55 protein-coding genes and 3 other annotated features are annotated in these 57,671 nt (G+C 34.2%); of the genes, 43 read left to right on the plus strand and 12 right to left on the minus strand.

The genetic code is table 11. The features are described 5' to 3' along the window. Window positions 1-42: 42 nt before the first annotated feature. Entirely contained in the window at window positions 43-693 is a 651-nt protein-coding gene (lexA, locus tag NEH74_RS04945; RefSeq protein WP_055276315.1) for a transcriptional repressor LexA, read from the minus strand. 150 nt (window positions 694-843) lie between these two features. Between lexA and NEH74_RS04950 the strand changes: the two genes are divergently transcribed. Then, window positions 844-1,017, plus strand: coding sequence for a hypothetical protein (locus NEH74_RS04950; protein ID WP_156344104.1), 174 nt, complete (start codon window positions 844-846; stop codon window positions 1,015-1,017). A 43-nt stretch (window positions 1,018-1,060) separates the two neighbouring features. Further along, the gene (locus NEH74_RS04955) at window positions 1,061-1,303 is read left to right on the plus strand and encodes a DUF896 domain-containing protein (RefSeq protein WP_055276317.1); all 243 of its coding nucleotides are present in this window, start codon (window positions 1,061-1,063) and stop codon (window positions 1,301-1,303) included. Window positions 1,304-1,352: 49 nt separating this feature from the next. Here NEH74_RS04955 and NEH74_RS04960 read toward each other — a convergent pair whose 3' ends face one another. Then, the gene (locus NEH74_RS04960; RefSeq protein WP_055276319.1) at window positions 1,353-1,520 is read right to left on the minus strand and encodes a DUF362 domain-containing protein; all 168 of its coding nucleotides are present in this window, start codon (window positions 1,518-1,520) and stop codon (window positions 1,353-1,355) included. A gap of 284 nt (window positions 1,521-1,804) precedes the next feature. Between NEH74_RS04960 and tkt the strand changes: the two genes are divergently transcribed. From tkt to NEH74_RS04975, 3 genes are all read left to right on the plus strand, one after another. Next, window positions 1,805-3,784: a transketolase gene (gene tkt / locus NEH74_RS04965; protein WP_055276321.1), complete on the plus strand. Its 1,980-nt coding sequence runs from the start codon at window positions 1,805-1,807 to the stop codon at window positions 3,782-3,784. Window positions 3,785-4,364: 580 nt separating this feature from the next. Beyond that, entirely contained in the window at window positions 4,365-4,607 is a 243-nt protein-coding gene (locus tag NEH74_RS04970; protein WP_055276324.1) for a hypothetical protein, read from the plus strand. 110 nt (window positions 4,608-4,717) lie between these two features. After that, on the plus strand, window positions 4,718-4,939 hold the full coding sequence (locus NEH74_RS04975) for a YneF family protein (RefSeq protein ID WP_055241239.1): 222 nt from the start codon (window positions 4,718-4,720) through the stop codon (window positions 4,937-4,939). Between the two features lie 265 nt (window positions 4,940-5,204). On the opposite strand, the gene NEH74_RS04980 is transcribed toward NEH74_RS04975, so the two are convergent. Both NEH74_RS04980 and plsY read right to left on the minus strand, forming a co-directional pair. Then, a complete protein-coding gene (locus tag NEH74_RS04980; protein WP_055241237.1) occupies window positions 5,205-5,399 on the minus strand; it encodes an aspartyl-phosphate phosphatase Spo0E family protein in 195 nt (64 codons plus the stop codon). A 24-nt stretch (window positions 5,400-5,423) separates the two neighbouring features. After that, window positions 5,424-6,008 (minus strand): glycerol-3-phosphate 1-O-acyltransferase PlsY, encoded by a 585-nt coding sequence (gene plsY / locus NEH74_RS04985; RefSeq protein ID WP_055241235.1) that lies wholly within the window; start codon window positions 6,006-6,008, stop codon window positions 5,424-5,426. A gap of 249 nt (window positions 6,009-6,257) precedes the next feature. Here plsY and parE point away from each other — a divergent pair, with 249 nt between their 5' ends. From parE to tyrS, 21 genes are all read left to right on the plus strand, one after another. Beyond that, complete coding sequence (gene parE / locus NEH74_RS04990) at window positions 6,258-8,192, plus strand: DNA topoisomerase IV subunit B (protein WP_055276326.1); 1,935 nt, start codon at window positions 6,258-6,260, stop codon at window positions 8,190-8,192. Between the two features lie 3 nt (window positions 8,193-8,195). Then, window positions 8,196-10,601 (plus strand): DNA topoisomerase IV subunit A, encoded by a 2,406-nt coding sequence (parC, locus tag NEH74_RS04995; RefSeq protein ID WP_055305019.1) that lies wholly within the window; start codon window positions 8,196-8,198, stop codon window positions 10,599-10,601. A 204-nt stretch (window positions 10,602-10,805) separates the two neighbouring features. Beyond that, window positions 10,806-11,075: a YabP/YqfC family sporulation protein gene (locus NEH74_RS05000; protein ID WP_055241229.1), complete on the plus strand. Its 270-nt coding sequence runs from the start codon at window positions 10,806-10,808 to the stop codon at window positions 11,073-11,075. Further along, window positions 11,068-12,198: a sporulation protein YqfD gene (locus NEH74_RS05005; RefSeq protein WP_055276328.1), complete on the plus strand. Its 1,131-nt coding sequence runs from the start codon at window positions 11,068-11,070 to the stop codon at window positions 12,196-12,198. Before NEH74_RS05000 ends, NEH74_RS05005 begins: the two co-directional genes overlap by 8 nt. A 12-nt stretch (window positions 12,199-12,210) precedes the next feature. Further along, on the plus strand, window positions 12,211-13,179 hold the full coding sequence (locus tag NEH74_RS05010; RefSeq protein ID WP_055241225.1) for a PhoH family protein: 969 nt from the start codon (window positions 12,211-12,213) through the stop codon (window positions 13,177-13,179). A 15-nt stretch (window positions 13,180-13,194) separates the two neighbouring features. Beyond that, on the plus strand, window positions 13,195-13,668 hold the full coding sequence (gene ybeY / locus NEH74_RS05015; RefSeq protein ID WP_055241222.1) for an rRNA maturation RNase YbeY: 474 nt from the start codon (window positions 13,195-13,197) through the stop codon (window positions 13,666-13,668). Then, a complete protein-coding gene (locus tag NEH74_RS05020; protein ID WP_055241220.1) occupies window positions 13,646-14,032 on the plus strand; it encodes a diacylglycerol kinase family protein in 387 nt (128 codons plus the stop codon). The genes ybeY and NEH74_RS05020 overlap by 23 nt, the downstream gene beginning before the upstream one ends. 14 nt (window positions 14,033-14,046) lie before the next feature. After that, entirely contained in the window at window positions 14,047-14,451 is a 405-nt protein-coding gene (gene cdd, locus NEH74_RS05025; protein WP_055241218.1) for a cytidine deaminase, read from the plus strand. Beyond that, a complete protein-coding gene (era, locus tag NEH74_RS05030; RefSeq protein ID WP_055241217.1) occupies window positions 14,451-15,359 on the plus strand; it encodes a GTPase Era in 909 nt (302 codons plus the stop codon). The genes cdd and era overlap by 1 nt, the downstream gene beginning before the upstream one ends. A gap of 112 nt (window positions 15,360-15,471) precedes the next feature. Continuing rightward, entirely contained in the window at window positions 15,472-15,630 is a 159-nt protein-coding gene (locus NEH74_RS05035) for a YqzL family protein (RefSeq protein ID WP_082417916.1), read from the plus strand. Between the two features lies 1 nt (window position 15,631). Continuing rightward, window positions 15,632-16,372: a DNA repair protein RecO gene (gene recO / locus NEH74_RS05040; protein ID WP_055305017.1), complete on the plus strand. Its 741-nt coding sequence runs from the start codon at window positions 15,632-15,634 to the stop codon at window positions 16,370-16,372. A gap of 214 nt (window positions 16,373-16,586) precedes the next feature. After that, window positions 16,587-16,764: a binding site (T-box leader), on the plus strand. Window positions 16,765-16,842: 78 nt separating this feature from the next. Next, window positions 16,843-18,216, plus strand: a complete 1,374-nt coding sequence (locus NEH74_RS05045) for a glycine--tRNA ligase (RefSeq protein WP_055241213.1) — start codon at window positions 16,843-16,845, stop codon at window positions 18,214-18,216. Between the two features lie 63 nt (window positions 18,217-18,279). After that, window positions 18,280-20,076 (plus strand): DNA primase, encoded by a 1,797-nt coding sequence (dnaG, locus tag NEH74_RS05050; RefSeq protein ID WP_212724386.1) that lies wholly within the window; start codon window positions 18,280-18,282, stop codon window positions 20,074-20,076. 13 nt (window positions 20,077-20,089) lie between these two features. Further along, a complete protein-coding gene (gene rpoD, locus NEH74_RS05055) occupies window positions 20,090-21,460 on the plus strand; it encodes an RNA polymerase sigma factor RpoD (protein ID WP_055241209.1) in 1,371 nt (456 codons plus the stop codon). An 11-nt stretch (window positions 21,461-21,471) separates the two neighbouring features. Continuing rightward, a complete protein-coding gene (locus NEH74_RS05060) occupies window positions 21,472-22,149 on the plus strand; it encodes a tRNA (adenine(22)-N(1))-methyltransferase (protein ID WP_055241207.1) in 678 nt (225 codons plus the stop codon). After that, window positions 22,150-23,256: a Nif3-like dinuclear metal center hexameric protein gene (locus NEH74_RS05065; protein ID WP_055276339.1), complete on the plus strand. Its 1,107-nt coding sequence runs from the start codon at window positions 22,150-22,152 to the stop codon at window positions 23,254-23,256. A gap of 79 nt (window positions 23,257-23,335) precedes the next feature. Beyond that, window positions 23,336-23,540, plus strand: a binding site (T-box leader). Window positions 23,541-23,586: 46 nt separating this feature from the next. Then, window positions 23,587-24,615, plus strand: coding sequence for a phenylalanine--tRNA ligase subunit alpha (pheS, locus tag NEH74_RS05070; RefSeq protein ID WP_055305015.1), 1,029 nt, complete (start codon window positions 23,587-23,589; stop codon window positions 24,613-24,615). 21 nt (window positions 24,616-24,636) lie between these two features. Then, the gene (gene pheT, locus NEH74_RS05075; protein WP_055241202.1) at window positions 24,637-27,054 is read left to right on the plus strand and encodes a phenylalanine--tRNA ligase subunit beta; all 2,418 of its coding nucleotides are present in this window, start codon (window positions 24,637-24,639) and stop codon (window positions 27,052-27,054) included. A 119-nt stretch (window positions 27,055-27,173) separates the two neighbouring features. Then, on the plus strand, window positions 27,174-28,235 hold the full coding sequence (locus tag NEH74_RS05080; RefSeq protein ID WP_055305013.1) for a bifunctional 3-deoxy-7-phosphoheptulonate synthase/chorismate mutase: 1,062 nt from the start codon (window positions 27,174-27,176) through the stop codon (window positions 28,233-28,235). 222 nt (window positions 28,236-28,457) lie between these two features. After that, complete coding sequence (locus NEH74_RS05085; protein ID WP_055241198.1) at window positions 28,458-29,447, plus strand: substrate-binding domain-containing protein; 990 nt, start codon at window positions 28,458-28,460, stop codon at window positions 29,445-29,447. A 44-nt stretch (window positions 29,448-29,491) separates the two neighbouring features. Next, window positions 29,492-29,692 (plus strand) — a binding site (T-box leader). Between the two features lie 774 nt (window positions 29,693-30,466). Beyond that, window positions 30,467-31,732, plus strand: a complete 1,266-nt coding sequence (gene tyrS, locus NEH74_RS05090; protein WP_055241196.1) for a tyrosine--tRNA ligase — start codon at window positions 30,467-30,469, stop codon at window positions 31,730-31,732. A gap of 121 nt (window positions 31,733-31,853) precedes the next feature. On the opposite strand, the gene NEH74_RS05095 is transcribed toward tyrS, so the two are convergent. Continuing rightward, window positions 31,854-32,885 carry a YeiH family protein gene (locus tag NEH74_RS05095; protein WP_055305011.1) on the minus strand — a complete coding sequence of 344 codons (1,032 nt, stop codon included), beginning with the start codon at window positions 32,883-32,885 and terminating at the stop codon, window positions 31,854-31,856. Window positions 32,886-33,003: 118 nt separating this feature from the next. Between NEH74_RS05095 and NEH74_RS05100 the strand changes: the two genes are divergently transcribed. Continuing rightward, window positions 33,004-33,897: a LysR family transcriptional regulator gene (locus NEH74_RS05100; RefSeq protein ID WP_055305009.1), complete on the plus strand. Its 894-nt coding sequence runs from the start codon at window positions 33,004-33,006 to the stop codon at window positions 33,895-33,897. 262 nt (window positions 33,898-34,159) lie between these two features. Here NEH74_RS05100 and rpsD read toward each other — a convergent pair whose 3' ends face one another. After that, the gene (gene rpsD / locus NEH74_RS05105; protein ID WP_055241189.1) at window positions 34,160-34,759 is read right to left on the minus strand and encodes a 30S ribosomal protein S4; all 600 of its coding nucleotides are present in this window, start codon (window positions 34,757-34,759) and stop codon (window positions 34,160-34,162) included. Window positions 34,760-35,048: 289 nt separating this feature from the next. Next, window positions 35,049-35,537: a GAF domain-containing protein gene (locus tag NEH74_RS05110; RefSeq protein ID WP_055241187.1), complete on the minus strand. Its 489-nt coding sequence runs from the start codon at window positions 35,535-35,537 to the stop codon at window positions 35,049-35,051. Between the two features lie 148 nt (window positions 35,538-35,685). Here NEH74_RS05110 and NEH74_RS05115 point away from each other — a divergent pair, with 148 nt between their 5' ends. The 4 genes from NEH74_RS05115 (at window position 35,686) to adhE (ending at window position 43,352) form a co-directional block, all read left to right on the plus strand. After that, window positions 35,686-37,413: a septation ring formation regulator EzrA gene (locus tag NEH74_RS05115; protein WP_055305007.1), complete on the plus strand. Its 1,728-nt coding sequence runs from the start codon at window positions 35,686-35,688 to the stop codon at window positions 37,411-37,413. 554 nt (window positions 37,414-37,967) lie between these two features. Beyond that, window positions 37,968-39,101, plus strand: a complete 1,134-nt coding sequence (locus NEH74_RS05120; protein ID WP_055305005.1) for a cysteine desulfurase family protein — start codon at window positions 37,968-37,970, stop codon at window positions 39,099-39,101. Window positions 39,102-39,143: 42 nt separating this feature from the next. Further along, window positions 39,144-40,373: a tRNA uracil 4-sulfurtransferase ThiI gene (gene thiI, locus NEH74_RS05125; RefSeq protein WP_055305003.1), complete on the plus strand. Its 1,230-nt coding sequence runs from the start codon at window positions 39,144-39,146 to the stop codon at window positions 40,371-40,373. A 381-nt stretch (window positions 40,374-40,754) separates the two neighbouring features. Next, a complete protein-coding gene (adhE, locus tag NEH74_RS05130) occupies window positions 40,755-43,352 on the plus strand; it encodes a bifunctional acetaldehyde-CoA/alcohol dehydrogenase (protein WP_055305001.1) in 2,598 nt (865 codons plus the stop codon). 1,438 nt (window positions 43,353-44,790) lie between these two features. On the opposite strand, the gene NEH74_RS05135 is transcribed toward adhE, so the two are convergent. The 5 genes from NEH74_RS05135 to NEH74_RS05155 all read right to left on the minus strand — a co-directional run bounded on the left by NEH74_RS05135 (window position 44,791) and on the right by NEH74_RS05155 (window position 46,293). After that, window positions 44,791-45,006 (minus strand): alpha/beta-type small acid-soluble spore protein, encoded by a 216-nt coding sequence (locus tag NEH74_RS05135; RefSeq protein ID WP_212724393.1) that lies wholly within the window; start codon window positions 45,004-45,006, stop codon window positions 44,791-44,793. A 125-nt stretch (window positions 45,007-45,131) separates the two neighbouring features. After that, on the minus strand, window positions 45,132-45,329 hold the full coding sequence (locus NEH74_RS05140) for an alpha/beta-type small acid-soluble spore protein (RefSeq protein WP_055241174.1): 198 nt from the start codon (window positions 45,327-45,329) through the stop codon (window positions 45,132-45,134). A 74-nt stretch (window positions 45,330-45,403) separates the two neighbouring features. Beyond that, window positions 45,404-45,589: an alpha/beta-type small acid-soluble spore protein gene (locus tag NEH74_RS05145; protein ID WP_055241172.1), complete on the minus strand. Its 186-nt coding sequence runs from the start codon at window positions 45,587-45,589 to the stop codon at window positions 45,404-45,406. A 113-nt stretch (window positions 45,590-45,702) separates the two neighbouring features. Next, window positions 45,703-45,900, minus strand: a complete 198-nt coding sequence (locus NEH74_RS05150; protein WP_055241169.1) for an alpha/beta-type small acid-soluble spore protein — start codon at window positions 45,898-45,900, stop codon at window positions 45,703-45,705. A 195-nt stretch (window positions 45,901-46,095) separates the two neighbouring features. Beyond that, window positions 46,096-46,293 carry an alpha/beta-type small acid-soluble spore protein gene (locus NEH74_RS05155; protein WP_055241168.1) on the minus strand — a complete coding sequence of 66 codons (198 nt, stop codon included), beginning with the start codon at window positions 46,291-46,293 and terminating at the stop codon, window positions 46,096-46,098. A gap of 136 nt (window positions 46,294-46,429) precedes the next feature. Here NEH74_RS05155 and NEH74_RS05160 point away from each other — a divergent pair, with 136 nt between their 5' ends. The 12 genes from NEH74_RS05160 (at window position 46,430) to NEH74_RS05215 (ending at window position 57,458) form a co-directional block, all read left to right on the plus strand. Beyond that, window positions 46,430-47,176: a TrmH family RNA methyltransferase gene (locus NEH74_RS05160; RefSeq protein WP_055241166.1), complete on the plus strand. Its 747-nt coding sequence runs from the start codon at window positions 46,430-46,432 to the stop codon at window positions 47,174-47,176. Between the two features lie 171 nt (window positions 47,177-47,347). Beyond that, a complete protein-coding gene (rimP, locus tag NEH74_RS05165; RefSeq protein ID WP_055304999.1) occupies window positions 47,348-47,815 on the plus strand; it encodes a ribosome maturation factor RimP in 468 nt (155 codons plus the stop codon). Window positions 47,816-47,830: 15 nt separating this feature from the next. Then, a complete protein-coding gene (gene nusA, locus NEH74_RS05170; RefSeq protein ID WP_055241162.1) occupies window positions 47,831-48,886 on the plus strand; it encodes a transcription termination factor NusA in 1,056 nt (351 codons plus the stop codon). 28 nt (window positions 48,887-48,914) lie between these two features. Continuing rightward, the gene (rnpM, locus tag NEH74_RS05175; RefSeq protein ID WP_055304997.1) at window positions 48,915-49,187 is read left to right on the plus strand and encodes an RNase P modulator RnpM; all 273 of its coding nucleotides are present in this window, start codon (window positions 48,915-48,917) and stop codon (window positions 49,185-49,187) included. A gap of 9 nt (window positions 49,188-49,196) precedes the next feature. After that, a complete protein-coding gene (locus NEH74_RS05180) occupies window positions 49,197-49,499 on the plus strand; it encodes a L7Ae/L30e/S12e/Gadd45 family ribosomal protein (RefSeq protein ID WP_055276367.1) in 303 nt (100 codons plus the stop codon). Window positions 49,500-49,525: 26 nt separating this feature from the next. Next, the gene (infB, locus tag NEH74_RS05185; RefSeq protein WP_055304995.1) at window positions 49,526-51,619 is read left to right on the plus strand and encodes a translation initiation factor IF-2; all 2,094 of its coding nucleotides are present in this window, start codon (window positions 49,526-49,528) and stop codon (window positions 51,617-51,619) included. Window positions 51,620-51,652: 33 nt separating this feature from the next. Then, the gene (gene rbfA / locus NEH74_RS05190; protein ID WP_055241154.1) at window positions 51,653-52,006 is read left to right on the plus strand and encodes a 30S ribosome-binding factor RbfA; all 354 of its coding nucleotides are present in this window, start codon (window positions 51,653-51,655) and stop codon (window positions 52,004-52,006) included. Window positions 52,007-52,506: 500 nt separating this feature from the next. After that, entirely contained in the window at window positions 52,507-54,339 is a 1,833-nt protein-coding gene (locus tag NEH74_RS05195) for an LTA synthase family protein (RefSeq protein ID WP_055304993.1), read from the plus strand. Window positions 54,340-54,429: 90 nt separating this feature from the next. Further along, on the plus strand, window positions 54,430-54,882 hold the full coding sequence (locus tag NEH74_RS05200) for a DUF4362 domain-containing protein (protein ID WP_237297080.1): 453 nt from the start codon (window positions 54,430-54,432) through the stop codon (window positions 54,880-54,882). Between the two features lie 114 nt (window positions 54,883-54,996). Beyond that, window positions 54,997-56,790, plus strand: coding sequence for an excinuclease ABC subunit UvrC (uvrC, locus tag NEH74_RS05205; RefSeq protein ID WP_055276402.1), 1,794 nt, complete (start codon window positions 54,997-54,999; stop codon window positions 56,788-56,790). Window positions 56,791-56,922: 132 nt separating this feature from the next. Next, on the plus strand, window positions 56,923-57,135 hold the full coding sequence (locus tag NEH74_RS05210; RefSeq protein ID WP_055241147.1) for a helix-turn-helix domain-containing protein: 213 nt from the start codon (window positions 56,923-56,925) through the stop codon (window positions 57,133-57,135). A gap of 125 nt (window positions 57,136-57,260) precedes the next feature. Then, window positions 57,261-57,458 carry a hypothetical protein gene (locus NEH74_RS05215; RefSeq protein ID WP_055276373.1) on the plus strand — a complete coding sequence of 66 codons (198 nt, stop codon included), beginning with the start codon at window positions 57,261-57,263 and terminating at the stop codon, window positions 57,456-57,458. The last annotated feature ends 213 nt before the right edge of the window (window positions 57,459-57,671 follow it).

Here is a 57,671-nt window from a genome sequence, read left to right on the forward strand (position 1 = left end):
AACAAAAAACACCTTACTGACTTTTCAGTAAGGTGTTTTTTGTTAGTGCATTGTTCTAAATAGTCCAATGACTTTCCCAACAATGATTACATTTTTTGCAATGATAGGTTCTAATAAATCGTTTTCTGGTTGTAAACGAATATAGTCTGATTCTTTAAAGAATCGTTTAACTGTTACTTCGTGATCATCCTCTAGCATGGCAACAACAATTTCACCGTTTAGTGCATCTTGTTGTTGTTGAACAATAATTTGATCGCCATCATGAATTCCAGCATTGATCATAGAATCACCACGAACATTTAACATAAAGACTTGTTGGTTTGATGGGATTAAATGTGTCGGAAGGGGAAAGAAATCATCAGGATTCTCAATTGCTTCAATTGGTGTCCCTGCTGTTACTTTACCGATGACCGGAACATTAATAACCGATTTTAATTCAATAACATTTGATGCTTGTTTTGGCTCTTCTTGTTTTGAGTCTGGTGATAAGATTACAATTCCACGTGTTGTTGACTTATCTTTACGAATAAGTCCCTTTTTTTCAAGTTGATTTAATTGATTATGAACGGATGCAGTAGATGATAATCCAACAGCTAATCCAATTTCACGGACACTGGGTGGATACCCTCGTTTATCAACTTCTTCTTTAATAAAATCAAGGATCGCTTGTTGACGTTTAGTAATAGGTTTCATGTTCTCTGACCTCCTTCCATTTAATAAGTTTATTATATCAGTAAATGTAGAATAAGGCAAACGTTTGTTCTTTTTGTGTTGACAACGAACGAGTGTTCTAATATAATAAAAAGCATAAATCGAACATTTGTTTTAAAAAGAGGGATTGAGATGTTTAATAAAATTTGTTTATTTATTTATGAATACCGTTGTTTATTAGGAGTTTATTGTTTTGGTTTAGCTCTATTAGGACTTTGTTTTGTTGACTTTACAACTTTAATTGAAAGCTTTAAGCCGCAAATGATTATTCCTTTTTTAGAAGTTATTGCTTATCAAGTGAAGTGAAATTTGGTATATTAATGAGGGTAGGATTAACGGAGGTGACGACATGTTAACAGCAGAAAAATTGAATCGTCTAAATGAACTTGCAAAAAAGAAGAAACTTGGAACAATCACGGATGAAGAATTAAAAGAACAACAAGCATTACGTGAAGAATATTTAGTGACTTTTAGAGAAAGTATGAAAAATACAATCGAAAACGTTCGTGTGATCGATCCAAATGGTGAAGATGTAACGCCTGAAAAATTAAAACAAATTCAAGCGAAGCGTCATACAGAAGAGATTCATTAAAATAAAAAAGACCTTTTTGAAATGAAAAAGGTCTTTTTTATTTTAATGATTAAGCTTCTACGATTGAGTCTGTTGGACAAACAGCTTCGCAAGCGCAGCAGTCGATACATACATCTGCATCAACAACATAGATATCTCCCTCAGAGATACATTCTACTGGACATTCAGCTGCACATGAACCGCAAGCGATACAAGTATCTAAAATTTTACGTGGCATAATCATTACCTCCCTACCAAAAGTACTAAATCATTATAGCATATCCAACTCCTTCACGTAATCCCTATTATATAAACAAATGGAAATACAAGTTTATCATGAAGGGAAATGTGGTGATTTTTAAAATAATCATGTAGGAAAACTTCATTTTTGTCTGAATCTTTAATATGTTGCTGACCTTGATTTTTATAACAAAATGAAAGAAAATAACTTTTTTTTCGAAAATATTGTAAATTTTTCGACAAAAGGGTATGATATAGATGGTATAAAAGGAGGTCAATAACGTGGAAAATAACATCTCATTACAATCAATTAATACAATTCGTACATTAGGAATCGATGCAATTAATAAGGCGAATTCAGGTCATCCAGGTGTTGTATTAGGGGCAGCTCCGATGGCATATACTTTATTTACAAAACATATGAATGCTAACCCAAGCAATAGTAATTGGTTCAATCGTGACCGTTTTGTGTTAGCAGCTGGACATGGTTCAATGTTACTTTATTCATTATTACATTTATCAGGATATAATGTAAGCATGGATGATATTAAACAATTCCGTCAATGGGATTCTAAAACTCCAGGACATCCAGAGTTTGGACATACAGATGGTGTTGATGCAACAAGTGGACCATTAGGTCAAGGGATTCCAATGGCAATTGGAATGGCTCTAGCAGAAAAATTCTTAGCTAGTCGTTACAATAAAGAAGGGTATCCATTAGTTGATCATTACAATTTCGTTATTTGTGGTGATGGAGACTTAATGGAAGGTGTAACGAGTGAAGCCTCATCACTTGCAGGTCACTTAGGGTTAGGAAAAGTCGTTGTTTTATACGATTCAAATGATATCTGCTTAGATGGAGACTTAACACAAAGCTTTACTGAAGATGTATTAAAACGTTATGAATCTTATGGTTGGCACGTTCAACGTGTTGAAGATGGAACTGATATTGACGCTATCAATGCAGCTATTGAATGTGCAAAACAAACAACAGATAAACCATCAATTATTGAAATTAAAACAGTCATTGGATATGGTTCAAAATTACAAGGAACGAATGCTGTTCACGGTGCACCGTTAGGTGAAGAAGATAGTGCTTATGCAAAAGCACAATATGGATGGGATCATGAGCCTTTCACCGTACCAACAGAAGTTTATTCTCATTTTGAAAATACAATCAAAGCTCGTGGAGAAGAAGCTAACAAAGCATGGGATGAATTATTCGCACGTTATTCAAAAGAATACCCAGAATTAGCTGAAGAATTAACAAAAGCAATGAACAATGAATTAATCATTGATTTAGCAGATGTTATGCCTTCATATGAAATCGGACATTCACAAGCAACACGTGATACAAATAATGAAGCAATTAATGCGATTGCAAATGCGATTCCTTACTTCTTAGGAGGATCAGCTGACCTTTCGCACTCAAATAAAACAAACATTAAAAATGGTGGGGACTTTTCAAAAGTAACACCAGAAGGACGTAATATTTACTTTGGAGTTCGTGAATTTGCGATGGCTTCGATGTTAAATGGTATGATGTTACACGGTGGGGTACGCGTATTCGGAGGAACATTCTTCGTATTCTGTGATTACCTAAAACCAGCGATGCGTATGGCAGCGTTAATGGGATTACCAGTGACTTATGTTTTAACACACGACTCAATTGCTGTTGGAGAAGATGGTCCAACTCATGAACCAATCGAACAATTAGCCATGTTACGTACGATTCCAAACTTCTCAGTGATTCGTCCAGCTGATGCAAATGAAACAGCAGCGGCTTGGCGTTTAGCAGTGGAATCAAAATCAACTCCAACAGCATTAATCTTAACTCGTCAAAACTTAACAACAATGGCTAACACTTCATACGAAGGGGTAAGTAAAGGGGCTTATGTTGTAAGTGAAGCACAAGGTAAGATGGATGGAATCTTAATTGCAACAGGTTCAGAAGTCAACTTAGCTGTAGCAGCACAAGAAGCTTTAGCTAATGAAGGAATCAATGTTCGTGTTGTAAGCATGCCTTCAATGGATTTATTCGAAAAACAATCTAAAGAATACCGTGAATCAGTTCTTCCAAAATCAGTGACAAAACGTATGTCAATTGAAATGGGAGCAACATACGGATGGCATAAATATGTTGGATTCGATGGCGTTGTTTTAGGAATTGATCGCTTCGGAGCATCTGCGCCAGCAAATCAAGTCATTGAAGCATACGGATTCACAGTTGAAAATGTTGTTTCTTTATACAAAGGAATGTAATGAATCATTAAAAGGTTGTTTCCTCATAGGGGAGCAACCTTTTTTTATTTCAAAAACTTACATTTTTTAAAGGTGGATGGATATTATGAAGTATCAAATCTAAGTAGAGATTTCGATTGGCTTGCGGGATTATTTTTTTGTTTGATATTAAAAATCTTTAGTTTACTACTGATCTATTTGTCTGAATATAAAAAAATTGATAAAATTATTCATTTACCACGGATGTTTAGTCAGTATTTATTGATATATGTGAACACTCTAAAAGGAAAGTTAGTGACTTAATAATCATCACACTTTTTTAATGATTAGCTTTTTAGGTTTATATGTTGCCACTATTTCGTTAGCTTATCAAATTAGCCTTAAAACCATGCTAGGAATGCCAATTATCAGTGAAGAGGTAGAGATTATCATGATAGGATTCATTACCTTATTAGGAGGAATTATTTGCTACTACCGAGATTTTTTTGTCGTTTTACTTTAGAACGAGTATCTAATACTTATTAGTGAATTCATCCCAAAACAACGAATGGCTGTTCATTGGTTATATTTATTAAGAGCTACTTATTGTAATGAGGGCATGGTGGGGGTTTTAAGCTTTGTGATGACGATTATTACGCTAAGCTATTTGAGTTTTTATCAAGTGAAATATACGATTTGTTCTAATCTATTTGTGATTGGTTTATTAGGATTGCTTGCTTATGAATTAGGAAGTTTAATTCATATGAGAATGATGGGAATCATAAATAGTGAACTTATCGGAATTTTCCTCATTCTTTTCTCAACCCTTTGGCACCTTCTTTTAAAAACGCTATCAATAGGTTAGTAAGGATGGTTTCTTTATCCTATATTTACTTGACATATTGACCATAATCTAGTATAAATTGAGTATAATAGTGGTCTATTGAATAGTAAAAACGTTTGGAGGAAATACATATGTTTACAAGTTGGGTATTTTGGTTATGGATTATTATCGCATTATTAGTAGGAGCTGTTGTTGGATTTTTCGTCGCACAACGTCAATTAAAGAAATATTTACAAAAAAACCCACCTATTAATGAAGAAGTCGTACGTACAATGATGATGCAAATGGGGCGTACACCTTCTCAAAAACAAATTAACCAAGTAATGAAACAAATTAATCAAAATATGAAGTAAAACTAAAAGCATTAGATGATCCTTAATCATTTAATGCTTTTCTTTTACTAAAAAATTTAGGAAATATATAAGTCACATAAGCCTTTTGCATCTTAAAACTTTTAAGACTCTACCAGCAGAGGAAATATGCTTCGCATAGCAGGTAACCCATGGCATAACTATTAAATATTTAATTTACCATAGTAGATGTAGAAAACATTTCTGTTTGTATGTAGAACAAATGGATATAGAACATAAAAAAATAGCCTAAATGGCCATTTTTTTCTTATAATTGGTTTTTATGTGTCATATATTCATTAACAACAACATCAAGTTCTTGGCTTTTGGCTACAGTTAATTCATGAACCATTCCAAGATTTTTAACTAATTCATGTAATTCAGCTTTGACTTTAGTAATGCGTGCATATAGGATTTGTGCCTCATTAGATGTTGTGTGTGTTGAACAATTACTCGTTTTCATATTATGTTTCCCCCAATGACGTGTTTATAAGAATGAAACTTTGTTCTCTGTCCCGTTTAAGATACGCTTATAATTTGGAATATGTTTAATAATAATAAGAGCTGCGAAGATTGAAAACATAATTTGTGCCGTTAAATCATAATTTCCGAACCAAACGATGAAGACAGCAGCGATGGAAATAATCGTTGATGATAGTGAAACCATCTTCCAAATTTTTAATGTAATAACGAAAATAATGAATAGTATCGCAAATAGAACGGGTGAGTAAAATAATATAATTCCAGCGCTTGTAGCTACAGCTTTTCCCCCTTTAAAATTAGCGAAAATGGGATAGATGTGACCGATTAAAGCAAATACAGCAATAATTAATGGTGAAATCGTTGCTCCCCCATAAGTAGCAATTAATAGAGCCAATCCCCCTTTTAAAATATCTAGAATAAAAACAACGGCCCCTCCTTTTTTTCCTAGAACACGGAACGCATTCGTGCTTCCTAGATTTCCAGAGCCGTAGTTACGAATATCTTTTTGATAAAAAGTCTTCCCAATCACAAGTGCTGAGGGGAATGAGCCTAATAAATAAGCGACAATCATTAAAATTATATTGTTCATTTAAATCCTCCTTTTTTGTAGAAATATTATAGCATAGAGTCTAATAATATTAGTCAAAATTACAAAAAAAATATAAAAAACTTCTTTTTCGACATATTTCACACTGTTATTCGTATTCTAATTAATGTATAATACTTTTATTTTGTATAGAAATAAAACAAAAGTTCGATGAATTTGTGCAAATAATCTCTTTTATTCTGAGGTAAAATCTTTTAAAATGAGATAATGGAAAGAGAAAGGAGTGTCATCATGTCGACGCACTTAAATTATAACGAAGATTCGATACAGGTACTTGAAGGATTAGAAGCGGTACGAAAAAGACCTGGGATGTACATCGGTTCTACAGATAGCCGTGGATTACATCATCTCGTTTATGAAATTGTTGATAATGCTATTGATGAAGTTTTAGCCGGTTACGGTAATTATATAAAAGTAACAATTCATGAAAATAATAGTATTAGTGTCCAAGACTGTGGACGTGGAGTTCCTACCGGAATGCATAAATCGGGAAAGCCAACTCCTGAAGTTATTTATACAGTTTTACACGCGGGTGGAAAGTTTGGAACGGGTGGTTATAAAACATCAGGTGGATTACATGGTGTAGGGGCCAGTGTAGTCAATGCCTTATCGGAATGGTTAGAGGTAACAATTAAACGCGATGGATCTATTTTCCGTCAACGCTTTGAAAAGGGTGGACATCCGGTTACGGGACTTGAAGTGATGGGTAAAACAAAAGAAACAGGAACATTAGTGACTTTCAAGCCAGATCCAGAAATTTTTTCAACAACAGTTTATTCTTTTGATATTTTAAGTGAACGATTACGAGAATCAGCGTTTTTACTAAAAGGATTAAAAATTGAATTAGTTGATTTAAGAAATGATAAAGAAGAAACGTTCTACTATGAGGACGGAATTAAATCGTTTGTTAGCTTTTTAAATGAAGGTAAAGATACGTTACATGAAGTCGTCTATTTTGAAGGTGAGAGCCAAGATATTGAAGTTGATTTTGCCTTCCAATACTCGGGAAGCTATTCAGAAAATATTTTATCATTCGTTAATAATGTCCGTACAAAAGATGGTGGAACACATGAAACAGGTGCAAAAGCTGTCTTAACCCGTATTTTTAATGATTATGCCCGTCGTAACGGACTTTTAAAAGAAAAAGATAAAAACTTAGAAGGTGCTGATATTCGAGAGGGATTAGCAGCAATTGTTTCTGTTCGTATTCCAGAGCGTTTATTACAGTTTGAAGGACAAACGAAAGCAAAGCTTGGAACACCAGAAGCACGTTCAGCTGTAGATAACGTTATTGCCGAAAAGTTAACATTCTTCTTTAATGAAAATGGAGCAGTTGCGACACAGTTAATTAAGAAGGCAGTGAAAGCGGCTCAAGTTCGAGAAGCGGCTCGTAAAGCACGTGAAGATGCCCGTAGCGGGAAAACAAAAAAGAAAAAAGAAACTAATTTATCTGGGAAGCTAACGCCAGCACAAACAAAGAATCCACAAAAGAATGAGTTATTCTTAGTCGAGGGGGATTCGGCGGGCGGTTCAGCTAAACTAGGTCGAAACCGTGCCTTTCAAGCGATTCTTCCATTGCGTGGTAAAGTTATTAATACCGAAAAAGCAAAAATGGAAGACATCTTTAAAAATGAAGAAATCAATACGATGATTTATACTATTGGTGCCGGAGTAGGGGCGAACTTTGAATTAAGCGATGTTAATTACGATAAAATTATTATCATGACCGACGCCGATACTGATGGTGCGCATATTCAAGTGTTGCTTTTAACATTCTTCTTCCGTTACATGAAAGAATTAGTAGAAGCAGGAAAGGTTTATATTGCTTTACCACCACTTTATAAAGTTTCAAAAGGTCAAGGTAAAAAACAAGTCATTGAATATGCTTGGACAGATGAAGAGTTAAATGATGTTATTGCAAAAGTTGGAAAAGGTTATACCCTTCAACGTTACAAAGGTCTTGGTGAGATGAATGCCGATCAGTTATGGGATACAACTATGAATCCTGAAACACGAACTTTAATTCAAGTAACCATCGAAGATGCTGCGGACGCAGATCATCGAGTGACAACACTCATGGGAGATAAAGTTGAGCCTCGTCGAGAATGGATTGAGCAAAATGTCGACTTTACCATGGAAGATGATTATGACATAGAAAGGGTGTAATTTATGAATAAAGCTACCCAAGAACGTGTGCAGGTCATGCGTTTAGAGGATATTATGGGTGATCGTTTTGGACGTTACTCGAAATATATTATTCAAGATCGTGCATTACCAGATGTGCGAGATGGATTGAAGCCTGTACAACGACGTATTTTATATGCGATGTATAAAGACGGAAATACTTATGAAAAACCATTCCGTAAATCGGCTAAAACAGTCGGTAACGTGATTGGTAACTATCATCCTCATGGAGATTCTTCCGTTTATGATGCTATGGTGCGTTTATCACAAGATTGGAAGCTTCGTGAACCATTAGTTCAAATGCATGGGAATAATGGTAGTATTGATGGCGATCCAGCAGCCGCGATGCGTTATACGGAAGCTCGTTTATCAGCTATTTCAGGATTGTTATTAAAAGATATCGATAAAAACTTAGTTGATTTTGTTCCAAACTTTGATGATTCGATGACAGAACCAACAGTATTACCAGCCTTTTTCCCAAACTTATTAGTAAATGGGGCAACAGGGATTTCAGCCGGTTATGCAACTGATATCCCCCCCCATAACTTAGGTGAGATTATTGACGCCGTTATTTATCGAATGAATCATAAACAATGTGCATTAGATGATATCTTAACGTTTGTTCAAGGTCCAGATTTCCCAACAGGTGCTATTATTCAAGGGGAACAAGAAATAAAAAAAGCCTATACAACTGGAAAAGGTCGTATTGTCATTCGTTCCAAAGCTGAGATTGAACCAGTTCGTGGAGGACGTGAACAAATCGTTGTCACTGAAATTCCTTATGAAGTGAATAAAGCAAATTTAGTGAAGAAAATTGATGATCTTCGTATTGATAAAAAAGTTGAAGGAATCATGGAAGTACGTGACGAAACGGACCGCAATGGATTACGAATCGTCATTGAACTTAAAAAAGATGTTAAATCAGAAATCGTCTTAAATTACTTATTTAAAAATACTGATTTACAAATCTCTTATAACATTAACATGGTTGCAATTCATAATAAGCGTCCAGTCTTAATGGGATTAATGGATTTAATCGATGCGTATATTCAACATCAAAAAGAAGTGGTAACTAACCGCTCAAACTTCGATTTAAAACGTGCTCGTGAACGTCAACACATTGTTGAAGGGTTAATTAAAATGGTGTCTGTTTTAGATGAAGTCGTTCAAATTATTCGTCATTCAAAAGACAAAGCAGATGCGAAGAAAAATTTAATTCAAGCCTTTGGATTCAGTGAGCGTCAAGCAGAAGCTATCGTGATGTTACAGTTATATCGCTTAACTAATACAGACGTCACAGCTCTTGAAAAAGAGAATGAAGAATTAACAAAAACTATTCAAGAATTAACAGCTATTTTAAGTAGTGAAACTAAACTGTTAAAAGTGATTCAAGATGAGTTGAAACAAGTTAAAAAGCAATTTGAAACACCTCGCCGTAGTGTCATTCAAAAACATATCCAAGAAATCAAAATTGATGAAACAGATATGGTTGTTAAGGAAGATGTCATGGTTGCAATCACAAAAGATGGCTATGTTAAACGTACAAGTCTACGTTCTTACAATGCTACAAAATCAGATACGTCAACGATGAAAGAAGGCGACGAATTAGTTGCTAAACTTCAGTTAGATACGCTTCAAACACTTGTCATGTTTACAAATCGAGGAAGCTTTATTTATTTACCAGTCTTTAAGTTGCCTGAGTTTAAGTGGAAAGATATTGGTCAACACGTTTCAAACTTAGTGACGATGGATTCAGAAGAAAAAATTATTGCGGTACATGCGGTTTCTAATTTCAAAACGGAAGAGTACTTCTTCTTTACGACTGCAAGCGGAATGGTTAAGAAAACTCGATTAAGTGATTTTGAGGTGACACGTTATAACCGTGCCATGGTAGCCATGTCGGTTAAAGAAGATGATGAATTAATTTCAGTCATTCGTTGTACGTTTATGAACGATGTCATTATGGTAACAAAAAATGGATATTTGTTAAAGTTTAGTGATGATGAAATTACCCCAACTGGATTAAAGGCGATGGGAGTCAAAGGGATTCAATTAGGAGCAGATGATCAATTAATTAAAGTTGTTTTAGCCTCTGTTAATGATGAAATTTTGCTGTTAACGCAACGTGGAAATATTAAAAAATTAAAAGTAAAAGACATTGCGTTATCAACGCGTAACAAAAAGGGATGTTTAGGAATTAAAACCATTAAATCAAATCCACATCAATTTGTTGATTGTATCAAGGTTTTACCAAAACAAGAGGTTTCAATTTTAACAATTGATGGGATAACTAAATTAAATACAATACTTAAACCTGTTGATTTAAACTCAGTTGGAACAAATATGGTTGATGCTGAAGTCTTTAAATTTGTGGTTGAAGATATAGAATAAAAAAATCGATTCTCTTTAGAGAATCGATTTTTTTATTCTAATTAAATCAGTAATATATTGGTAGTGTATCTAAATTTAGAGTAAAAATGGCGGCTTCATGTAGTTTATCAAAAGCATTTTTAAGTAAATGTTCATATTCCAAGGTGTCATCTCATACAATCTTATGAGTATAAGAAGAGTTAAGACAAAAACGATGGTGATAGAATGGAAATGATTAATAAGGTTGAATCATTAATCTTTAAGCAAGCCTTGAGTTATCCTCTTATTCAACTCATACAGAATAAAAGCGTCATTGTCAATGATCGTTGTACGGTAGAGAATTTTACAGAGGAATCTTGTATTTTGAAGACCCCAGATAACCGCTATGTGATTTTTGGGGTGAACTTACGTATTAAAGAGTATGGTGATTTAGTCATTCGAATTGAAAGTGATGGGATAAAAAAAATAGAAATAGTCGGTGATATGGATGAATAATAAATGGTTAAGTATCTTTATAACAAAAGTACAAATTATAGTGCCTTCTATGACAGAAGTCACCCAGCTCAGGCGTCAAAATATAATGATTTATGGGGTGAAAAAACATGAAGATGGCTATTTGGTTACAATTCGAAAGGATGTAGCCAAACAGCTTGAAACTCGTTATCCGATTGTGACAGAGTTATCGATTTATCCTGCCATCTTGAAAATTATTGTTCCCATTGTCGCTTTAACGTGTGTATTAATGATTTTGATGAATAAACATACAATTGGTTATCGAATTAATGGGAATTTAAATACTCAAGAACAACAAGAGTTAGAGGCATTACTTGAGCCTCATTTTAATCAGGTTGGACCATTTCACTTTTTAAAAAGTGAGGTTGAAGATATAAAAACTGAACTTGAAGCGTATTATAATGAATATGTTTGGATAAATATTTATCGCAAAGGAACAGATATCGTTTTCGATGTTTATAATACACCAGTAGATGAGCGTGATGATTTAGACACTTATTCCGACACGCTATATGCGAAGCGTTCAGGGATCATTAAAAATTATAAAGTTTCAAGTTGCCGGGTGTTAGTTGAACAAAACCAGCTCGTTAAAGAAGGAGATCCATTAGTTACTTGCTATGTCGAGCAACCGTATACAACTGAAATTATACCTATTGAAGATACCGCTAAAGGAGAAGTTTGGGCAGATACCTGGTATGAAGTTAATGTGACGGCGGAAAAAGTTGATGTACAAGAAGGTTTTACAGCTAACAAACAAACTACTTATGTTCTCTATCTGGGTGGAATGGAGTTTAACTTTCTTTCACAAGAGATTGCTTATGAGAAGTATGAAGAAGTGACAAAAGAGTACAATCCATTCTTTTTTATGGAAGAATCTCCCCTTTATTTAGAAAAAAGACAATATTATGAAAAACGTGATATAATGAGAGTAAATACTTCTGAAGAATTAAAGGCAAATCTTCTGACACTTGTTAAAAATAAATTTAAACAAGAGACAGATGGGGAGTTTATCATTAAGAATTTGGAGATAATATCAGAAGAAGAGACAGAGACACAATTTATTTATAAGTGTCATCTGACAATATACGAAAATATTGCATATTAGAGGAGCTGAATTATGAGTAAAGACCCTATTAAAATACCTGCAGTGTTTGAAACTATTGATGAGACAATCTCAGTTGTTGGACATCATGATAAACATTTAAAAATCTTTGAAGATTACTACAATGTCGAAATTTCATTACGAGGCGATCAGTTGTATTTATTCGGTGATGAGAAAAAAGCCGAAATTATTCGTCAAGTGTTATTAGCACTTGTGGAGTTACATCGTAAAGGAAAAGAAATTACAGAACGTGATGTGTTATATGCAATAAAAATGAATGAACAGCATCGTTTAGGTGAATTAGAATCACTCTTTGATGAGCGTTATAAAATTATCAAAACGATTCAAGGAAAAACCATCTATGCTAAAACATTCAATCAAAAAGAATATTATCGTAAAATTCAAGACAATGACCTTGTTTTTGGAATTGGACCAGCCGGGACCGGAAAAACTTATTTAGCGGTTGTGATTGGTGTTGCGTTACTTAAAAAGAATATTGTTCGTAAAATCATCTTAACGCGTCCAGTCGTTGAAGCGGGAGAAAACCTTGGATTTTTACCAGGAGATTTAAAAGAAAAGGTTGACCCATATTTACGTCCGCTATATGATGCATTATATGATGTACTAGGTCTGGAACAAACAGAAAAAATGATTGAACGTGGAATTATTGAGATTGCGCCACTTGCTTATATGCGTGGTCGTACCCTTGAAGATGCGTATATCATTTTAGATGAAGCACAAAATACAACGAAACAGCAAATGAAAATGTTCTTAACGCGTTTAGGATTTAATTCTAAGATGGTAGTCACAGGTGATGAGACTCAGATTGACTTACCTAAACCAGTAAAATCAGGTTTAAAACATGCAAAAGAAATTTTATCAGATGTAAAAGGAATTGAATTTGTTCAATTCGAAACAGTTGACGTTGTTCGTCATACGCTTGTTCAAAAAATTATTGAAAGCTATGAAAAGACTGGTGAGTAAAAAGGAGTAACAGATATGGGAGTAGATATCCAATTTTATAATCAAACGAGTGAGTCGGTTGAGACTTATGAAGCAATGATTACAACAGTAGTTAATGAAACGATTAAACAAGAAAATTTGACAAATGAGATGTTAGAGTGCAGTTTTATCTTCGTTGATAATGAGCAAATTCGTGAGATTAATGCGAACTACCGTCAAAAAGATGCCGTAACAGATGTTATTACGTTTGCTATTGAAGATGAAATGCCGGGAGAAATTAAAATTCAAGGAATTCCAATGCCTCGAATGCTTGGAGATGTTTTTATTTCTTTACCAAGAACACGTGAGCAAGCTGAGCGTTATGGACATTCATTTGAACGTGAGTTAAGTTTCCTTGCTGTTCATGGATGCCTTCATTTGTTAGGTTATGATCATATAGAGCCAGAAGAAGAGAAAATCATGTTTGGTAAACAGGAGGATGTCTTAAATGCGCTCGGAATTCGACGTTAAAGAGGAACATTCCGTTAAAGCATTAATAAAATCTTTTCAACATGCTTTTTGTGGTATCTTGACATCGTTTGTAATAGGGCGTAATATAAAGGTCCACTATATAGCAGCTTTGGCTGCTATTTTAGGTGGCCTTTATTTTGGTATTAGTAAAGTAGAGTTTCTAATTATTCTACTCGTTAGTACACAAGTCATCTGTTTAGAAATGGTGAATACTGCTATTGAAAGAACGGTTGATTTAGTGACAGTTGAATATCATCTTTATGCTAAAATTGCAAAGGATATTGCCGCAGGAGCGGTTCTTGTCGCAGCTATTTTTGCGACAATTATTGGAGGAATTATTTTTCTTCCATATATATTTAAATAGTAGGTGAAGAGTTTATGAAAGAAATGTACGCAGACTTAATCGCAGCAGCAAAGGAAGCTTATAAAAATGCTTATGCACCTTATTCTAAATTCTCAGTAGGGGCAGCCTTAAAATTAAAAGATGGAAGTATTATTAATGGAGCAAACATTGAAAATGCTTCATATGGATTAACAAATTGTGCAGAGCGTTCTGCTTTATTTACAGCTTTTACAAAAGGTTATCGTCGTGACGATATTGAAGCGATTGCTGTTGTTGCTAATACAGATCGTCCAATTTCACCTTGTGGGGCTTGTCGTCAAGTGATTAGTGAGTTAATGCCACAAGATGCACAAGTGATTTTATTAAGTAACAAAGACGAAATCAAAACATACACAGTCGCACAATTATTACCATATTCATTCACATCGGAGGATCTATAATGACTAATGCAACATTTAAATCAGGATTTGTTTCTATCATAGGGCGTCCTAATGTTGGGAAATCAACATTCTTAAACAAAGTTTTAGGGAAAAAAATCGCCATTATGAGTGATAAACCACAAACGACACGAAATAAAATTCAAGGAGTTATTACAGATAACGATTCGCAAACGATTTTTATCGATACACCAGGAATTCATAAACCGAAGCATGAGTTAGGGAAGTTTATGACTGATTTAGCGATTGGAACATTAAATGAAGTAGATGCAGTTATGTTTATGGTAAATGCAACTGAAAAGTTAGGTCGCGGAGATCAATTCATTTTAGAGCATTTAAAATCAGTTAAGCAACCAGTTTTTTTAGTTATCAATAAAATTGATTTAATTACAAAAGAAGAATTATTAACAGTGATTGCGACTTTCCGTGATCAGCATGACTTTGCGGGTATTATTCCAATTTCAGCGATGACAGGAGAAAATATCGATACTTTACTTTCTGTTATCAAAGAAGAGTTGCCAGAAGGACCACAATTCTACCCATCAGATCATATTACGGATCATCCAGAACGTTTCATTATTTCAGAATTAATTCGTGAGAAAGTATTGCATTTAACACATGAAGAAGTGCCACATTCAGTAGCTGTTGTTATTGATAAAATTGAAAAAGTAGATGGGAAAAATGTCATTGATGTGATGGCAACGATTGTTGTAGAGCGTCCATCTCAAAAAGGAATCCTAATTGGTAAAGGTGGAAAGATGTTAAAAGACATCGGGACATTAGCTCGTAAAGATATCGTTAAATTATTAGGAACAAAAATCTACTTAGAATTATGGGTAAAAGTTCAAAAAGATTGGCGTAATAAAAAATTATATCTAAATGACTTTGGATATAGTGAAAAAGAATACTAATTCGACTTTTTAAGACAAAATTAAATTGGAATTATCATAGATTTTCTCTTCTTAGCCATACTAATGTATAGGGGCTAAAAATAATAGCGAAGCTAGTAAGAAGGGATCATACATGAATAGTCTAGAATGGGAAGTCTTTAAACGTACAGGAAAAATTGATCACTATTTGTTAATGAAAGAATCAGATAAGTTAGCGATAGACAATATAAATACTGAGTTCTCAGAAGAGATTGCTAATGTAAAGCCTGCTAAAGTTACAGAGGAGGAGTAGCGTGGCAATTGATGTTGAAGGAATTATATTGAAGAGCTTTAACTATGGAGAACACCATAAAATTGTTAAAGTTCTGACGGAGAATCAGGGGGTTATTGGCGTTTTTGTACAAAACGCCAATAAAGTTAATACAAAAAAAAGTGCACTCGTCCAGCCATTGACTTGTGCACGTTTTAATTTAAAGCCCTCAACAAATGCCAATAGCGATCTATATTATGTTTATAGTGGAGACGTTATTGATTATTATTTAAATGTAAAGTTAGATTATGAAAATATAGCTTATTTTTATTTTATGATTGAATTAATTTTAAAAGGGATGGCTGAATCTGAGTACAGTTCGTATGTTTATCGTATGTTGAAAAATTTCTTAGATGCAGCTGAACAAGGTTATTCAGCTTATTTATTAAGTATAATTTTTCAACTTAAAATGATGCCTATTATTGGCATTGAACCTGTAATGGATTGCTGTGCTGTGTGTAGAAGTACAGAACATATCGCAACACTGAGTGTACGCCAAGGAGGATTAGTTTGTGCTAAGTGTTATCACCCAGCAGAACCTATTTTAATTGATGCTCCCCTTATTCCAATTGTTCGTGCACTGTATAAGGTTGATATTAATCATTTACCTGAGGTTGAATTAGAAGAAGAATTGTTGAAACCAATTGAGCAATTTTTAGATGCCTATTATGATTCATATGCTGGTTTACATCTTCAGACTAAGAAATTTATGAAAGAAATTTAAAGAAGAGCGAATTTGCTCTTCTTTTTCTACTTTATATTTGAAAAGCATAATAGAAAGTAGAAAGAGTCATGTTGTATAAATTATCTTTATGTATGAATTTTAATAAATGTGTGATTATTAGTTGTAATTATTGTTTTTTTGCCGTCGTTTTTCGTATTTTTGTATATTGTCTTTTAACTATTGATATACTATAATGGTAGTAGTATAATGCAATATTTATGTGAAGACGAAGAGTAGTACTTTTGAACATTTGAATGGCAGCGAGTCTGGGAAGGTGGGAGCCAGATTTCAAGGTCTTAAGGAAGGGAACTTTTGAGCATAGTTAACAAAGTGGTAAAATCATAGGATTTTACAAATAGGGTGGAACCGCGGGAATAACTCTCGTCCCTATGCTCGTGGCATAGGTATGGGAGTTTTTATTTTCTCTATGTTCACGAGACCAGAATTTTGTTAAGTGAAGGAGCGTTAAAATGAGTCAAGTAACAATGGAAAAAATCGTAAATATGTGTAAAACACAAGGATTCGTTTACCAAGGAAGCGAAATTTATGGAGGATTAGCAAATACTTGGGATTATGGGCCGTTAGGTGTGGAATTAAAAAATAACGTGAAAAAAGCTTGGTGGAAAAAATTTATCCAAGAGTCACCATATAATGTGGGGTTAGATAGTGCCATCTTAATGAATCCTCAAACTTGGGTTGCATCAGGGCACGTTGGAGGATTTAGTGATCCTTTAATGGACTGTAAAGCATGTAAGAGTCGTCACCGTGCAGATAAATTAATCGAAGATCATGGAGACGATATCGTAGCTGATGGATGGACAGAAGAGCAAATGATGGCTTATATTCGTGAGCACAATATTGCATGTCCAGACTGTGGAGCTCATGACTTTACAGATATTCGTCAATTTGAATTAATGTTTAAAACACACATGGGAGTTGTTTCAGACGATAAATCAGCTGTTTATTTACGTCCAGAAACAGCACAAGGAATCTTCGTTAATTTCAAAAATGTTCAACGTACTAGCCGTAAAAAAATTCCATTTGGAATTGGACAAATCGGGAAATCATTCCGTAACGAAATTACACCAGGAAACTTTACATTCCGTACACGTGAATTCGAACAAATGGAATTAGAATTCTTCTGTAAACCAGGTGAAGATGGACAATGGTATGAGTTCTGGAAACAATATTGCTGGAATTGGTTGGTAAATTTAGGAATGAATCCAGAACATATTCGTCAACGTGAACATTCACCAGAAGAATTAAGTCACTACAGTAACGGAACATCAGATATCGAGTACCGTTTCCCATTTGGTTGGGGAGAGTTATGGGGAGTTGCCAACCGTACTGACTTCGACTTAAAAGCACATATGAAAGAATCAGGAGCAAACTTCGAATATCAAGATCCAACAACAAATGAAAAATATGTACCATACTGTATTGAACCATCAGTAGGAGCAGACCGTGTGACATTAGCGTTCTTAATTGATGCTTATGAAGAAGAAACGTTAGAAAATGGAGAAACACGTGAAGTTTTAAAATTTCACCCAGCTTTAGCTCCTTACAAAGTGGCGGTCTTACCATTAGTTAAGAAATTGAATGAACAATCATTAGAAGTGTTTGCAGAATTATCTAAACATATGATGGTTGATTATGATGAAGCGGGAACAATCGGTAAACGTTATCGTCGTCAAGATGCAATTGGAACACCATTCTGTGTCACATTCGACTATGATTCATTAGAAGATAAAAAAGTAACAGTTCGTCATCGTGATACAATGGAACAAGAACGTGTAGCAATCGATGAATTAGTTGAGTACATTACTTCAAAAATTCAATTTTAATTTCTACATAAAGTTGCTTTAAAATTTTAAAATTAAGACATTATAGGAGAGAGGGTGAACACGATGGGAAAGGGTCGAATTCCACAAGAATTATTTGATGAAGTCGTAGAAAAAAGTGATATCGTTGATGTCATTAGTGACTATGTACAATTGAGTAAAGCTGGGAAGAATTATAAAGGTTTATGTCCTTTCCATGGGGAAAATACCCCCTCTTTTGTCGTGTCACCAGATAAAGGAATCTATAAGTGCTTTGGTTGTGGAGAAGGAGGAAACGTCGTTTCGTTCGTCTCTTCACTTGAAGCTATTTCATATCCACAAGCTATCTTAAAATTAGCCAAGCGTGCGGGGATTGAAACGAACATTGTTCTACCATCAGATGAATCGATTCAAGACGCTAAGTTTAAAAATGAATTTGATATTTTAGAGTTTGCTAAAGGATTTTATCACTATTATTTAAATCACACAAAAGAAGGAAAAGTGGCATTAGATTATCTTCATAATCGTGGGATGAGTGATGAAACGATTGCGAAGTTTGGAATCGGGTTAGCTCCATCTTATTCGGACGCTTTAGTTAAAACGTTAGCTAATAATCGATATTCGTTAGATGTGGCGATGAAATTAGGTTTACTTAATGAGCATAATGGACAATATTATGATCGATTTAAATCCCGTATTATGTTCCCTATTTTTGATAAAATCGGACACGTGGTTGGATTTAGTGGTCGTGTTTTCTTAGAAGGGGATACTCATTTAGGGAAATACGTGAACTCACCTGAATCACCTATTTTCCAAAAAGGAAAGCTTATTTATCATTTAAATGATGCTAAGTTAGCGATTCGTCGTCATAATCGAGTCTTATTATTTGAAGGATTTTTAGATGTTATTTCCGCAGTTGAAGCGGGATTTGTTGAATCAGTCGCGACGATGGGAACCGCTTTGACCGAAGATCATAGTCGTGAATTACGCCGTCTAACTGATCAAATTATATTATGTTTTGATGGGGATAAAGCCGGACTCGCTGCTGCGAACAAAGCAATTCCTATTTTAATGGCACAAAACTTTTCAGTCAGTGTCGTTGAAATTCCAAATAAAATGGATCCTGATGAGTTTATTAAGACACACGGGAAAGAGGCCTTTTCTAAGTTAATTGATCAAGCAATTCCAGCTGTCGATTATCAGTATCGTTATATTAAACGACAGTTTAATTTAGAATTTGTTAGCCATCGAGAGCAATTTAAACGTCAAATCTACCATTTTGCTTATACCTTGCAAAGTCACACTCTGCAAGAGTTAATTTTAAAAAAATTAGCGTATGATATTTCAATAGGTGAGCAAAGTATTTTGCAGGAGTTCAATAGTAGCAAAAGTCAAGTGTATAAAAATGCCAATATTAATAACAATAAAAACGAAAACCTACAGATACATTCAAGACAAGTGCGAGATACTAAATATGAACGTTCTGAAAAAATGTTAATTCACTACATGTTAAAAGAGCGCCGTGTCGCTTTACAGGTAGAAAAAGAGTTAAATGGTTATTTGAATGATCCAACGCGTCGTAATATCGTGCTATATATTTTAGATTATTACACGACACATGAAACGATGAATTTACAATATTTTTTAAATTGGATTGACGAAGCCTTAGTTAAGCCGATTACAGATATTATTTTTGAGTGCGAGTCGCTTCCACCCCTTGGAAGTGATGAAGTCATTTATGATTTAATTTCTGTCGTTAAAGAATATGTTTATAGAGCTCAGATGGAGCAATTAAAAAAACAAATTAGCGAAGCAACATTAGATCACGAGAAATTGGAATTACTAGGTAAAGTAAATCAACTCAAACAACAGTTTGGGAAATAGAAGGAGTGGTTTTATGTCAAATCCGGTACTTGACGAAAAAAAGATTTTAGAAATTAATAATCAATTAATCAAGTTAGGAAAAAAACGTGGTTATTTAACATACGATGAAATCAATAATAACTTTGAACAAGTTCATTTAGACCCAGAAATGATTAGTTCATTTTTAGATTTATATGATGCAGAAGGAATTGATATCGTTAAATCAGAAAAAATTGTTGAACCAGAAGTTGCTCAAGCAGAAGAGGAAGAAACAGTTTTAATCTTACCTGATTTCGATAACGAAGATGAAGATGATGAAAACATCCCAGCTGACTTTAATGCTGAGGATGAAGTAGATTTAGAAGAAAAATTCGATGATTTTGAGTTTACATCACAGTTTAAAATCAACGATCCAGTTCGTATGTACTTAAAAGAGATCGGACGTGTTGAATTATTATCAAGCCAAGAAGAGATTAACTTTGCGAAGAAAATTGAGCGCGGAGATATTTCGACTGAGATTTTAGATTTACGTCGTCGCAATGAAGAGCTTCCAGCTGAATTGTTAGAGCGTATTGACTCTTTAATTAAAGATGCTGGAGAAGCAAATGATGGAAATGAATTCTTAATTGGAATTACTGAGTTAAGTGATGAAGAAGCACGTCGCGTGATTCATGAAGGTGAGTACGCGAAAAAACGTCTAGTTGAAGCAAACTTACGTTTAGTTGTAAGTATTGCAAAACGTCATGTGGGACGTGGAATGTTATTCTTAGACTTAATCCAAGAAGGAAACATGGGATTAATTAAAGCCGTTGAAAAGTTTGACTACCGTAAAGGATTCAAATTCTCAACATATGCAACATGGTGGATTCGTCAAGCTATCACTCGTGCGATTGCTGACCAAGCACGTACAATTCGTATCCCAGTTCACATGGTTGAAACAATTAATAAATTAGTTCGTATTCAACGTCAATTAGTTCAAGAATTAGGGCGTGAACCATTACCAGAAGAAATCTCAGAAAAAATGGGAATTTCACCTGAGAAAGTTCGTGAAATCTTAAAAATCTCTCAAGAACCCGTTTCATTAGAATCACCAGTAGGTGAAGAAGATGATTCACACTTAGGAGATTTCATTCCAGATGCGGATGCATTATCACCATCTGAGTTTGCTTCTAACGAAATGCTTAAAAAAGAATTAGATGATGTCTTAGAAACGTTAACCGATCGTGAAGAGCGCGTGTTACGTTTACGCTTTGGACTTGAAGATGGACGCACACGTACACTTGAAGAAGTCGGAAAAGAATTCGGTGTAACTCGTGAACGTATTCGTCAGATTGAAGCAAAAGCATTACGAAAACTACGCCATCCTTCTCGTAGCCGTCGCTTAAAAGACTTCATGGAAGAATAGGATTCGATAGTATGAATTACGATTTATCGTTACGTTTACAAACATGTTTAAATGCTCTAGCACCACTACAAACTGTAGCGGATGTTGGAACAGACCATGCATACCTACCTTGTGTAGGTATTTTAAATGGTCAATTAAAAAAAGCAATTGCGGCTGATATCGGGGTAGGTCCTTTAGAAGCAGCAAAAACAACAATTGCTCGATACAACTTAAATGAGAAAATTGAAACACGCTTAGGTCCGGGCTTAACGGTTTTAAATCCTTCTGAAGTTGAAGGTGTTGTGATTGCTGGAATGGGTGGGAAATTAATTGTCTCTATTTTAGAAGACAATATCTCATTGTCTCAATCATTTCAACGTTTAGTCTTACAACCTAATATTGATGCTAACTTATTGCGTGCTTGGCTAGCAGCACATCAATTTGAAATCATTGATGAAAAAATCGTTTTAGATGAAGGAAAGTTCTATGAGATTATTGTTGCTAAACCAGTTGAGGAATTAGTCCCTTATAGCGAGTTAGATATTGAATTTGGGCCAATTTTACGCTTAAACAAAGAACATGACGTTTTCCATGCAAAATGGAGTAAAGAATTTGCTAAAAATGAATCCATCATTCATCAATTACCAGTGAATCATCCACGTTTGGAGAGTTTAAAACAACGCCAAGCATTATTAAAAGAGGTGTTATAAATGAGTCTTAGTATTTCAGATGTCATTAAACAATTGGAAGTCTTATTTCCAAAACATTTAGCTTACGATAAAGATCCTATTGGATTACATATCGGAAATGTGAATCGCCCATTAACTAAAGTTTTAGTGACACTCGATGTAACTAAGGCGGTCGTTGAAGAAGCGATTGAACGTGGAGCCAATTTAATCGTGGCGCATCATCCATTTATTTATCGTCCATTAGCTTCAATTAATACGAATACTCCAAAAGGGAAAATCGTAGAGCTTTGCATCAAGCACGATATTTGTGTGTATTCTATGCACACCAACTTTGATATCGCAAAAAATGGGATGAATGACTGTTTAGCTAATGCTCTAGGGTTAATGAACATTCAACCTTTAATTCCGACGAAACGTGAAGAATATTCAAAAATTGCGATTTATGTTCCTAGCACACATGTTGAAGATGTTCGTCAGGTTATGGGAGATGCAGGCGTTGGACAGATTGGTGCTTATTCACACTGCACATTTACGACTTCAGGAACCGGTTCATTTCAACCATTAGCGGGTAGTCAACCGTTTATCGGACAAACTGGTGAAATTGAATACGTGGATGAAGTGAAGATTGAAGGGGTACTTCCAACTTCTTTAGTAAGTTGTGTGATTGCTAAAATTAAAACGGTACATCCTTACGAAGAAATGGCATATGATGTGTATGCCTTAAATGTGACGATGCCTGATGCTGAGTATGGTCTTGGACGTATTGGGCAAGTTGAAAATCCAGTTGAAGCTTCTGAGTATATTCAACACGTTAAACAGGCTTTAAATGTTTCACATGCCCGCTTCGTTGGTAAGCTGAATAAAAAAATTAAAACAGTTGCGATTATTGGTGGAAGTGGAAGTAGCTATATTGGACCTGTTAAGGCTAAGAAAGCTGATTTATTTATTACAGGTGATGTAGGATTCCATGATGCCCAAGATGCTCAAGAGATGGGATTAAACATTTTAGATGTGGGACACCATGCAGAGTGTATTATGAAGCAACATGTTGCAAGTTTATTAAATGAATTAATGGGCGATATTGCACTGGCCTCTGAGTTAAGTACGGAACCGTTTAAATTCGTTTAATGAATTGAAAATTTTACTAAATATCATAAAATATTGTACATTTTTCATTTGAATGTATATAATAGAGATAAGAAAAAATAAAAAAACGTTGATTAAGGCGTAGTAATGAGGAACTTGCTATTAAGGGAGAGGGTGTCTAAGACTGGAAGCACTCTTATAGTTAAACTCATGAATTCACCTTGTGAGTGATGCTAATCACATCCGGTTGCGGCCGTTATCCGTTTTAAGAGGTTAAGAATTTATCTTAGCAATAAAGGTGGTACCGCGTGTGAAACGTCCTTTTTTAAGGACGTTTTTTTATTTTTAAAAAAACAGTTTGGAGGAATTAAGATGCTAGATCGATTAAAACAATTACAAGTCGAAGCTTTATCAGAAGTAGCAAATACAACTGATTTAAAACAATTAAATGATCTTCGCGTAAAATACCTAGGAAAAAAAGGTCCAATTCAAGAAGTGATGAAAAACATGAAAGATATGGCGCCAGAAGAACGTAAAAGTGCTGGGCAAGTATCAAACGAAGTTAAATCTGTAATTTCACAAGCAATTGAAACTAAAAAAGCTGAGTTAGAAGCTTTAGCCATTCAACAACAGTTAGCAAATGAAACAATTGATGTGACATTACCAGGACGTACAAACTATATTGGTGTTGTTCATCCATTACAAGCCGTGACGAACGAATTAGAAGCTTTATTTATCTCAATGGGATACACAGTTGAAGAAGGTCCAGAAGTAGAGTGGGATCATTATAACTTTGAATTATTAAACTTACCTAAAGGACATCCAGCTCGTGATATGCAAGATTCATTCTATATTACTGAAGAGTCTTTATTACGCACACATACGTCACCTGTACAAGCACGTGTTTTAGAAGCAGCTAAAGGTCAAGGACCAATCAAAATTATCTGCCCTGGTAAAGTATATCGTCGTGACGATGATGATGCGACTCACTCACATCAATTTACTCAAATTGAAGGATTAGTTATTGATACAGATATTACAATGGCTGACTTAAAAGGAACATTATTAGAATTAGCTCGTAAAATGTTTGGTGAAGATCGTGAAATCCGTTTACGTCCATCATTCTTCCCATTTACTGAACCATCAGTAGAGGTTGACGTAACATGCTCAAAATGTTCAGGATGTGGATGTAACATCTGTAAAGGAACAGGATGGATTGAAATTTTAGGAGCAGGGATGGTGCATCCAAACGTCTTAGAAATGTCAGGATTTGATTCTAAGAAATATCAAGGATTTGCATTCGGTATCGGAGCAGAGCGTATCGCCATGCTTAAATACGGAATTGAAGATATCCGTAACTTCTATACAAATGATTTAAGATTTATTAATCAGTTTAAATAAGATTGAATGGAGGCCATATAGATGTTAGTTTCAGTGAATTGGTTAAGTCAATATATTGATTTAAGCGATATTGATCCAAAAGATTTAGCAGAAAAAATTACAAGAACAGGGATTGAAGTAGAATCGGTTAATGTATTAGCAGATGCAACGAATGTTGTAATTGGTTATGTTGAAGAACGTGTACAACATCCAAATGCGGATAAATTATCAGTATGTCAAGTAAATGTTGGTGGAGAAGACGGTGTTGTTCAAATCGTATGTGGTGCGAAAAACGTAGCGGCTGGACAAAAAATCATCGTGGCTAAACCAGGAGCTGTTTTACCAGGAAACTTTAAAATTAAAAAATCAAAACTACGCGGTGAAGAATCTAACGGAATGTGTTGTTCATTAAAAGAGTTAGGGATTGAGCAAAAGTTAGTTCCTCAAGCTTATGCAGATGGAATCTTCATTTGTGCAGATGATGCTCCAGTTGGAATGGACGCATTAGAATATTTAAAATTCCATGATACAGTGATTGAGCTTGGATTAACGCCAAACCGTATGGATTGTTTATCAATGTATGGCGTTGCTTACGAAGTAGCTGCTATTTTATCACGTGACGTTAAATTTGATGAAGTAACAGTGGAAGAAGTAGCAGAAGCTGCTAAAGACTTAATCAAAGTTAGCTCAAAAACTGAGAAAGCACCAATGTACTTATCACGCGTTGTGAAAAACGTTGAAATCAAAGAATCTCCACAATGGTTACAAGCTCGTTTAATCGCAGCTGGAATGCGCCCGAAAAATAACGTAGTTGACATCACGAACTATGTCATGTTAGAGATGGGACAACCATTACATGCTTTTGATTACGATACAATCGCTTCTAAAGAAATTGTTGTTCGTGAAGCCATTGCTGGTGAAACAATGAAAACATTGGATGGGCAAGATCGTGAATTAGCAGAAGGAGATATTATCATTACGGATGGTCAAACACCAATTGCCATTGCTGGTGTGATGGGAGGAGCAGCGACTGAGGTTACAGATAATACAACAAACGTGTTATTAGAATCAGCATTATTCGATCGTTTATCAGTTCGTAAAACATCAACTCGTTTAGGATTACGTTCTGAATCATCAGCTCGTTTTGAAAAAGGAATTGATGCAAAACGTACAGAGTTAGCAATTAACCGTGCAGCACAGTTATTAGCTGAGTTAGCTAATGGGCAAGTATGTGCTGGAATCGTTGCTCATGATGAGTTAACAGTTGAACCAGTAAGTATTGAAATTACAGCAGCTAAAATCAACTCAGTACTCGGAACAAACATGAGCAATGAAGAGGTAGCAAATGTTTGGACACGATTAAACTTTACTTATGATTTAAATGGTGATGTATTTACGGTACACGTTCCATCTCGTCGATTAGATATTACAATTGTTGAGGATTTAATTGAAGAAGCGGGACGTATTTATGGGTACGATAATATTCCAACAACGTTACCTTCAACAGATATTAAAGGTGGATATAAACCAATCCAATTAATGCGCAATAAAGCACACCAAACATTAATGGCTTGCGGATTAACACAAGTCATTACTTATTCATTAACAAGTGCTGAAAAAGCAGAGCAATTCTTATCGATCCCAGCTAACAAGAAAGAATTAGTTAAATTAGCGATGCCGATGAGTGAAGATCGCTCACACTTACGTCAATCAACCATTCCTCAATTATTAGAAGTAGTGCGTTATAATAATGCACGTACAATGGATACGGTAGCTATTTATGAAATTGGAAAAGTTTACGGTCAAGCTAATGGAGAATATACAGAAGAAACGAAAATTTCAGGGGCTGTGACAGGACAAATCATTACAAATAAATGGCAAGCAAAAGTTGAAAAAGTAGACTTCTATGTGGCGAAAGGTTATGTTGATGCAGTCTTAACTGAAATGGGTCACTTAAATGTCACTTATCGTCCAGTCGTAGCTGATGAATATAAAGAGTTCCATCCAGGACGTACGGCTATGGTTTATGTAAATGATATCTTAGTAGGGGTAGTTGGACAAGTTCATCCTGAATTACAACGTGAATTAGACTTACATGAAACATATGTATTTGAATTATCATTAGATGTGTTATTCGGATTAGAAACTTCAAAACCTGCTTATGCAATGGTACCTAAACATCCGGGTATGACACGTGATATTGCGTTAGTCGTTGATCGTGAAGTATTAGCAGATGACTTAGTTCAAACCATCAAAAAAGCAGCTAATAAATTATTACAAACGGTTGAAGTCTTTGATATTTACGAAGGTAAAGGTGTTGAAGAAGGTAAAAAATCAGTGGCAATTTCACTTTACTATTTAGATCGTGAAAAAACATTAACAGATGAAGATTTACAACCAACACACCAAAAAGTATTAAATGCTTTAACTAAAGAGCATGACGCTGTTTTACGTGGATAGTGAGAAAAGGGGAGCAAGTTTTTATCTTGTTCCCTTTTTTGCCGCTCAATAATGAAACTAACTTTAAAAGAATCAATTATTAGCTATAATAGAAATAGACTATAGCATGAGGTGATCAAATGAAAAATGAAAATTTAAATCAGTTAAGAAATCGAATTGATGAGATTAATTTACAACTTTTACAATTATTAAATGAACGTACAGAATTAGTAGAAGCAGTGGGTCGTGAAAAAGATAAACAGGGATTAAAAAAATATGATCCCATTCGTGAACAACAAATCATTGAACAATTAAAAGAAAAAAATCAAGGACCTATGAGTGATGAAATGATGGTCCACATTTTTAAAGAAATTTTCAAAGTAAGTGTGAAATTACAAGAAGAAAAGAGCCATAAAAAAGGATTATTAGTATCGCGTAAAAATAAATCTGAAGATACAGTTATCGAAGTTAATGGAGATTCTATTGGGGAAGGAGAAGCAACCTTTGTTTTTGGACCATGCAGTGTTGAATCACAAGAGCAAATGGAACGTGTCGCAGCTAATCTAGCTGCCAAAGGTTTAAAATATATTCGAGGAGGCGCATTTAAGCCGCGAACATCTCCTTATGACTTCCAAGGTCTTGGAATTGAAGGCTTAAAAATCATGTCTGAGGTGGCGAAAAAATATGATTTACGCGTGATCAGTGAAATCATGGATGCAAGTGATTTAGAAGCAGCTTTACCTTATTTAGATGTTGTGCAAATTGGTGCTCGTAATATGCAAAACTTTTCATTATTAAAAGCAGTTGGACATATTAATAAACCTGTTTTATTAAAACGTGGATTAAGTGCAACGATTGAAGAATTTGTAAATGCTGCTGAATATATTACGATGCATGGAAATCCAAATGTTATGTTATGTGAACGTGGAATTCGTACATATGAAAAAGCAACGCGTAATACACTTGATATTTCAGCGGTCCCAATTTTAAAACGTGAGACGCATTTACCAGTTTTTGTTGACATTACTCACTCAACGGGACGTAAAGACATCTTACTTCCAATTGCAAAAGCCGCTTTAGCTGTTGGCGCAGATGGAATTATGGCTGAAGTTCATCCAAATCCGACTGTGGCATTATCAGATGCGAATCAACAAATGAGCCTGGAAGAATTTGATGTTTTTTTCAAAAATTTATTAAGCTAGAATAAGTTAAAGTTTTCCTGACTATAATAAAAATAATCATAAAAAAAAGCAAGCGATTTTAAAATGAAAATTTTCATTAAATTGTTGATTAATCAAATCTTTTTCGATAAAATGAATGTAGTATCGAAGATTATGATGATGTTAGTGCTTACAAAGTCGTACTTTGTAGGTTAGAATGATAGATAGGTACAGGAAAATTTCAATGTATTAGGAGTTGATGTTATGTCTAAAGTAACAATTTATGATGTAGCACGTGTTGCTGATGTTTCATTAGCGACAGTGTCACGCGTTTTAAATAATCCAGAAAAGGTAAAGCCGAAAACTCGTGAGCGTGTTTTAGCTGCAATTAATGAATTAGGATATCGTCCAAATGCGATTGCTCGTGGTTTAGCAAGTCGTCGTTCAACAAACGTTGGATTAATTGTTCCAACATGCTCACGTGCTTCTGTATCAGAAATGATCGATGGAGTAGCAGATATCGCTGATAAATACCGTTACTCAGTCTTCTTAAACGTGACACATAATGAAAATGATATTGCTACAAATGTATGGCAAAACATGATTGCTTCTCAAGTCGATGGTGTTTTAATGATGGCAGATAAACTGAGTGACGATGAAATCGAGCGCTTAGCGAACGATACCGTGCCAACAGTTTTATTATCAGTTAAAGATTTAGATGGACGTTTACCAGCCGTTTTAATTGATTACGAATTAGCCGCTTATGAAGCTACTAAAAAATTAATTGAAAATGGAAATAAAGATATCGCCTTTATTACATCAAGCTCATATTATGCAATGAACGAGTTAAAAGAACAAGGATATCGTCGTGCATTAGCAGAAGCAGGGTTAGAACCACGCATTTTAGGACTATATAATAAATTTGAAAACTCATTAGAAGCATTTAAAGAATTCTTCGCTAATAATGCGGCTCCTGATGCAGCATTAGCTGTACGTGATTCAGTGGCTGTCATGTTCATGAATGCAGCGATTGAGCATGGAATTAGTGTTCCAAATGATTTAGAAATCATCGGATTCCAAAATACAAAATATGCGATTATGTCACGTCCACAATTAAGTACAATCAACATTCCAACGTACGATATTGGTGCTGTTGCGATGCGTTTATTAACGAAATTAATGAAAGAAGAGGAAGTAACTGAAACTCAAATCACGTTACCTCACTCATTTGTTTGGCGTAGTACAACAAAATAAGGTTGACATAAACATACACAATTTGTTATAATCCAAGCATTAATACTAGTGCAATGATAAGAATTTAGTAGTGATTATTAAGAGCAGTCACAGAGACTTAGTGGTAGGTGAGAACTAAGGCAGTAATAATCACGAATTACACTCTTGGAGCATGTTCATATGAACCGGTCTTTACCGTTATCAAATCGAGTGGTTGAATCATAGATTTAACAAGTTGGGTGGTACCGCGAACTTTCGTCCCTTCATTTTATCTTTTTTAGATAGAATGAAGGGTTTTTTAGTTGCGCTAGTAATCTTGGATTACTTTAGCGTAAACTTATCCTGAACGCTAGAATATCTAACGTAGTTTAGATATTCTCATGAAGGGTTGTTAGTTCCATTTCTAGCTTTAGTAGATTATTTAATCTATCTTCCCTTGATGGACAGTGTTATCCATAGTCTATAAGCGAGGCAGAGTCGAGCCCTACTTCGAGAAAAAAGTTGAATTAGAAGAAGGTTTACTTTAGCGTAAACTTATCCTGAAGGCTAGAATATGTAACGTAGTTTAGATATTCTCATGAAGGGTTGTTAGTTCCATTTCTAGCTTTAGTAAATTAGTTAATCTATCTTCCTTTGATGGATAGTGTTATTCATAATTTATAGGCAAGACAGAGTCGAGCTTTACTAAAGGAAAAGGCTTGTATTAGAAGGATGTTTGTTTAGAAAATCTTATCTATATAAGTCCAGATAAATTTTCTTCAGAGAAAATTTTTAACTGGACTATAGGCTGCCTTGATAGATAAAACATATCAGTATTTTTTATTTGCTACTCAAGATGTAGAATACTTATCTGTTTATATATAGATCATAGTTTTGCTCATTTATTAAAGAGAAAGATAGTCTGAACTAACGGAGGGTTATTAATTCAACTTGTATAACTTTTGATTAATCAACTCATTTGATAAGGTAAATTTGGTTTTGAATTAAAACGATAGAGGATAATAAAATTATCCTACAAAAGATTAAATGAGGTGAAAATAATGAAAAACGAATTCTTAAAAGAATTAGAGTGGCGTGGATTAATTAATGACTGCACGGATTTAGAAGCGTTAGATGCGTTAATGGAAGAAGGTAAAATTACATTATACTGTGGATTTGATCCAACAGCAGATAGTTTACATATTGGTTCTTTATTACCAATTTTAACGTTAAAACGATTCCAAATGGCTGGTCATAAACCATTACCATTAGTAGGTGGAGCAACAGGATTAATCGGTGACCCAACAGGTCGTTCAGCTGAGCGTCAAGAAAATAGTCATGAGACAGTGATCAAATGGTCTGAAAGTATTAAGCGCCAGTTATCACAATTCATGGAATTTGGAGATCAACCAAATGCTGCTGAGTTAGTTAATAACTATGATTGGACTTCAAACTTAAGCATGATTGAATTCTTACGCGATTTCGGTAAGTTTTTCAACATTAACTATATCTTAGCGAAAGATACAGTATGCTCTCGTTTAGAGCATGGGATGACATTTACTGAATTCTCTTATACTATCCTACAAGGAATGGACTTCAAACATTTATTTGAAACGAAAAACTGTGTGTTACAAATTGGTGGATCAGATCAATGGGGTAACATTACATCAGGATTAGAGTTAATTCGTAAAACAATGGGGCATGAAGCAAAAGCTGTTGGATTAACAATGCCATTAGTAACAAAAGCAGATGGAACAAAATTTGGTAAAACTGCAGGTGGAGCAGTATGGTTAGATCGCAATAAAACGACACCTTACGAAATGTACCAATTCTTAATTAATACAGCAGATGAAGATGTTATTAAGTTCTTAAAATACTTCACATTCTTATCACAAGAAGAAATTGCTACAATCGAGGAAGCTTTCAAGGCTGCACCACATGAGCGTTTAGCACAAAAAACATTAGCGAAAGAAGTCGTAACAATCGTGCATGGTCAAGAGGCATACGAGCAAGCGTTAAAAATCACTCAAGCATTATTCAGTGGAAACTTATCTGAGTTAACAGCTGAAGAAATTGAGGTTGGATTCAAAGATGTACCATCAGTTGAATTAGCTGAAAATCTTAACTTAGTGGATGCACTTGTATTTACGAAAGCAGCTAGCTCAAAACGTGAATCACGTGAGTTCATCAATAATAACTCAATCTCGATCAACGGAGAAAAAGTGAACGATTTAGAATTTACAGTTTCAAAAGAAAATGCAATCGGTGGTAAATTCACTGTTATCCGTCGTGGTAAGAAAAAATATTTCTTAATCAAACACGTTTAATAAAGTAAAAGGAAGGTTCAAGACCTTCCTTTTTTAGCATTTAAAAATATATGTTTTATTTGCATTGCTTTAAATACCATCTATAGTAAGGAGTTAAAAAAGACGTCAGAGCGTCTTTTTATTATAGTAAAATTCTAATTAAAATGACAGCGAAGATGATTTGAGCAATCCCGATGGCTAAACAGTAAACACCACTCTTTAACCCAGCTTTCATTAAATCTTTAAATTTAACGCTCATTCCAATTCCAGCTAAAGCGAAGATTTCGAGGTAGTTACTGATTTGTTTAAAGCCAAGAGATATATTTTCGCTAATAAATCCAATACTGAATAGGAAGCACATTAAGAAGAATCCTTTAACATACCAAGGGATTTTTATTTTAGCATTTGGTTTTTTATGATGTAACTCGGCGTCATGATTTTCTTCATCTTTTTTTAGTTTAGCGAACCCTAAAATAACGAATACTAGGAAAATAATTCGAACAATTTTAAAAATCGTTGCGTACTTTAAGACATCATGGTTAACCATTGAGGCACTTCCGACGACTTGTCCTACTGATTGTAATGTTCCACCGATTAAAGCGGATGATAACATCGTTTCATTTTCATATAGTAGATTTGTGAAGAATGGCAAAATCATCATTAAGATGGTACCTGTTAAGTTAACTAAGGTAATTGTAATTGATTTCTCCACATCATTTGCTTTGATGACTGGAGCTGTTGCACCGATAGCTGAAGAACCACATACAGCGTTTCCTGAGGCCATTAATAAGCGGAAATTTTCTGAAAATCCAAGCTGCTTACCGACAAATAAACAAAATGCAATCGTTAATGCCATTTGTAAAATGATAAAGCTAACACCAGAAACCCCTAACTCTAAAATGACTGTATAGCTTAAGGTTCCACCAAGTAGAACAATTGAGTAAGATAATAAATTTGATTCTGAAAAACGTATGCCTTTATGAAGTTTTTTATGTGTTAAAACAGTATTTCCTAATAATAACCCAAGTAAAATAGCAATAGTTGCTCCTCCGAGTGTTGGAACTAATGTTCCAAGATATTTAGCTACTAAGCCGATGAGAATACAAACGATAAGACCTGGGAAGATATCTTTAAAATTTGTAAGTTTTTGTTGGATAAAGTCTTGAGTTTTCATTGGTTCAATACTCCTTCTCTTAAAATCTACGCTATAAGTATATAATAGTTTTTAATATAATTAAAATTAATTATTATAATGGTTATAATCAGATAAAATTATAGTAGAGGTGTTTCTAATGATAGATGAGTTAAAGTCATTTATTCAAGTTGTAGATGAACAAAATTTTACGAAAGCTGCTCAGAAATTGAATTTGTCACAGCCTGCAGTTAGTATGCACATTTCTGGCCTTGAAAAACAATTAGATACCATATTAATTTTGCGTTCAAATAAACAAAAGAATTTTTTATTAACACCAGATGGAGAATTACTTTATAAGCGTGCTAAAAAGATTGTGCATCAATATGAGGAAATGATGAACGAGATCAAGAGTCAAAAAACAGAAGTTCAAGGAACATTGAAAATTGGAGCTAGTTTAACAATAGGAGAGTATTTATTACCCAAAATCTTACTACAATTATCCAAGTTATATCCGAACTTAATGTTTGAGGTTATTATTGAAAATAGTCATACGATAATGGAGAAGATCAATCAACTTGAGTTAGAAATTGGATTAATTGAGGATGATGAAGTCCCTTTAACTCTTAATCGTCAGCCGTTTTATTGTGATACCTTGCAGATTGCTTATAGTGATAAATTAACATTACCTAAGTCACCAGCACAGTATCACACGTTCTTTTCTTCGCAAGCATGGTTTGTTCGAGAGGATGGCTCTGGAACACGAGCAATGACTGATTTCTTCTTAGAGAACTTAAGGATTATACCCAAACATAAAGTGATACTTGGAAGCAATTATTTAATTAAAGAAACACTAAGACACCAACACGGAATGACTTTTGCTTCTACCTTAATGAAACATCAAGGTTTTAAAGGAATTAGTTATTTAGAAGAAGAGGCTTATACATTATCGCGTTTATTTTACTATGTGACTAAAGAGGGCGTCGTTTTAAGTAAACGAGTACAGTGTATGATTAGTTTATTAAATGAATTAGATGAGACAATGAGATCTTAAAACGGTGCTGTATTTTAAGAAATTGTTAATAATGATAAAGACTAAAAAAAGGACAATGCTGAAGTTGTCCTTATTAATTGATGCTAATTTAATAGATGAGAAAACTGAATTTATAATTTATTATAATAATTGAAGTAGCTAAAAGTTTAAGTAATATTAGTTATGACTAAAAATAGGAGATGATGATGTGAGGTGAAAGAGGGATTTGGAAGAACAAAAAAAGACTTCGGAAAATCCGAAGTCTTTTTAGTGCCATTAAAGATTAACGGCTGTAGAACTCTACGATTAAGTTTTCGTGGATATCAGCGAATACTTCAGAACGTTCTGGTAAACGTACGAATGTTCCTGTCATTGTAGCTTCGTCGAATGATACGAAGTCTGGACGGTGTACAGTTCCTTCTAAAGCAGCTTTGATGATAGCTAAGTTAGCTGATTTTTCACGAACGCTGATAGTTTGTCCTGGTTTTACTGAGTAAGATGGGATATCAACGCGTTGTCCATCTACTAAGATGTGACCGTGGTTAACTAACTGACGAGCTTGACGACGAGTGTTAGCTAATCCTAAACGGTATACTAAGTTATCAAGACGAGATTCTAATAAGTATAAGAAGTTCTCACCATGTTTACCTTGTAATTTACCAGCACGATCGTATGTACGACGGAATTGACGCTCAGTCATTCCGTATGCATGACGTAATTTTTGTTTCTCTTGTAATTGTAATCCGTATTCAGAGATTTTTTTACGAGCTTGTCCGTGTTGCCCAGGTGCATAAGGGCGTTTTTGTAATTCTTTTCCGTTTTCTAAGATAGAGTATCCTAAACGACGAGAAATTTTCCAGCTTGGTCCAGTATAACGAGCCATGCTATGACCTCCTTTTAATTTGTCAGAAATTTTGATTTTGCATACCAAAAAAGGAGAAAATTTATCAAATACTATAGGATAGATTAAAATCTCATATCCTCGCCTTTGCAGCCAAAAGGTTATACGATATGCCATCAATACCTTTAAGCGATATTGAGGTTTAATCTATACGTTACAGTCAGATAAAAAGCTGCCTTTAATATACGCACTCAAGTATAATATCAATATTCTACTTTATTGTCAACAAAAAATCCGAGTTCTAAACATTTTCCAATAATTAAGCTTAAATTTAGTTAGTAGGAATAGTTTCCACAATGATTTGCACAAATTGTTCTAAATATTTTTGATCGATTTCATTAAATCGATTTAAGCGAGGACTATCGATATCTAATACTCCAATTAGTTCATCATCTTTTAAAATAGGAACTACAATTTCAGAGTTGGTTGCACCATCACAGGCAATATGTCCAGGAAATTCATGAACATTTTTAACGACAACTGTTTGCTTTGTTGTAGCTGCATAACCACAAACTCCTTTATGAAATGGAATACGGATGCAAGCAGGTAATCCTTGAAATGGTCCAAGTACAAGCTCTTCGCCTTTGTTTAAGTAAAATCCAACCCAGTTAATGTCCTCTAAAAATTGATTTAATAAAGCTGATGCATTAGATAAATTTGCAATCAAATCGGATTCTTCATAAGTCAATCCTTTTAATTGTAATAATACTGTTTCATAGTTTTCTTCTAATGTTCCTTGATAAGCAGTTGGATGAAACATTTTCTCCCCCCTTGGTATGATATAAAATAGTTTGCACACATTATAGCAAAAATAAATAGAAAAACATAGAAACAATAGGATTTTTTATCAAATTATGATATCATTAAAAGACAGTAAACAGTTTAAGAAAGCGTGATGGGAGGATACTATGACAGATTTTAAATTACTAATTTTAATAGTGATGATCGTCGTCTTAGCAATCGTATTAATTTACTCAGTTATTATCGTATCAAAAAAGAAACAATACTATGCTAAAATTGATGAACTTGATTATTTAAAACATGAGATTTCTAATCAGACGGTCCCGTTTGAATTAGCCAAGCTACGTAGCACAAAAAAGAGTGAGCGTATTGTTAAGTTAGTTCAACAATGGGAACGACGTTGGGGAAAATTAGAATCCGACTTTATTACCGTCACGGAGCAAATTATTTATACGGAAGAGCTTGTTGCCAATAAAAGTTTCGTTGAAGCCGATGAGCATTTAGTAGAATTAAAACAAACACTTGAGTTGTTAAAAGAAGAAGTTGAACAATTAATTGAAGAAATTAAGTCGTTAAAGAAATCAGAAGAACGTAGTCGTTCAAATGTCATTGGATTAAAAGAAACGTTTGAACAATTAAAACGTCGTTATGAAAAAGAAGAAGAGAACTATATTGAGTTTAAAGAAGAGATGAAGACCTTATTTAAAGATGTTGAAGTCTTTTTCTTAAAATTTAATGAGTGTATGGAAGAATGTAATTACGATTTAGCTGATGAAACGATTGAACTGATTAAGTCACATATTGAAATTATTGTTCATATGTTTGAACGCACTCCAATGTATAAAGATACAATTACACAAGAAATCAAGCCTTTATTACGTGAAGTTTTAAAGAGCTATGAATCTATTATGAAATCAGGTGTCTATTTAAAGCATCTTCAAATTGAAGAAACGATTGCAGTGTATCATGAGCAATTAGATGAGATTCCAAATTGGATCAAACGTTTTGATTTTGTCAAGATTGAAGGAATGCTTGTTGAGATTCATGATAATGCTAAACAAATGATTGAATTCATGAAGAAAGAATATGAACTTCAAGAGGTGTTAAAAGAGACAGTTATTAAAACGAAATCGCTTATGCAAGAGCTACAAGAGCATAGCGAGCAACTTCAAGAGCGTTATGAAAATATTAAAGGAAATTATCGTATGCCTGAGGAAGAGGAGAGTCATTTCGCCTTTTTATTAAATGAAATTCAAATTGTAAGTAATGAATTAGTCTATTTAGTCGGAAAAGTCGATGAACATCAAAGTGCAAATTCTGTGTTACTACGTGAGTTATCATCGCTGAACCAACAATTAGATGAGATTAAAGAACAATTAGCTGTGTTTGATGGTGAAATTGAAAGCTTATATGCTGGAGAAAAAGAATGTCGCCAGCGTGCACTTCATTTATTGAAAACATTCAATCATCTTAAAGGAATGTATCATCAAGTTAACTTCCCAGTTAAGAATGAGGAAACTGAAGAGATGATTAAACGTGCAAACTTCGCTATTCAATTATTATTTGAAACGATTGGGCGATTACCTATTAATATTGCAGAGATTGATAAACAGCTTGCTCTAGCACAAGAGTCGATTCAAGAATTATCTAATCGAGTGGAGATTGAGGTTCAACAATCTAAATTAGCCGAACGTTTAATGGTATATGGTCATCGTTATATTGGACGAGAAGGAATGTATGTCGTGGATTTAACGATTGCTGAGGATCAATTCCGTCAAGGAAATTATGAAACGGTGATCGAAAAGATGCGTGAATTATTAAAAGAGATTGAAGGTTCACGTTTTGATTTAACTTATGATCAATTTAAGCAACAATTAGATTGCTATCTATTATAATAAAGGAAACTGTCTATAAGGACGTCGTGAGTTATAGACAGTTTTTATTTTGAGTAAACAAATGCAAAAAAATAAAGCTGCGTTCTAAAAGAATGTTGATATTTAATAAAAATCATGATTGCTTCGCCTAACTCATTGATAATAGATACAATTAAATATGATGAAATCAATGTTGTTAATTATCAACACTTATCTAGAATAGAGCCAAAAAAAGTTCTATGATGCAGATAAATGAAGTGAAATAAGAATAAATGCATAATATAATAATAAGGACATCTAGATGATTTGCTATTAAAAGTGAATTTTTTCTAGCAAATTGATGATGAAGTTCATACTTTATAGTGTAAGCAAATCATAGAACGACCATTTTCTACGTCATAAACTCAGAAAATAGTTGCAATTTGAGATTATAGCTTTAATGTGATATAATGTCGAAACGATAAAGTAACAAGTTTCATATTCAATGAATTCGTCTGCCTCTTATCTGAGCAGAGTTCGTAAGAGTTAAAAGTTTAAAATGGGTCTGAGATGTTTATGTCGGAAGGAGAATCAAAATGATTTATTTAGACAATAGTGCGACGACTCCTGTTGATCCAGAAGTTTTAAATGCTTTCGTGAAAGTTAATGAAAATTTTTGGGGTAATCCAAGTTCGTTACATGCATTTGGTGCTCGTGCTGAACAATTACTAATTCAGTCAGAAAAGCAAGTCTTATCCCTATTAAATGCGAAACAACACAAAGTTATTTTTACATCAGGAGCAACTGAGAGTAATAACTTGGCTATTCGTGGGTTGTGTCATGCTTACAAAAATCGTGGACGTCACATTATTACAACCCCTGTTGAGCATGCCTCAGTTCATGAAACAATTGAGGAACTAGAAGCGGAAGGGTTCCGTGTTACATATATTGACGTCAAAGGTAGCAATGCTGATATTGTAAAGCAAATTCAAGAAGCCATTTGTGAAGATACAATTTTAATTTCATGCATGCATGTGAACAATGAAATGGGAATGGTATTTCCAATCTATGAAATTGGTCAATTATTAAAAAAATATCCAAAGGTAAAATTCCATGTTGATGCCGTTCAAAGCGTGGGTAAAATTCCTGTTGATATTGATAAAATGAATATTGATTTATTATCATTATCTGCTCATAAATTCCATGGATTAAAAGGAAGTGGAGCACTAATCGTGAATCAATATTTAAGTTTAACACCTGAAATTACAGGGGGACATCAAATGTATGGCCTTCGTTCAGGAACAATTAACGTAGCGGGTGCAGTTGCGCTTGCTAAGGCTTTACGCTTAGCAATAGAGCCACTGCAAACAAACTACCAACATGTTAAACAATTATTCGATCATACAATGAACGAATTAAGAAAAATTGATGGTGTAGTGGTAAATAGTAATCACGAACATCAAACGCCTTATATCATCAATTTTGCTGCCGCTCCGATTAAAGGTGAAACGTTAGTTCATGCGCTTGAGGAATATGATGTTTATATCTCAGCAAAATCAGCGTGCTCATCTAAATCAGCGACTGCTTCACGTATCTTATTAGCATTAGGGATTAGTGATGAGGTTGCACAAGAGAGTATACGTGTTAGTTTCTCTAATCTATCGACAATGGAGGAAGTAGATCGACTAATTAAAGCTTTAAAAATCGTTGTGGCACAACTAAAACACTAGTACTACAAATCGCAGCAGGTTATCGAGGAAGGAAATGATGAAATGATTTATGACCGTATTTTAGTCCGTTATGGTGAATTATCGATTAAAGGAAAAAATCGTAAGTATTTTAAAAATGCATTACACAAAATTATTCGCCGCAAGTTACGTGGGCTTGATCAGTTAAAATATGAAGTGACACGTGACCGTTTCTATATCATTTTAAATGGGACAGCGCCAGAATTAGTAACAGAGCAGCTAGATAAAGTTTTCGGATTACAATCTTATAGTTTAGCTGCTCGTTGTGAAAATGAAATTGATGCAATTAAAGCATTAGCTTTAGAGATTATTAATGAACAACCAAAAGTTCCAACTACATTTAAAGTAGAAACAAAACGTTCAGATAAACAATTCCCAATGCAATCAGGTGAAATTTCACGTGGAGTAGGGGCACATTTATTAATTAATACGGATCACTTAAGCGTGGATGTTCATAATCCGGATATGACGGTGTTTGTTGAAGTTCGTCGCGAAGGAACATTCATTATGGCCGATCACATTAAAGGTCTTGGTGGGTTCCCAGTTGGAATTAGTGGAAAAGGTTTATTAATGATTTCAGGTGGAATTGATAGTCCAGTTGCTGGATACCTAATGCAAAAACGTGGAGTTGAGATTGAAGCGATTCACTTTGCATCACCACCATATACATCAGTTCGTTCAAAACAAAAAGTGTTAGACTTAATGGAGAAAAATGCTCATTATGCACCGGTAGACTCAATTGATGTTCATGTAGTTCCATTCACGGAATTACAAACAGCCATTTATGAGAATATTCCTAGCAGCTATACAATGACAGTTATGCGTCGTATGATGTATCGTATCGCTGAAGGAATTGCTAAAAAACGTGAGATTTTAGTTTTAGCAAATGGTGAAAGTTTAGGGCAAGTTGCTTCTCAAACATTAGCAAGTATGTATGCAATTAATGCTGTAACGAATATGCCAATTATTCGTCCAGTTGCTACACTTGATAAAAATGAAATTATTGAAATTGCGAAACAAATCGATACATATGATATTTCAATTCGTCCATATGAAGATTGCTGTACGGTCTTTGTTCCAGAGCACCCAGCGACTAATCCATCGCTTGAAAAATGTATTGAATTTGAACAAAACTTTGATTTTGAATCATTAGTACAAAAATGTATTGATAATACAGAAATCATTACAGTTCGTGCGGGTGAAATCATTGAGTTAGAAGATAATACTGCTTGTCCATTAAATGATTTATTCTAATTGATATAAATAAAAAGCTGAAAGAAGTAATATTCTTCCAGCTTTTTTTGTATTTAAGTTCATTTTATGAATCAAAAAAATATACCTCAATTAGAAAAAAATATTAATGATAAAACGATTAATTTGTACTGTTAAAGTTATTTTTTGTCGAACTATAATCTTTCTTGGGTGCGAATGTAGAAAGAAATAAAAATCTATATTTTTACATTTATAGTTAAATAAGGTAAAATATATAAGTGAAAAACGCTTTCTATCATAAAATTTACTATTTGTGAAATTATAAACGTTTTCAATCCGTTTTCATTAGACAAATAATTCACAATGTAATATAATAGCGTTGTAAGTAAGTGAATGAATTCACAATATTGAGGAGGAGTCGGAATGACAAATAAAATTACAAATGTTGAGGAGTTAATGTCAACTCTTGAAACAATGCGCGCAGCTCAACGTGAGTTTGCCACATTTACACAAGAACAAGTTGATGAATTATTCTACAAAGCGGCAATGGCAATTAATAATTTACGTATTCCGTTAGCACAAATGGCAGTAGAAGAAACGGGAATGGGATTAGTTGAAGATAAAGTTATTAAAAATCATTACGCTTCAGAATATATCTATAATAAATATCGTAATGAAAAAACATGTGGGGTTTTATCTGAAGATTTATCGTTCGGAATTCAAAAAGTTGCTGAGCCAGTAGGGGTAATCGGAGCAGTAATTCCAACAACAAATCCAACATCTACAGCATGTTTTAAATGTTTAATGGCAATTAAAACTCGTAATGCAATTGTTATTTCAGCCCATCCACGTGCTAAAAATTGTACAAACTATACAGCCCAAGTGATTCGTGAAACAATTGAAGCAGCAGGAGCTCCAAAAGGATTAATTGCATGGATCGATGCACCAAGTATTGAATTAACAAATACAGTTATGTGTGAAGTCGATTTAATCTTAGCAACGGGTGGACCAGGAATGGTTAAAGCAGCATACTCTTCAGGAACACCAGCAATTGGAGTAGGGGCAGGTAATACACCAGTTATTTTCCATAAAACATGTAACATCCCAATGGCTGTTAACTCATTATTATTATCAAAAACATTTGACTACGGTGTCATCTGTGCATCAGAACAGTCAATCATTGTTGATGAGTCAATCTATGATGCAGTTAAGACTGAACTTACAAAGCGTGGAGCTTTATTATTAAATCCAGAGCAATTAGAGGCTGTTCGTAAGACAATCATTGTCAATGGCGCATTAAATGCTAAAATTGTTGGACAACCAGCATGGAAAATTGCTGAATTAGCAGGATTTGAAGTTCCTAAGGATACAAAAGTTTTAGTTGGTGAAGTGACTGATACTTCATTAGAGGAACCATTCGCTCATGAAAAATTATCAGTTGTCTTAGCAATGTACAAATCATCTAATCATGCGGAAGCAGTGGATATGGCTGAAACATTAGTTAACCATAGTGGTCTAGGGCATACTTCAGCTATTTATGCAGATGAGTTACGTGCTGAAGCTGATATTCAAGCGATGGCATCTCGTATGCGTACAACAACATTCTTAATTAATCAACCAACAGCACATGGAGGAATTGGAGATATCTTTAACTTTGCTTTAGCGCCATCATTAACTTTAGGTTGTGGTTCTTGGGGGAATAACTCAGTATCAGAAAATGTAGGACCAAAACATTTAATTAATATTAAAACGGTTGCTAAAAGGAGAGAGAATATGCTTTGGTTTAAAGTTCCATCAAAAGTTTATTATAAATTTGGATGCTTACCAGTTGCATTAGAAGACTTAAACTTCGATGGTAAAAAACGTGCATTTATTGTAACAGATAAAGTGTTATTTGATTTAGGATATACAAAACAAGTCACGGATGAGTTAGATCGTTACGGAATTCAATATACAATGTTCACAGATGTTCATCCAGATCCATTACTATCAGATGCTAAAAAAGGTGCTGAAGCAATGGCCAACTTCAAACCAGATGTCATCATCGCCTTAGGTGGAGGATCTGCTATGGATGCAGCAAAAATTATGTGGGTATTATATGAACACCCTGAAACTAACTTCCAAGACCTAGCAATGCGTTTCATGGACGTTCGTAAACGTATCTATCGCTTCCCTCAAATGGGTAAAAAAGCTAGCTTAGTATGTATTGCAACTTCAGCTGGTACAGGTTCAGAAGTCACTCCTTTCGCTGTAATCACAGATGATGAAACAGGAATTAAATATCCATTAGCTGACTACGAATTAACTCCAACAATGGCAATTGTTGACCCAGTCTTAATGTTATCCATGCCAAAAGGATTATGTGCTGCTTCAGGTATCGATGTATTAACTCATGCTTTAGAATCATTAGTAGCAACAGTAGCAACAGAATATACAATTCCATTATCATTAGAATCAGCTAAATTAGTCTTTGATTACTTACCAGAATCTTATCATGGTGGAGCAGAAGCAAAAGTAGCTAAAGAAAAAATGGCTAACGCTTCATGTATGGCAGGGATGGCCTTCTCTAATGCAATGCTTGGATTATGCCACTCAATGGCTCATAAATTAGGGGCTAAATTCCATATTCCTCATGGTATTGCAAATGCATTATTAATTAATGAAGTTATCAAATATAATGCAACAGATGCACCATTCAAACAAGGAACATTCCCTCAATATGAAACTCCTCAAGCAATCGAACGTTATGCTAAAGCTGCAGAGTATGTAGGATTAACAGGACGTACGAATGAAGAAAAGGTTCAAGCGTTATTAAATAAAATTGATGAATTAAAACGTGAAATCAATATTCCGATGAGTATTTCAGAATGTGGTGTATCAGAAGCTGACTTCTTAGCAGCAGTAGATGAATTAGCAGTTGAAGCATTCGATGATCAATGTACGCCTGCTAACCCACGTTACCCATTAATTGAAGATATCAAACAATTATACTTAAATGCATTCTACGGCGAAACAAAATAATTAATCACCAATCTACGCATACACTAATTTAAAACTCCAAACAGTGACCAAAGCACTCTGTCCTTTTTGACAGGGTGCTTTTTACTATTTTAAGATAAGATAGGATTACTGCATTCATCATTGAAAGGGGGTTAATCAAATCATGGCATAAAAATAGTTTTAATGATAGAAGAAGCAGTCTTATTGCTAGATAGCTAGCCTGTGTTCATGAAGTTTTAAGATTTTAACTTTGATGTGATTAGTATTAATGATTTATGAATTTTAAATAGAATAAAAACTCACATCGCTTTATTCTATTTAAAATACAGGGATACTACAGTATATATTTGAAAGAGATACCTTATAACAAGTAATCGATAGTTTATACAAAAAATATGAATTGAATTAAAATGAATGAATATAAAAAAGTTAACTATTACGACAACTTTTCTAAATAGAAACAGAAAGGTTTTCTACATTTAGTATATTAACCTAAATGTGTGATAGTCATGCCGTGTAAGGTAAACTATAGTCCAGGGCACACCTGACAGATTGTCGAAGACAATCTAATCCTCAACTGCTAGGGGGGGTAAAAGTTTTTTACAATTGGAAAAACTTATCTGGACTTATAGAATAGTTAAGGTAAATACTATATTCTAAGAATATAAAAAAGTAGCACCGAAGTGCTACTTTATTTACTATGAGTCTATCTGCTTCAATGGAAACACCTCATTTATTAACAAATAGTTAATAGAATCAGTAGGATTTAAAACTTAAATCGCTCCAACGGAAACACCTCATTTATTAACAAATAGTTAATAGAATCAGTAGGATTTAAAACTTAAATCGCTCCAACGGAAAACCTCATTTATTAACAAATAGTTAATAGAATCAGTAGGATTTAAAACTTAAATCGCTCCAACGGAAACACCTCATTTATTAACAAATGGTTAATAGAATTAGTAGGATTTAAAACTTAAATCACTCCAATGGAAACACCTCATTTACCATAACATTGATGATATTTAAGTGTGATTAACTCATAGTTGGCGGATTGGATCTCATATTTATCCCTCACGTATCTTTTGTAATTGATTGTGACTATCTGATTTATTTTTGGGTGGATTAGCTTTCATGATTAATCCCTCACATTTTTAATGTTCTAGAATTAGAAAGTGAATCTGAGACCGAAAATAAATGCTTTGGTGGATTAGTTTCCATTGTCAATCCCTCACGTTTCAAATAAAATTTAAAGCGTTTGGTGCAATTAATTCACAGTAATACGTTATGTTAAATACGCTTTGGTGGATTAGCTTCCATCATTGATCCCTCACGTTTCATTAGAATTTAACGTGAACTCCGTATAGTTGGCGGATTAGTATTCATGGCATTCCCTTACATTCATGTTTATTTAAAACAATTGTGTTACAGGTTTGTACATGATGCTAAAACCCAATTGTTATTGTTGGTTTTGAGAACCTAATTGTTGTTGAGCTTGTTTCACTAAACGTTTAGTGATTTCACCACCAACAGAACCATTTTGACGAGCAGTTGCATCTGCACCTAATTGAACGCCTTGTTCACTAGCGATCTCATATTTCATTTGATCAATAGCATTTTGTGCTCCAGGAACAAGAAGTTTGTTACTGTTTGAGTTATTTGAGTTGTTAGCCATTTTGTTCACCTCCTAACAATCATTAGAGTGTCCCTAATGAACAAAATCATTCTTAAAAATAGATGGTAAAATTAACCAAAGACACTCTAATGGATACGTTTTATCTATAACTTAAAATTCTTTAGTTATTTTTGAGATGTTCCACCTAATTGTTGTTGAGCCATTGCAACGAGACGTTTAGTGATTTCGCCACCAACAGAACCGTTTTGGCGTGAAGATGTATCAGGGCCTAAATTTACACCAAATTCTCGAGCAATCTCATATTTCATTTGATCAATTGCATTTTGAGCACCAGGAACAACTAATTTATTACGTCTTGACATATTAATAACCTCCTGACATTGGTACCATTAAGGTAGAATGTAATTTTTAAACACTGTACAGATTAGAGTTGGAACTATTTTATTAAGCTTTGTTTAGCTTGGGCAATAAGTCGTCTAGTAATTTCGCCACCTACAGCCCCGTTTTCTTCAGCAGTTGCTTTACGACCGAAGTTAACACCAAGTTCATTTGCAATTTCCATTTTTAATTGATCAACTGCTTCTTGAGCACCTGGCACAATTAATTTATTTCGTGTTGCCATGATGTGACCTCCTGATCTTATGTTGAGTTTATTTGTTTGACCTCAACATAAGAAACTTTTCTTACAAGTCGAAGCTAAGTTTATTACTTCATCAGAAGTCGTGACTTAGTTTCTTATTTTGAACCTAATTGTTGTTGGGCCATAGCGACTAAACGTTTAGTAATTTCGCCACCAACAGAACCATTTTGGCGCGCTGTCGCATCAGGACCAAGATGAACACCGAACTCATTAGCAATCTCAGCTTTCATTTGATTGATTGCATTTTCGGCACCAGGAACAACTAATTTATTACGACCTGATTGATTTGCCATGATTGTCACCTCCTGACAATCATAATTTGCACATATTCGACAAAATAATACACAAAAAATGATTTTTTTGAAATTTATTTTCGATTTAATTAATGAAGAGTAGTGCAAAAAGCTAGAATACTAATCAGTCTCTTAAGGGGAGATATAGAAAGAGGCAACCATCTGATTGCCTCTTAAAAATTGTTTCTTCTTATATTATTGTTGGTTTTGAGAACCTAATTGTTGTTGAGCTTGTTTCACTAAACGTTTAGTGATTTCACCACCAACAGAACCATTTTGACGAGCTGATGTATCTGGGCCAAGAGTTACGCCAAATTCATGAGCGATCTCAGCTTTCATTTGGTCGATAGCATTTTGAGCACCAGGAACAACTAATTTATTACGACTGGCCATATTTGTCACCTCCTGACAATCATAATTTGCCCGCATTCGACAAAATAATACACAAAAAAATTTAAAAATATGAGGTGACAGAAAACAAAATAGTGTATAGTAAAGAAGAATTCTAAAATAATTTATAGGTGATGACATGTTAATTGAATCAAGTAGTAATCCTAAAGTTAAAAAATGGATGAAGTTAAAACAAAAAAAATACCGATATCAATCAAATGAGTTCATTGTTGAAGGTGAACACTTAGTATTAGAAGCAATGAATTCAAATGTTGTTAAAGAAATTTTAGTTAAAGAAGGATCAACGGTTCATTTAAATCCGGCTTTTAATGGAAAACAACCGGTTTATATTTTAAAAGAAAACTTATTTACTCAAATTGCTTCTACTGAAACACCACAACCAATCATGGCGGTCTGTGAAATGAAGTCAAAAACAATTGAACGTCACAATCGTTTATTATTGTTAGATCGTGTTCAAGATCCAGGAAATTTAGGAACCCTTTTAAGAAGTGCTGTCGCGTTTGGTTTTGATGGTGTCATTTTAGGAGATGGATGTGTCGATGTGTACAATGAAAAGGTCATCCGTTCAACACAAGGTGCGATTTTTAAAATTCCAATCGAGTTTCATTCATTAAAAGAATATGTGCCAATGCTTCAAGCGAATGGTGTTAAAGTTTATGGAACAAGCTTAGAAAATGGACAGCCGTTAGGAGAAATCGAAGAGGATTCTCAAATGGCGTTTATTTTAGGCAATGAAGGTCAAGGAGTTAATCCAGAATTACTATCCACAACAAATCGAAATATTTTTATTGAAATGACACAAAATATTGAATCTTTAAATGTTTCGATTGCGGGTAGTATTATAATGTACCGTTTTCGTCTATAATAAAGATGATGGGCCACATGGTAAAAATACTGGAAGAACACAATTATTCATGAATGACTTTACTAGCTAATTAAATTGTGTTAAAATAATTTCACATAGTATTTCGTGTAAGAGTGGGACTTCCCACTCTTTTGTATTATGGTTAAAATGTTTGAAAGAGGTGAAATCCTAATGTCAAATATCGTAGCTAAAACAGAAGAATTAGTTAAACCGATTTGCGAGGCAGCTCAAGTTGACTTAGTTGATGTTGAGTATGTGAAAGAGGGGCAAGTTTTCTTCTTACGTGTGTATGTTGATACACCAGAAGGAATTGATATTGACCAATGTGCGACAATTGCCGAAGCATTAAGTGAAAAATTAGATCAGCATGATTATATCGAAGATGAATACATGTTAGAGGTTTCATCACCAGGTGCTGAGCGCCCATTAAAAACAAAAGAAGAGGTGGCACAGTCTATCGGAGCTTATGTTAATGTAAGAACGTACAAAGCGATTGATAATCAAAAAGAATTCGAAGGTTATTTAACACAATTCGAAAATGATATCATGACACTTGAAGTATTAGTTAAAACTCGCAAAAAAACAGTTGAAATCCCTTATGATATGGCATCTAAGGTTCGACTTGCGATTAAGTTTTAAGGAGGATATATAAGGATGAACACGAAAGAGTTTTTTGCTGCTCTTGAATTACTTGAAAAAGAAAAAGGTATTTCAAAAGATATTATTATTGAAGCTTTTGAACATGCATTAATTAGTGCATATAAGAAAAACTTTAACCAAGCAACAAATGTTAAAGTTGAAATCAATGAACATACTGGAACAGTTAAATTATATCAACAAAAAACAGTCACTGAAGATGTAACGCGTCCTCAAGAACAAATTAGTTTAGCTGAAGCGATGCGTATCAACCCTCATTATGAAGAAGGAGATATCATTAACTTCGAAGTAACACCTAAAGATTTCGGACGTATTGCAACACAAACAGCGAAACAAGTTGTTAAACAACGTATTCGTCAAGCAGAACGTGATAATTTATTCCAAGAATTTAAAGATCGCGAAGGAGAAATTGTCACAGGCATTGTGGTAAAAGATGATGGTAAACATGTTTTCGTTGACTTAGGAAAAATTGAAGCATTATTACCAATGCGCGAAATTATGAACCCAGATGAAATCAAACCAAATTCACGTATTAAAGTTTATATTAGTAAAATTGAATCTAAAAATAAAGGACCAGTTGTTTACGTTTCACGTAAAGATCCAAACTTAATTAAACGTTTATTTGAATTAGAAGTACCAGAAATTTATGATGGAACAGTTGAAATCATGTCAGTTGCTCGTGATGCTGGAGATCGTACAAAAATTTGTGTGGCTTCAGAAGATCCAAACGTGGATCCAGTTGGAGCATGTGTTGGTCCATCAGGACAACGTGTACAAAACATCGTGGATGAATTAAACGGTGAAAAAATTGATATCATTCAATTCTCTAAAGACCCAGAAGTATTAGTTGCAAATGCATTAAGTCCAGCGCAAGTAACAAAAGTAGTAGTGGATGAAGCGAAAAAAGCAACAGTTGTTTTAGTTCCAGATAACCAATTATCATTAGCTATTGGTAAACGTGGACAAAATGCTCGTTTAGCAGCTCAATTAACTGGATGGAAAATCGATATTAAACCTGAATCTGAAGCTGAAAATTTAGGAATTGAACTATAATAAAAAAATCACGCAAGGAGGTCATTGTATGAAACAAAAGAAAATCCCTATGCGTAAATGTGTCATTACAGGTGAACAAAAACCTAAAAAAGAATTAATTCGAATTGTTCGTGGGACTGATGGTGAAGTATCAGTTGATACAACTGGTAAGAAGAATGGTCGTGGCGTCTATTTACACTTAACACCCGAAGTTGTTGCATTAGCTAAAAAGAAAAATATTTTAAGTCGTCACCTTGAAGTTGAAGTTCCTGAAGCTATTTATGAAGAATTAGCTGAATTAGCACAGAAACAAACGAAATAGGTGATGAAGATGAATCAACAATGGTTGAATTTTTTAGGCTTAGCATTAAGCGCCGGTGCTGTGATTACAGGAGAACAACTTGTAGTTGGGGCTATTCAAAGTAAAAAAGTACACTTTGTTATCATAGCAGAAGACACAGGAGCGAATACATTTAAAAAGGTCACTGATAAATGTAAGTTTTATGGTGTCGAATGGGTACAAAAAGCAGGTAGTGATGAACTAGGTCATGCATTAGGTAAAGACTTTAGAAAAGTTGTTGGGATTACCGATCCTAATTTTGCAAAAGCTTTAAAAAATAAAATTAATGCGTAAATGCATACATTAAGTGAGGTGACGAAATGAGAGTACATGAATATGCAAAACAATTAAATCTTTCTAGTAAAGAGGTGTTGCAGTTTTTATCAGACAACAACCTCTCAGTTAAAAGTCACATGTCAGTGTTAGGAGACGATGTTATATTGATGTTAGATAAAAATTTTAAAAATGAAAAAACTAAAATGGAGTCACAAGTAAGCAATGAAAAGGACTCTACAAATGATACAGACGATTTATTCAAATATGATGAGTATGTTGAAGTAAAACGTCCTAAAATTACAAAAAAGAAAAAAGCAAATCAAAAGAAAAGTAAAAATGATAAGAGCGATCGTATTGCAAACGTTCCTGTTAAAGAAGACAAAGATGCTGCTATCGTTTACTATAGCGATGAGTTAACAGTAGGGGATTTAGCTGAGCGTCTTGGAAAATCAACTGGAGAAATCGTTAAGCAATTATTAATGCTTGGAATGATGGCGACAGTTAACCAAACATTAGATCGTGAAACAGTTGAATTATTAGCTGAGGAAGCTGGATTCGAAGTAAAAGATAAAATCTTCACTGATGTAACAGAATTCGAAAAAATCGTGATTGAAGATTCAGAAGAAGATTTAGAAAAACGTCCACCAGTTGTTACAATCATGGGGCACGTTGACCATGGTAAAACAACGTTATTAGATGCAATTCGTAACTCACGTGTCGTAACAGGAGAAGCGGGAGGAATCACGCAACATATCGGTGCATACCAAGTTAACCACGGTGGAAGTGTCATTACATTCTTAGATACACCAGGACATGCTGCGTTTACATCAATGCGTGCTCGCGGTGCACAAGTGACAGATATCTGTGTTCTTGTTGTTGCATCAGATGACGGTGTTATGCCACAAACAAAAGAAGCAATCGATCATGCTAAAGCTGCTGGAGTTCCAATCATTGTTGCTATCAACAAAATGGATAAACCAACGGCTAACCCAGAACGCGTCATGCAAGAATTACTTGAATTCTCATTAGTTCCTGAGGATTGGGGTGGAGATACAATCTACGTTAAGTTATCTGCTTTACAAGGTGAAGGAATTGATGACTTATTAGAAATGATTAATTTAGTTTCTGAAATGAACGAGTACAAAGCGAACCCTAAACGTTTAGCAACAGGTACAGTGATTGAAGCTAAATTAGATAAAGGTCGTGGACCAGTTGCAACATTATTAGTTGAAAATGGAACATTACGTATTGGAGATGCTATCGTTGTAGGTAATACTCACGGTCGTGTTCGTGCAATGGTTAATGATTTAAATCAACGTATTGAAGCTGCAGGACCATCAACACCAATCGAAATCACTGGATTAAATGATGTTCCTCAAGCAGGAGATCGCTTCATGGTATTCCCGAGTGAAAAAGAAGCACGTCAAATTGCTGATCAACGTACAGCAAATGCTCGTGAACTTGGAAATAAACCAGGTAAAGCCGTTTCATTAGATGACTTATTCTCTCAAATCCAAGAAGGAGAAATGAAAGAATTAAATGTTATCATCAAAGGTGACGTTCAAGGTTCAGTTGAAGCTTTAAGTGGATCATTACAAAAAATCGATGTTGAAGGTGTTAAAATTAACATTATCCGTGCATCAGTTGGAACAATCACTGAAACTGACGTAACATTAGCGGCAGCTTCAGGAGCAATCATCATCGGATTCAACGTACGTCCATCATCAACGACTCGTCAGCAAGCAGCTAACGAAGGGGTAGATATTCGTTTACATTCAATCATCTACAAAGTGATTGAAGAAATCGAAGCAGCGATGAAAGGGATGTTAGATCCAATCTTCGAAGAAAAAGTAACAGGACAATTAGAAGTTCGTCAAACATTCAAGGTATCAAAAGTTGGTACAATTGCTGGATGTTATGTAACAGATGGTTCTGTATCACGTAATGCAAGTGTACGTGTTATCCGTGATGGAATCGTCGTCTTTGAAGGTGAATTAGGTTCATTAAAACGATTCAAAGACGAAGTTAAAGAAGTTAACTACGGTTATGAGTGTGGTATCACAATCGAACGCTACAACGATATCAAAGAAGGAGATATCATTGAAGCGTACGTAATGGAAGAAGTAAAACGCGCTTAATAAACGGAATTATATAAAAAAGGGTGATTCAGGATGTCACAAATTCGAGTACAAAAACTTTCAAAACAAATTGAACGTGATGTAACGGATATCATCATGAATGAAATTAAAGATACAAAAGTGGGATTTGTTACGGTAACAGGAGCAGAAGTAACGAGTGACTTATCATTCTGTAAGATTTACTATTCTGTTTTAGGTGGAGAAAATCGTCGTGAAGCGGCAACAAAAGCCTTATTACGTGCAAAAGGATTTATCCGTAGTGAGTTAGGGAAACGTATGTCGACACGTAAAGTTCCAGATTTAATTTTTGAAATTGATGAATCAATTGAATATGGTAATAAAATTGATATGATGTTAGCAGATTTACGCCGTCAAGGTAAAATGTAATCATATTAGGTGAAAGGGGCCATCTCAAAATGAGGTGGCTCTTTTTTTGTGAGAAATAGCAGAGGTATATGGATGAAGATTAAGCTAATTTAACAATCATTTTTAAATGAAGATAGAAGAGGAGAAGTAATACTTATAAGCATTTTTATTTGACAGAAAATTTGAATTAGGGAGGGCTCAATCGGTAACATATTATTTTGTACAATAATATGTTACCAACACTAAATGAACCGAAAGCGTTATTTTAAAACCATTTATTAGAATGATATTAGAATAATCTGACAAAGTTTACGATTTTTCAAATCGACCATTTCTCATCAAATGCAAACTTTTTTAACAATTTTGTTTAATTAAGCTTGCATTTTAGGGTAGTAAAAAAAGATTAAAATATGATGAGATCAATGCTTTTTAAGTTCTCGAGTGAGGCATAAGTAAAGAGAAATATTGACATAAATCCTTATTATGGTAGATTATTTAAGTAGATAAGGGGGAAACAAACAATGAGTTTAACTAAAAATCAAAAATTAATGTTTATCGCTAGTTTCATGACATGGCTACAAACATATATTGTTTATAAATTTTTTTTCCGACTATCGTTGGTATCTTTAGGGGAAGAGATCTTAATTGTTATTAATTCAATTGGACCTATCTTATTAATTTATGGATCAATCTATTTTTTAAAACCCTCAAAAAGAAGTTTTGCAATTATCGGAGTATCAGCGCTTTTCTCAGTCATTATGATTGCAAATACATTGTTTTATAAATTTTATGATGATATCATGACGCTACCTATTTTACTTCAAATGGATAATACAGGAGGGTTAGGAAGTAGTGTGATGAACTTAATTGATTTTAAAGTATTATTTCTAATTATGAACTTACCTATTTTAATGGTAGCAAACCGACGACTAAAAGATTCAACTAAGGGTACTCCTCACTTTTATAAGAAATATTTTATTTCAATGATTGGAGCTTATCTTTTAACGTTTGGGTTATCGTATTTGAGTGGATTACCGATGTTTAACGTTCCATATAATCGTGAAGTTATGATTAAAACGTTGGGCATCTATCAATATGGCCTTTATGATATTTATTTAAGTTTAACCACACCAATTGACTATGCGCTTGCTGAGAATAATGAATTTATTGAAGTGAGTAACTATGTCAAATCCAATCAAATTAACCCTAATTCCGAGTTGTTTGGAGTGGCAAAAGATCAAAATATTATTGTCATTTCATTGGAATCGTTACAAGAATTTGCAATTAATTTAGAAGTCAATGGGGAAGAGGTAACGCCATTTTTAAATCAGTTCATTCAAGAGTGTTATTATTTTAATAACTTTTATCAGCAAACGTCACAAGGGAAAACATCAGACGCTGAATTTATTACTGAAAACTCATTATATGCTGCTGATCGTGGATCAGCTTTTTATGCGAAATCGCAAAATCAATATGAAAGTCTCGCTTCTATTTTGAAGGGGCAAGGTTATTATACGGCTGTCTTTCACGCCAATGAGAAGGAGTTTTGGAATCGTGAGACGATGTATGAAGCACTTGGATTTGATCATTTCTTTGATGAATCTGCGTTTTTAGTCAACGAAGAAAATAGTTTTGGATGGGGATTAACCGACGAAGCTTTCTTTGAACAGACGTTAGATTATCTGAAAGGACTGCCCCAACCTTTTTATGCAAAGTTACTAACGCTCACGAATCATTATCCATTTGAAATTCCAGAGCAGTATCAGTACATTTCGCCAGGAGAGACAAATAATGAGATTGTAAACCACTATATTACGACCGTTCGTTACTTAGATGAAGCACTCAAATCTTTTATCACGAACTTAAAAGAAAGTGGCCTTTATGACAACACAATAATTGTGATGTATGGTGATCATTATGGATTATCAGAAAGTTATTATGAGGATTTAGCGATATTACTTCAGGAAGAAGAAATTACATTAAATCGACACTTAGATTTACAACGCGTGCCATTTATTATTCATTTGCCGAATCAAGAAGAAGGAGAAGTGGTTTCTACGGTTTCAGGACAGATTGATATGAAGCCGACACTTTTAAATTTAGTTGGATTACCAGTGAATGCGTACATCAATTTTGGACAGGATTTATTTGCCGCTGATCGTCGTGAATTGATTGTGTTACGAGATGGAAGTTTTATTGGAAGTGAGTATCGATATGCTGATTCAACATGCCTACGTTCTGATTCAGGTGAGTTGGTTGATCAAAGTTTTTGTGAGTCACTAGAAAAGGTGGCTGTACAAGATTTATACTATTCTGATTTGATTTTGAATAAGGATTTATTAAGATTCCAATAATCAGATTAAAAAACTGAGCATTCTCTTGTTTTCGACATAAAAAAGATGATAAAATAACACCATAATTGACATAATAGGTGGTGGGATTTGGTGAAAAAAACAAGTATTAGTTTTGGAGTTTTAATAGTGTTAGTGGTACTCAGCGGATATTTTATTTGGGGAGATTTTAATTTACAAGTGAATGCCCATGATACATATGATGTCATGCAAGGAGAAACGGATGGAGATGTCATCCAAGCTGAGACTAAAATTATTAATCTTTCTCGATTAGAACAGTTCTATAAACAGGTGAAGCGAAATAATGATGATCATATTACAGTTGCCATTCCCCAATCAAGCCAAAAATATGAGTTATATGAGTTACATGTTTCAAATGGAAAGTTAAAGCTTTACTATGATATTATTGAAGATGGCCAAGGAAGAAAAGAGTATAAAGTGAAGGTTTATGATTCAATGAAGAAAATTTATAAGCAAGACCAGGTCACTTATATTTTAATTAATGGTCAAGAAGAACGTTCGTTTTTATCATATAATCTGAAATAATGATGTGGGCAATGAGCCAAACTAATCCTAGGAATCTTCGTTTAAAAATAAATGAAGACTAGGATTTTTTATTGCAAAACGATAACGTTTCAAAGGAAGTAAGAGGTGAAACGCTTGAATCAATTATTAAAAGATAAACTATCTTTATTACCAATGAATCCTGGATGTTACTTAATGAAGGATGCTAAGGGTCAAGTCATTTATGTGGGAAAAGCTAAACGTTTAAAAAATCGTGTCAAATCCTATTTTACAGGTTCACATAATGGAAAAACGGCACGTTTAGTTCGTGAAATTGTCGATTTTGAATATATTATCACATCGAGTGAACTTGAAGCGCTCGTCTTAGAAATCAACTTAATCAAAAAATATGATCCCAAATATAATATAATGTTAACGGATGATAAGCACTATCCATATATTAAAATTACGAATGAAACCCATCCACGACTCGTAACAACACGAAAAATAAAAAAAGATGGTGGAAAGTATTTTGGACCTTATCCAAATGCAACGGCAGCTAATGAAACGATTCGTTTATTAAATAAATTATACCCATTAAGAAAATGTCATACGATTCCGAAAAAAGTTTGTCTCTATTATCATATTCATCAGTGCTTAGGACCGTGTGAATATGAAATCCCAACCCAAGATTATAAACCGTATATTGAGGAAATTTCCCGCTTCTTAAAAGGTGACTATTCAAAGGTAAAAGCCGATTTAGTGAAACGAATGGAAGCAGCAGCTGAAAATTTAGAGTTTGAGCGTGCTAAAGAATATCGCGATTTAATCTTTCATATTGAAGCAACCGTTGAAAAGCAAAAGATGACATTAAATGATTTTATTGATCGAGATGTCTTTGGTTATGCTGAAGTTGAGGGACGAGTCTGCGTTCAGGTCTTTTTTATTCGTCAAGGAAAAGTGATTGAGCGTGAAGTATCGATTTTTGACGGAATCGATGATGTCGAAGAAGCTGTGTTAACGTTTATTGGACGCTTCTATCAAAGTAATAATACCTTAAAGCCAAAAGAAATTTTTATTCCTTCAACATTAGATCAAGAGTTATTGTCTCAGTTGCTTGATGTGAAAGTGATGGTTCCAAAACAGGGAGATAAAAAAGAACTTGTTGATTTAGCGATGAAGAACGCAGAGATGGCGCTGAATGAAAAACTTCAATTGATTGAAAAGCAAGAAGAACGTACGTTAAAAGCCGTTGAAAAATTAGGGGAGTTATTAAGTCTTCCAACGCCCCATCGAATTGAAGCCTTTGATAATTCTCATCATCAAGGAATGGATACGGTTTCGGCAATGGTTGTATTCACGGATGGTCGTCCAGATAAGAAAGAGTATCGTAAATATAAAATTACGACGACGTCAGAAGGTGACGATTATCAAGCGATGAAAGAGGTTATTTATCGTCGTTACTTCAAAGTACTTAATGAAGGATTACCAGCTCCAGATTTAATCGTCATTGATGGTGGGAAAGGACAAGTGAATGTTGCGATGGAAGTACTTGAATCATTAAATATATCTATTCCAGTTGTGGGATTGGTTAAAGATGAAAAGCATCGAACAGCGTTTTTACTTGATGGTCGTGATATGGAAGAAATTAATTTAAAGAAAAAAGGTCGAGAAAATGTTTTTAATTTATTAACCCGTATTCAAGACGAGGTTCACCGCTTTGTTTTAAGTTTTCATCATCAAACGGCACAAAATCGTCAATTAACATCGATTTTAGATGAGATTCCAGGCATTGGACCTAAACGAAAACGATTATTAATTCAAAATTTTGGATCACTTGAAAAGATGCTAGAAGCAGATGACTCAGCCTATGAACAACTTGGATTTGCTCCAGAACTCATTCGTCGTGTGAAACTATTTATTGGAGAAGAACTACAGAAAAAACAATAATAATTAGCACGGTTTTGACTGATTAAGTGGCACTAATCATGACTTGATACATAAGATATACTAGATACGGTGGCAATAACCGTCGTATCAACGAGGATAATGACTACCTCAAAAGAATAGGGGGTAGAAAGGTTGAACAAAGGTCAGTCAATTTTAACGAAGAGAGAACAAGAAATTTTCGACTTACTCGTTCACAATATGACTACGGGTGAAATTGCTGAGGAGTTGAAAATTAGCGAAAAAACGGTTAGAAATCATATTTCAAATGTGATCTTAAAACTTAACGTCAAAGGACGCTCACAGGCTATTATTGAGCTATTAAGATTGGGTGTCATTAAACTATAAAAATCACCACCTTTAAAGGTGGTTTTTTTACGTATTTTTATATCAAGTCATTATTAGTTATTCGATTGTTGCTTAGGTAAGTGTATGATAAAATAAGGTTATCATTGTTAGGTGGAGGAATTTTAATGACGTTGGGACAGTTTTTTCAATTATTAAGTCTAGTGATGCTTGTTGTTATTTTAGGACTTGGAAATCAAATGGTGACATGTATTGCGCTTCATATCATTTTGATTGTATTTTTATATGGATTCGGTGTGCTACTCGATCGAATGAAACAAATTTTAGATTTATTAAAACAACAGCAAACTAGTAATGGTCAATAGTTATCACTGTTTTAATTTTTTATAAAAGATGGGTTGGGAGGTGCTAGCCAGTCATAAAGCTAATTATTCAAAGCATATAATAGATTATTAATCAACAAATGCTATCCCTTTTTGAAATAGATGAGCTTCATGGAATGACGACTAGATTTAGGAGTTAAATGTGGTAGTTATTGTAGGTTAAGCTTTGAAATCATCAGCCAGATTTAAAATTTT

Source organism: Turicibacter sp. GALT-G1 (assembly GCF_025594995.1).
Taxonomy (GTDB): Bacteria; Bacillota_I; Bacilli_A; order MOL361; family Turicibacteraceae; genus Turicibacter; species Turicibacter bilis.

Bases quoted from the DNA above. Each gene is read 5' to 3' on its own strand.
- ybeY (WP_055241222.1), top strand. From the start codon at position 13,195: ATGGGAGTAGATATCCAATTTTATAATCAAACGAGTGAGTCGGTTGAG.
- rpoD (WP_055241209.1), top strand. From the start codon at position 20,090: ATGTCAAATCCGGTACTTGACGAAAAAAAGATTTTAGAAATTAATAAT.
- nusA (WP_055241162.1), top strand. From the start codon at position 47,831: ATGAACACGAAAGAGTTTTTTGCTGCTCTTGAATTACTTGAAAAAGAA.
- NEH74_RS05065 (WP_055276339.1), top strand. From the start codon at position 22,150: ATGAGTCTTAGTATTTCAGATGTCATTAAACAATTGGAAGTCTTATTT.
- cdd (WP_055241218.1), top strand. From the start codon at position 14,047: ATGAAAGAAATGTACGCAGACTTAATCGCAGCAGCAAAGGAAGCTTAT.
- NEH74_RS05135 (WP_212724393.1), bottom strand. From the start codon at position 45,006: ATGGCTAACAACTCAAATAACTCAAACAGTAACAAACTTCTTGTTCCT.
- NEH74_RS05080 (WP_055305013.1), top strand. From the start codon at position 27,174: ATGAAAAATGAAAATTTAAATCAGTTAAGAAATCGAATTGATGAGATT.
- infB (WP_055304995.1), top strand. From the start codon at position 49,526: ATGAGAGTACATGAATATGCAAAACAATTAAATCTTTCTAGTAAAGAG.
- era (WP_055241217.1), top strand. From the start codon at position 14,451: ATGACTAATGCAACATTTAAATCAGGATTTGTTTCTATCATAGGGCGT.
- plsY (WP_055241235.1), bottom strand. From the start codon at position 6,008: ATGAACAATATAATTTTAATGATTGTCGCTTATTTATTAGGCTCATTC.
- NEH74_RS05000 (WP_055241229.1), top strand. From the start codon at position 10,806: ATGGAAATGATTAATAAGGTTGAATCATTAATCTTTAAGCAAGCCTTG.
- NEH74_RS05110 (WP_055241187.1), bottom strand. From the start codon at position 35,537: ATGTTTCATCCAACTGCTTATCAAGGAACATTAGAAGAAAACTATGAA.
- thiI (WP_055305003.1), top strand. From the start codon at position 39,144: ATGATTTATGACCGTATTTTAGTCCGTTATGGTGAATTATCGATTAAA.
- lexA (WP_055276315.1), bottom strand. From the start codon at position 693: ATGAAACCTATTACTAAACGTCAACAAGCGATCCTTGATTTTATTAAA.
- NEH74_RS05010 (WP_055241225.1), top strand. From the start codon at position 12,211: ATGAGTAAAGACCCTATTAAAATACCTGCAGTGTTTGAAACTATTGAT.
- NEH74_RS05150 (WP_055241169.1), bottom strand. From the start codon at position 45,900: ATGGCAAATCAATCAGGTCGTAATAAATTAGTTGTTCCTGGTGCCGAA.
- NEH74_RS04980 (WP_055241237.1), bottom strand. From the start codon at position 5,399: ATGAAAACGAGTAATTGTTCAACACACACAACATCTAATGAGGCACAA.
- rbfA (WP_055241154.1), top strand. From the start codon at position 51,653: ATGTCACAAATTCGAGTACAAAAACTTTCAAAACAAATTGAACGTGAT.
- NEH74_RS04960 (WP_055276319.1), bottom strand. From the start codon at position 1,520: ATGCCACGTAAAATTTTAGATACTTGTATCGCTTGCGGTTCATGTGCA.
- NEH74_RS04975 (WP_055241239.1), top strand. From the start codon at position 4,718: ATGTTTACAAGTTGGGTATTTTGGTTATGGATTATTATCGCATTATTA.
- NEH74_RS05145 (WP_055241172.1), bottom strand. From the start codon at position 45,589: ATGGCAACACGAAATAAATTAATTGTGCCAGGTGCTCAAGAAGCAGTT.
- NEH74_RS05085 (WP_055241198.1), top strand. From the start codon at position 28,458: ATGTCTAAAGTAACAATTTATGATGTAGCACGTGTTGCTGATGTTTCA.
- NEH74_RS04950 (WP_156344104.1), top strand. From the start codon at position 844: ATGTTTAATAAAATTTGTTTATTTATTTATGAATACCGTTGTTTATTA.
- rimP (WP_055304999.1), top strand. From the start codon at position 47,348: ATGTCAAATATCGTAGCTAAAACAGAAGAATTAGTTAAACCGATTTGC.
- NEH74_RS05035 (WP_082417916.1), top strand. From the start codon at position 15,472: ATGAATAGTCTAGAATGGGAAGTCTTTAAACGTACAGGAAAAATTGAT.
- NEH74_RS05155 (WP_055241168.1), bottom strand. From the start codon at position 46,293: ATGGCCAGTCGTAATAAATTAGTTGTTCCTGGTGCTCAAAATGCTATC.
- NEH74_RS05005 (WP_055276328.1), top strand. From the start codon at position 11,068: ATGAATAATAAATGGTTAAGTATCTTTATAACAAAAGTACAAATTATA.
- pheS (WP_055305015.1), top strand. From the start codon at position 23,587: ATGCTAGATCGATTAAAACAATTACAAGTCGAAGCTTTATCAGAAGTA.
- NEH74_RS05045 (WP_055241213.1), top strand. From the start codon at position 16,843: ATGAGTCAAGTAACAATGGAAAAAATCGTAAATATGTGTAAAACACAA.
- NEH74_RS05095 (WP_055305011.1), bottom strand. From the start codon at position 32,885: ATGAAAACTCAAGACTTTATCCAACAAAAACTTACAAATTTTAAAGAT.
- rnpM (WP_055304997.1), top strand. From the start codon at position 48,915: ATGAAACAAAAGAAAATCCCTATGCGTAAATGTGTCATTACAGGTGAA.
- NEH74_RS05160 (WP_055241166.1), top strand. From the start codon at position 46,430: ATGTTAATTGAATCAAGTAGTAATCCTAAAGTTAAAAAATGGATGAAG.
- NEH74_RS05100 (WP_055305009.1), top strand. From the start codon at position 33,004: ATGATAGATGAGTTAAAGTCATTTATTCAAGTTGTAGATGAACAAAAT.
- NEH74_RS05115 (WP_055305007.1), top strand. From the start codon at position 35,686: ATGACAGATTTTAAATTACTAATTTTAATAGTGATGATCGTCGTCTTA.
- NEH74_RS05195 (WP_055304993.1), top strand. From the start codon at position 52,507: ATGAGTTTAACTAAAAATCAAAAATTAATGTTTATCGCTAGTTTCATG.
- NEH74_RS05020 (WP_055241220.1), top strand. From the start codon at position 13,646: ATGCGCTCGGAATTCGACGTTAAAGAGGAACATTCCGTTAAAGCATTA.
- NEH74_RS05180 (WP_055276367.1), top strand. From the start codon at position 49,197: ATGAATCAACAATGGTTGAATTTTTTAGGCTTAGCATTAAGCGCCGGT.
- rpsD (WP_055241189.1), bottom strand. From the start codon at position 34,759: ATGGCTCGTTATACTGGACCAAGCTGGAAAATTTCTCGTCGTTTAGGA.
- tyrS (WP_055241196.1), top strand. From the start codon at position 30,467: ATGAAAAACGAATTCTTAAAAGAATTAGAGTGGCGTGGATTAATTAAT.
- NEH74_RS05140 (WP_055241174.1), bottom strand. From the start codon at position 45,329: ATGTCAAGACGTAATAAATTAGTTGTTCCTGGTGCTCAAAATGCAATT.
- NEH74_RS05120 (WP_055305005.1), top strand. From the start codon at position 37,968: ATGATTTATTTAGACAATAGTGCGACGACTCCTGTTGATCCAGAAGTT.
- dnaG (WP_212724386.1), top strand. From the start codon at position 18,280: ATGGGAAAGGGTCGAATTCCACAAGAATTATTTGATGAAGTCGTAGAA.
- adhE (WP_055305001.1), top strand. From the start codon at position 40,755: ATGACAAATAAAATTACAAATGTTGAGGAGTTAATGTCAACTCTTGAA.
- NEH74_RS05215 (WP_055276373.1), top strand. From the start codon at position 57,261: ATGACGTTGGGACAGTTTTTTCAATTATTAAGTCTAGTGATGCTTGTT.
- parC (WP_055305019.1), top strand. From the start codon at position 8,196: ATGAATAAAGCTACCCAAGAACGTGTGCAGGTCATGCGTTTAGAGGAT.
- NEH74_RS05060 (WP_055241207.1), top strand. From the start codon at position 21,472: ATGAATTACGATTTATCGTTACGTTTACAAACATGTTTAAATGCTCTA.
- parE (WP_055276326.1), top strand. From the start codon at position 6,258: ATGTCGACGCACTTAAATTATAACGAAGATTCGATACAGGTACTTGAA.
- NEH74_RS04955 (WP_055276317.1), top strand. From the start codon at position 1,061: ATGTTAACAGCAGAAAAATTGAATCGTCTAAATGAACTTGCAAAAAAG.
- pheT (WP_055241202.1), top strand. From the start codon at position 24,637: ATGTTAGTTTCAGTGAATTGGTTAAGTCAATATATTGATTTAAGCGAT.